The sequence below is a fragment of the Actinoplanes sp. NPDC026619 genome, from assembly GCF_040638295.1.
In the GTDB taxonomy this organism is placed as follows: domain Bacteria; phylum Actinomycetota; class Actinomycetes; order Mycobacteriales; family Micromonosporaceae; genus Actinoplanes.
In genome coordinates, this window is the sequence record NZ_JBEZYA010000002.1 from 227,582 (window position 1) to 268,353 (window position 40,772).

At 71.5% G+C, this 40,772-nt stretch carries 38 protein-coding genes and 1 pseudogene (1 of these 39 cut by a window edge); 23 read left to right on the top strand and 16 right to left on the bottom strand.

Annotation, left to right across the window (positions count from 1 at the left end):
- From AB0E90_RS06190 to AB0E90_RS06205, 4 genes are all read left to right on the top strand, one after another.
- A protein-coding gene (locus AB0E90_RS06190) for a carbohydrate binding domain-containing protein (RefSeq protein ID WP_360400057.1) crosses the window boundary here: on the top strand, positions 1–2,829 show its 3' portion. Its footprint begins 165 nt before the window's first position; 2,829 of the gene's 2,994 nt are visible here — the last part of the coding sequence; its start codon lies off the left edge, out of view; its stop codon occupies positions 2,827–2,829.
- Between the two features lie 164 nt (positions 2,830–2,993).
- Positions 2,994–4,781, top strand: coding sequence for a carbohydrate-binding module family 20 domain-containing protein (locus AB0E90_RS06195; protein WP_360400060.1), 1,788 nt, complete (start codon positions 2,994–2,996; stop codon positions 4,779–4,781).
- 85 nt (positions 4,782–4,866) lie between these two features.
- Positions 4,867–5,487: a class I SAM-dependent methyltransferase gene (locus AB0E90_RS06200; protein ID WP_360400063.1), complete on the top strand. Its 621-nt coding sequence runs from the start codon at positions 4,867–4,869 to the stop codon at positions 5,485–5,487.
- Positions 5,487–6,089, top strand: a complete 603-nt coding sequence (locus AB0E90_RS06205; RefSeq protein WP_360400066.1) for a hypothetical protein — start codon at positions 5,487–5,489, stop codon at positions 6,087–6,089. The genes AB0E90_RS06200 and AB0E90_RS06205 overlap by 1 nt, the downstream gene beginning before the upstream one ends.
- On the opposite strand, the gene AB0E90_RS06210 is transcribed toward AB0E90_RS06205, so the two are convergent.
- The 5 genes from AB0E90_RS06210 to AB0E90_RS06230 are packed head-to-tail and all read right to left on the bottom strand — an operon-like array spanning position 6,079 to position 9,746.
- Positions 6,079–6,621, bottom strand: coding sequence for a hypothetical protein (locus tag AB0E90_RS06210; protein ID WP_360400069.1), 543 nt, complete (start codon positions 6,619–6,621; stop codon positions 6,079–6,081). The genes AB0E90_RS06205 and AB0E90_RS06210 overlap by 11 nt on opposite strands.
- Positions 6,622–6,678: 57 nt before the next feature.
- Positions 6,679–7,068, bottom strand: a complete 390-nt coding sequence (locus AB0E90_RS06215; protein ID WP_360400072.1) for a hypothetical protein — start codon at positions 7,066–7,068, stop codon at positions 6,679–6,681.
- Positions 7,069–7,078: 10 nt separating this feature from the next.
- Positions 7,079–8,254: a CoA transferase gene (locus tag AB0E90_RS06220; protein WP_360400075.1), complete on the bottom strand. Its 1,176-nt coding sequence runs from the start codon at positions 8,252–8,254 to the stop codon at positions 7,079–7,081.
- The gene (locus AB0E90_RS06225) at positions 8,251–9,393 is read right to left on the bottom strand and encodes a thiolase family protein (protein ID WP_360400078.1); all 1,143 of its coding nucleotides are present in this window, start codon (positions 9,391–9,393) and stop codon (positions 8,251–8,253) included. The genes AB0E90_RS06220 and AB0E90_RS06225 overlap by 4 nt, the downstream gene beginning before the upstream one ends.
- Positions 9,390–9,746 carry a zinc ribbon domain-containing protein gene (locus tag AB0E90_RS06230; protein ID WP_360400081.1) on the bottom strand — a complete coding sequence of 119 codons (357 nt, stop codon included), beginning with the start codon at positions 9,744–9,746 and terminating at the stop codon, positions 9,390–9,392. Before AB0E90_RS06230 ends, AB0E90_RS06225 begins: the two co-directional genes overlap by 4 nt.
- Before the next feature lie 104 nt (positions 9,747–9,850).
- On the opposite strand from AB0E90_RS06230, the gene AB0E90_RS06235 reads away from it, so the two are divergent.
- Positions 9,851–11,290: an FAD-binding oxidoreductase gene (locus AB0E90_RS06235; RefSeq protein ID WP_360400084.1), complete on the top strand. Its 1,440-nt coding sequence runs from the start codon at positions 9,851–9,853 to the stop codon at positions 11,288–11,290.
- Here AB0E90_RS06235 and AB0E90_RS06240 read toward each other — a convergent pair.
- Together AB0E90_RS06240 and AB0E90_RS06245 are read right to left on the bottom strand one after the other, a co-directional pair.
- Positions 11,287–12,579: an FAD-binding oxidoreductase gene (locus tag AB0E90_RS06240; protein WP_360400087.1), complete on the bottom strand. Its 1,293-nt coding sequence runs from the start codon at positions 12,577–12,579 to the stop codon at positions 11,287–11,289. The two genes, AB0E90_RS06235 and AB0E90_RS06240, sit on opposite strands and share 4 nt — an antisense overlap.
- Positions 12,576–13,112, bottom strand: a complete 537-nt coding sequence (locus tag AB0E90_RS06245) for a nuclear transport factor 2 family protein (protein WP_360400090.1) — start codon at positions 13,110–13,112, stop codon at positions 12,576–12,578. Before AB0E90_RS06245 ends, AB0E90_RS06240 begins: the two co-directional genes overlap by 4 nt.
- Positions 13,113–13,530: 418 nt before the next feature.
- On the opposite strand from AB0E90_RS06245, the gene AB0E90_RS06250 reads away from it, so the two are divergent.
- From AB0E90_RS06250 to AB0E90_RS06265, 4 genes are all read left to right on the top strand, one after another.
- Positions 13,531–14,559 carry an ABC transporter substrate-binding protein gene (locus AB0E90_RS06250; RefSeq protein WP_360400093.1) on the top strand — a complete coding sequence of 343 codons (1,029 nt, stop codon included), beginning with the start codon at positions 13,531–13,533 and terminating at the stop codon, positions 14,557–14,559.
- Between the two features lie 8 nt (positions 14,560–14,567).
- Positions 14,568–15,404 carry an ABC transporter permease gene (locus tag AB0E90_RS06255; RefSeq protein WP_360400096.1) on the top strand — a complete coding sequence of 279 codons (837 nt, stop codon included), beginning with the start codon at positions 14,568–14,570 and terminating at the stop codon, positions 15,402–15,404.
- Between the two features lie 16 nt (positions 15,405–15,420).
- Positions 15,421–16,230: an ABC transporter permease gene (locus tag AB0E90_RS06260; protein ID WP_360400099.1), complete on the top strand. Its 810-nt coding sequence runs from the start codon at positions 15,421–15,423 to the stop codon at positions 16,228–16,230.
- Between the two features lie 254 nt (positions 16,231–16,484).
- Positions 16,485–17,306, top strand: coding sequence for an ABC transporter ATP-binding protein (locus AB0E90_RS06265; protein WP_360400102.1), 822 nt, complete (start codon positions 16,485–16,487; stop codon positions 17,304–17,306).
- A 280-nt stretch (positions 17,307–17,586) separates the two neighbouring features.
- Here the strand turns inward: AB0E90_RS06265 and AB0E90_RS06270 are convergent, their stop codons facing one another.
- Together AB0E90_RS06270 and AB0E90_RS06275 are read right to left on the bottom strand one after the other, a co-directional pair.
- Positions 17,587–18,321, bottom strand: a complete 735-nt coding sequence (locus AB0E90_RS06270; protein WP_360400105.1) for an alpha/beta hydrolase — start codon at positions 18,319–18,321, stop codon at positions 17,587–17,589.
- Between the two features lie 88 nt (positions 18,322–18,409).
- Positions 18,410–19,763, bottom strand: a pseudogene (locus AB0E90_RS06275) (FAD-binding protein).
- A 130-nt stretch (positions 19,764–19,893) separates the two neighbouring features.
- Between AB0E90_RS06275 and AB0E90_RS06280 the strand changes: the two are divergent.
- The 4 genes from AB0E90_RS06280 to AB0E90_RS06295 are packed head-to-tail and all read left to right on the top strand — an operon-like array spanning position 19,894 to position 23,039.
- Positions 19,894–20,913: an LLM class flavin-dependent oxidoreductase gene (locus AB0E90_RS06280; protein ID WP_360400108.1), complete on the top strand. Its 1,020-nt coding sequence runs from the start codon at positions 19,894–19,896 to the stop codon at positions 20,911–20,913.
- Positions 20,910–21,854, top strand: a complete 945-nt coding sequence (locus AB0E90_RS06285; RefSeq protein WP_360400111.1) for a cyclase family protein — start codon at positions 20,910–20,912, stop codon at positions 21,852–21,854. The genes AB0E90_RS06280 and AB0E90_RS06285 overlap by 4 nt, the downstream gene beginning before the upstream one ends.
- A gap of 13 nt (positions 21,855–21,867) precedes the next feature.
- Positions 21,868–22,290 carry a VOC family protein gene (locus AB0E90_RS06290; RefSeq protein ID WP_360400114.1) on the top strand — a complete coding sequence of 141 codons (423 nt, stop codon included), beginning with the start codon at positions 21,868–21,870 and terminating at the stop codon, positions 22,288–22,290.
- Positions 22,287–23,039 carry an SDR family oxidoreductase gene (locus tag AB0E90_RS06295; RefSeq protein WP_360400117.1) on the top strand — a complete coding sequence of 251 codons (753 nt, stop codon included), beginning with the start codon at positions 22,287–22,289 and terminating at the stop codon, positions 23,037–23,039. Before AB0E90_RS06290 ends, AB0E90_RS06295 begins: the two co-directional genes overlap by 4 nt.
- Here AB0E90_RS06295 and AB0E90_RS06300 read toward each other — a convergent pair.
- The 3 genes from AB0E90_RS06300 to AB0E90_RS06310 are packed head-to-tail and all read right to left on the bottom strand — an operon-like array spanning position 23,008 to position 24,882.
- Positions 23,008–23,700: a carboxymuconolactone decarboxylase family protein gene (locus AB0E90_RS06300; RefSeq protein ID WP_360400120.1), complete on the bottom strand. Its 693-nt coding sequence runs from the start codon at positions 23,698–23,700 to the stop codon at positions 23,008–23,010. The two genes, AB0E90_RS06295 and AB0E90_RS06300, sit on opposite strands and share 32 nt — an antisense overlap.
- Positions 23,697–24,125, bottom strand: a complete 429-nt coding sequence (locus tag AB0E90_RS06305) for a nuclear transport factor 2 family protein (RefSeq protein WP_360400122.1) — start codon at positions 24,123–24,125, stop codon at positions 23,697–23,699. The genes AB0E90_RS06300 and AB0E90_RS06305 overlap by 4 nt, the downstream gene beginning before the upstream one ends.
- Before the next feature lie 16 nt (positions 24,126–24,141).
- Positions 24,142–24,882, bottom strand: coding sequence for an SDR family oxidoreductase (locus AB0E90_RS06310; protein ID WP_360400124.1), 741 nt, complete (start codon positions 24,880–24,882; stop codon positions 24,142–24,144).
- A 179-nt stretch (positions 24,883–25,061) separates the two neighbouring features.
- Here AB0E90_RS06310 and AB0E90_RS06315 point away from each other — a divergent pair, with 179 nt between their 5' ends.
- The 3 genes from AB0E90_RS06315 to AB0E90_RS06325 are packed head-to-tail and all read left to right on the top strand — an operon-like array spanning position 25,062 to position 28,650.
- On the top strand, positions 25,062–25,934 hold the full coding sequence (locus AB0E90_RS06315; RefSeq protein WP_360400126.1) for a fumarylacetoacetate hydrolase family protein: 873 nt from the start codon (positions 25,062–25,064) through the stop codon (positions 25,932–25,934).
- A 26-nt stretch (positions 25,935–25,960) separates the two neighbouring features.
- Complete coding sequence (locus AB0E90_RS06320) at positions 25,961–27,211, top strand: amidohydrolase family protein (RefSeq protein WP_360400129.1); 1,251 nt, start codon at positions 25,961–25,963, stop codon at positions 27,209–27,211.
- Positions 27,208–28,650, top strand: coding sequence for a carboxylesterase family protein (locus tag AB0E90_RS06325; protein WP_360400132.1), 1,443 nt, complete (start codon positions 27,208–27,210; stop codon positions 28,648–28,650). The genes AB0E90_RS06320 and AB0E90_RS06325 overlap by 4 nt, the downstream gene beginning before the upstream one ends.
- Before the next feature lie 553 nt (positions 28,651–29,203).
- Here the strand turns inward: AB0E90_RS06325 and AB0E90_RS06330 are convergent.
- Both AB0E90_RS06330 and AB0E90_RS06335 read right to left on the bottom strand, forming a co-directional pair.
- Entirely contained in the window at positions 29,204–30,529 is a 1,326-nt protein-coding gene (locus tag AB0E90_RS06330) for a hypothetical protein (protein ID WP_360400135.1), read from the bottom strand.
- A 13-nt stretch (positions 30,530–30,542) separates the two neighbouring features.
- Positions 30,543–31,313 carry an SDR family oxidoreductase gene (locus tag AB0E90_RS06335; RefSeq protein ID WP_360400138.1) on the bottom strand — a complete coding sequence of 257 codons (771 nt, stop codon included), beginning with the start codon at positions 31,311–31,313 and terminating at the stop codon, positions 30,543–30,545.
- 183 nt (positions 31,314–31,496) lie between these two features.
- Between AB0E90_RS06335 and AB0E90_RS06340 the strand changes: the two genes are divergently transcribed.
- From AB0E90_RS06340 to AB0E90_RS06355, 4 genes are read left to right on the top strand one after another with little or no spacing between them, the layout of a single operon-like run.
- Positions 31,497–31,997 (top strand): carboxymuconolactone decarboxylase family protein, encoded by a 501-nt coding sequence (locus AB0E90_RS06340; protein ID WP_360400141.1) that lies wholly within the window; start codon positions 31,497–31,499, stop codon positions 31,995–31,997.
- Positions 31,994–32,794: an SDR family NAD(P)-dependent oxidoreductase gene (locus AB0E90_RS06345; protein ID WP_360400144.1), complete on the top strand. Its 801-nt coding sequence runs from the start codon at positions 31,994–31,996 to the stop codon at positions 32,792–32,794. The genes AB0E90_RS06340 and AB0E90_RS06345 overlap by 4 nt, the downstream gene beginning before the upstream one ends.
- Entirely contained in the window at positions 32,787–33,698 is a 912-nt protein-coding gene (locus tag AB0E90_RS06350; protein WP_360400147.1) for an amidohydrolase family protein, read from the top strand. The genes AB0E90_RS06345 and AB0E90_RS06350 overlap by 8 nt, the downstream gene beginning before the upstream one ends.
- 9 nt (positions 33,699–33,707) lie before the next feature.
- Positions 33,708–35,060 (top strand): FAD-binding oxidoreductase, encoded by a 1,353-nt coding sequence (locus AB0E90_RS06355; RefSeq protein ID WP_360400150.1) that lies wholly within the window; start codon positions 33,708–33,710, stop codon positions 35,058–35,060.
- Here AB0E90_RS06355 and AB0E90_RS06360 read toward each other — a convergent pair.
- Positions 35,047–35,787, bottom strand: a complete 741-nt coding sequence (locus tag AB0E90_RS06360; protein WP_360400153.1) for a GntR family transcriptional regulator — start codon at positions 35,785–35,787, stop codon at positions 35,047–35,049. The two genes, AB0E90_RS06355 and AB0E90_RS06360, sit on opposite strands and share 14 nt — an antisense overlap.
- 138 nt (positions 35,788–35,925) lie before the next feature.
- Here AB0E90_RS06360 and AB0E90_RS06365 point away from each other — a divergent pair, with 138 nt between their 5' ends.
- Both AB0E90_RS06365 and AB0E90_RS06370 read left to right on the top strand, forming a co-directional pair.
- The gene (locus tag AB0E90_RS06365; protein ID WP_360400156.1) at positions 35,926–37,272 is read left to right on the top strand and encodes an FAD-binding oxidoreductase; all 1,347 of its coding nucleotides are present in this window, start codon (positions 35,926–35,928) and stop codon (positions 37,270–37,272) included.
- Positions 37,273–37,279: 7 nt separating this feature from the next.
- Entirely contained in the window at positions 37,280–38,182 is a 903-nt protein-coding gene (locus AB0E90_RS06370; protein ID WP_360400159.1) for an SMP-30/gluconolactonase/LRE family protein, read from the top strand.
- On the opposite strand, the gene AB0E90_RS06375 is transcribed toward AB0E90_RS06370, so the two are convergent.
- Entirely contained in the window at positions 38,163–38,639 is a 477-nt protein-coding gene (locus AB0E90_RS06375; RefSeq protein ID WP_360400162.1) for a hypothetical protein, read from the bottom strand. The two genes, AB0E90_RS06370 and AB0E90_RS06375, sit on opposite strands and share 20 nt — an antisense overlap.
- Before the next feature lie 158 nt (positions 38,640–38,797).
- Between AB0E90_RS06375 and nhaA the strand changes: the two genes are divergently transcribed.
- Positions 38,798–40,666 (top strand): Na+/H+ antiporter NhaA, encoded by a 1,869-nt coding sequence (nhaA, locus tag AB0E90_RS06380; RefSeq protein ID WP_360400165.1) that lies wholly within the window; start codon positions 38,798–38,800, stop codon positions 40,664–40,666.
- The last annotated feature ends 106 nt before the right edge of the window (positions 40,667–40,772 follow it).

The following is a 40,772-nucleotide window of genomic DNA, read 5'->3' on the forward strand; positions in this document are numbered from 1 at the left end:
GGCGGATCGTGGACGACCGTGCCGGGTGTGGCCATGAGCGCCGCGTCGTGCGCCGGCTGGTACACCAAGGCCATCGATCTCGGCGCCGCCACCGGCATGCAGGCCACGTTCAACAACGGGTCGGGCACGTGGGACAACAACTCGGGCCGTAACTACACCGTCGGCACCGGCATCGTCACGATCACCGGTGGCGTGGTCACCGCGGCCGACCCGTGCGCCGGGCCGGTCGTCGACCCGCCGGCCGGGGACAACACGGCCACTGTCTTCTACAGGTCGGCGTGGGCGGCCACCTACCTTCACTACGCGCCGACCGGCGAGGCCTGGACGACCGTGCCGGGCGTGGCCATGACCGAGACCGCCTGCGCCGGCTGGGTGAAGAAGACCGTCGAGCTCGGCGCGGCGACGACGCTCGCGGCCACGTTCAACAACGGCTCCGGCACCTGGGACAGCAACTCGGGGCGCAACTACAGCCTCACCGCCGGCACCTCGACGGTCTCCGGTGGCGTCGTCACCGCCGATGCCACCGACCCGTGCAGCGCGGTGCCGGCCGACACGACCGCGCCGACCGCGCCGGGCGGCCTGACCACGAGCGTCGACCACGTGACCGTCACGCTCGGCTGGACGGCCTCGACCGACGACCGCGGGGTCACCGGCTACCAGCTCACCCGCACCGGCGGGACCGGCGGCACGACGGCGCTGACCAGCGGATATGCGACGTACATCGATGGCTCTCTGGCGGCGAGGACGGCGTACACGTACACCGTCCGGGCCGTTGATGCCGCCGGGAACGTCTCCGCGCCCAGCGCGACCGCCTCGGTGACCACCGGAGACGCCCCGCCGCAGGCGGCCGGGGGCGAGATGCTCGGCGGTGACCCGCGCAAGGAAAGCATCTACTTCGTGATGACCGCGCGGTTCTACGACGGGGACACCTCCAACGACCGCGGTGGCAGCCAGAACATCTCGTCCGGCAACGCGGCCAACCACGACCCGATGTTCCGTGGCGACTTCAAGGGCCTGGTCGACAAGCTCGACTACATCAAGGGCATCGGCTTCTCGGCCATCTGGATCACGCCGGTGGTGCTGAACCGCTCCGACTACGACTTCCACGGGTACCACGGGTGGGACTTCTACCGGGTCGACACCAGACTGGAGTCCCCCGGCTCCACGTACCAGGATCTGATCGACAAGGCGCATGCCAAGGGACTGAAGATCTATCAGGACGTGGTCTACAACCACAGTTCCCGATGGGGCGCCAAGGGTCTTTTCGTGCCGACCGTGTGGGGCGCCAAGGACGGTTCCTGGGACTGGATGTATTCCACCAAGACCGACGGGCAGACGTACGACCCGCTGGTCGAGAACTCCGGCACCGATCCGACGCTGACCGCCGCGCAGAATCAGCTCGCCCAGGGCCGCCCGTACAACGGCGATCTGTGGAGCACGGCCGAGCCGGCCGGAAACACCTGCCGGAACTGGGGTACGACCAACGGCACCTACAGCCCGCAGGGGTACGCCAATCACAACTGCCAATGGCCGTCGCCGACCTCCGGCATGTTCCCGGCGTCGCTCTATCACCAGTGCTGGATCGGCAACTGGGAGGGCGAGGACGCGCGATCCTGCTGGCTCGCCGACGACCTGGCCGACTTCAACACCGAGAACCCGGTCGTCCAGAAATACCTGATCGACGCCTACAACAAGTACATCGACATGGGTGTGGACGGCTTCCGGATCGACACCGCCGTGCACATTCCGCGGGTCACCTGGAACCGCCGGTTCCTGCCGGCCATGCAACAACACCTGGTGCAGAAGTATGGCGCGACCAAGGCCCAGGACTTCTACGTCTTCGGCGAGGTGGCCGCGTTCGTCAACGACAAGTGGAACCGCGGCTCGGTCAACCACTCGGCCCAGTTCTTCACCTGGAAGGAGCGCCGCTCGTATTCCGACGACGACGCCACCGCCGCGCTGGAGCAGTTCAATTACGAGAATGCGCAGGGCACCGGCAATCAGCCGACCAGCACCAACGCGTTCCTCAACGGCAACGTCTACCACGCGCCCGACCACAGCCAGTTCTCCGGCATGAACATCATCGACATGCGGATGCACATGAACTTCTCGGACGCGTCCAACGCCTTCTACAACGGCAAGGACTCGGACGACTCGGTCAACGACGCGACCTACAACGTCGTGTACGTGGATTCGCACGACTACGGGCCGAACAAGTCGCAGTTCCGCTACACCGGCGGCACCGACGCCTGGGCCGAGAACATGGCGCTGATGTGGACGTTCCGGGGAATCCCCACCCTCTATTACGGGTCGGAGATCGAGTTCCAGGCCGGTAAGCAGATCGACTGCGGGCCGACCTGCCCGCTCGCCACCACCGGGCGCGCCTATTACGGCGACAAGGTCGAGGGGTCGGTGACCGCCACCGACTACGGGATGGTCTCCAGTTCCAGCGGGGCGGTCGCCTCGACGCTGAGTCAGCCGCTGGTGAAGCACCTGCAGCGGCTCAACCAGATCCGGCGGGCCATTCCGGCGCTGCAGATGGGGCAGTACTCGACCGACGGGGTCAGCGGGAACATCGCCTACAAGCGCCGCTACACGTCCGGGTCGGTGGACAGTTTCGCCCTCGTCACGGTGTCCAGCAGTGCCACTTTCACCGGAATTCCGAACGGTACGTACACCGACGCCGTATCCGGTGACGTAAAGACCGTGACCAATGGGACGCTGACCGCGTCGGTCAGCGCCAAGGGCGACATGCGGGTGTACGTGCTGGCGCTGGCCGGCAACCCGGCTCCGGGAAAGGTGGGGACCGATGGGCCGTACCTTCGCTGAGCTCCCATCCGTACGGCCGGCGCCTCGTCCTTCGCGGTTGACCTTCGTTCTTCCCTCACCGCCGCCGCTCCGTCCGTTCTCCATTCGCCCGTCGCTGGCGGCCTGTGCGGTTGTTCGCCCCCGTCTTCCCCGTCCCGTTCCCCTTCTGTTGCTGGAGGTGCCCGATGAGTCGAACCACCCGGCGCTGGGTGATACCCGGTGTGATGCTGCTGATGATGGCGGCTGCGTTTGTTGCGATCGGGCGGCCGCATAACGCCGACGCGAAAGCCGACGCCAATCCGGGGGCGCGCGACGTCATCGTGCACCTCTTCGAATGGCCGTGGGCCTCGGTCGCGTCCGAATGCACCAATGTGCTCGGGCCCAAGGGGTTCGGCGGGGTGCAGGTGTCGCCGCCGCAGGAACACGTGGTGTTGCCGTCCTCCGGTTACCCGTGGTGGCAGGACTACCAGCCGGTCAGCTACCAGCTCGTCAGTAGAAGAGGTGACCGCGCGTCCTTTGCCTCCATGGTGAGCAACTGCCACGCGGCCGGGGTGAAGATCTACGTCGACGCCGTGATCAACCACATGGCGGGCGGGGCGTCCAACGGCACCGGCACCGCGGGCTCCACCTACAGTCACTACGCCTACCCGGCGGTCGCGTACGGCAACAACGACTTCCACCACTGCGGCAAGAACGGCAACGACGACATCGTCAACTGGACCGACCGGTGGGAGGTCCAGAACTGCGAGCTCGTCGACCTGTCCGACCTGGCCACCGAGTCGTCCTACGTCCGCGGCAAGATCGTCGGCTACCTCAACGACCTGATCTCGCTGGGCGTCGACGGATTCCGGGTGGACGCGGCCAAGCACATTCCGGTCGCCGATCTGCAGGCCATTTACGGGGCGCTCAGCGGCACGCCGTACGTATTCCAGGAAACCATCGAGGGTGGTTCCGGGGAGATCAGCCCGACCGAATACACCGGCATCGGCGACGTGACCGAATTCCGTTACGGCGACGTGGTCGGCAACGCGTTCAAGGACGGCAACCTGTCCGGGTTGTCGTCGCTGCCGAATCAGATGCTGATCGCCAGTGGCGACGCGGTGGCGTTCATCGACAATCACGACACCCAGCGCAACGGGCGGGCGAAGCTGACCTACAAGGACGGTTCCACCTACGCGCTTTCCGAGGCGTTCATGCTGGCCTACCCGTACGGCACGCCGTCGGTGATGTCGTCGTTCACCTTCTCGAACGCCGACGCCGGGCCGCCGGCCTCGTCCAACGGCACGACCAGCGCGGTCAACTGCTCGTCCGGCTGGGCCTGCGAGCACCGCTGGCGCACCACCGCCAACATGGTCGCGTTCCACAACGCCTCAGCCGGCACGTCGGTGACCAACTGGTGGTCGAACGGCAGCAGCCAGGCGGCGTTCGGGCGCGGCTCGGCGGCGTACGCCGTCTTCAACCGCGGCTCGTCGCTGAACCGCACCTTCCAGACGTCGCTGCCGGCCGGCACCTACTGCGACGTCGCCAACGGCGACTACAGCGGCGGCGCGTGCACCGGCGCGACCTACACGGTGAGCTCGTCCGGCACGTTCACCGCGACCGTGGCCGCGAACAGCATGCTCGCGCTGCACATCAACGCCCGCACGTCCGGCTCGGTCCCGACCACTCCCCCGGGCTCCTGCACCTCGGTGGCGGTGTCTTTCGGCGTCAACGCGACCACGGTCTGGGGCGAGAACGTCTACGTCCTGGGCAACCAGACCGCTCTGGGCAGCTGGAACACCAGCGGCGGCGTGGCCCTGTCGTCGGCGAGCTACCCGGTCTGGACCGGCACCGTGAACCTGCCACCCAACACCACGGTCGAATACAAGTACGTCAAGAAGAACGGCACCGCGGTGACCTGGGAGTCAGGCTCCAACCGCACGCTGACCACCGGCTCATCCTGCACAACCTCGGTGAGCGACACCTGGCGCTGACCACCTGACGAGGTGCACGGCGGCCCCCGACACGCGTCGACGTCGGGGGGCGCCGTGCGTGCCGGGTCCGGTCTAGAGTGTCGCGGTGACTTGGGAGCCAGTGCGGACGGCCTACTCGACCATGGCCGGGCCATACATCGATCTCCACGCCGGCTGGCGGCCGGACGGCGACGACGCAGCCCTTGTCCGGCGGCACCTGGCCGGGCGGGACGGCGCCGTTCTCGATCTCGGCTGCGGGCCCGGCCACTGGACCGGCTACCTCCATTCGCTGGGCGTCGACGTGACCGGGGTGGACATCGTCCCCGAGTTCCTCGCGCACGCCGAGGCGAACCATCCGGGCCCGAAGTTCCGGCTCGGGTCGATGACCGATCTCGACGCCGCCGACCACTCGATCGCCGGCATCCTCGCCTGGTTCTCGACGATCCACCTGCCGCCGCCGGAGTTCGACCGCGTCCTCGCCGAGCTCCGCCGCGTTCTGGCCCCGTCCGGGGTGCTGGTCGCCGGCTTCTTCGACAGCGACGACGACGTGGCCACGTTCGACCACAAGGTCACCACGGCTTACCACTGGCCGGTCGACGTCTTCTCCGCCCGCCTGGTGCGGGCCGGCTTCACCGAGGTGGAGCGCCTCCGCCTGCCGTCCGACCGGGTGGACCGCAAGTACGCCGCCATCGCGGCGAGGGTGCCACGAGAGGCCACCCCGGGCTGATGCTGAACGCCACCATCGCGAGCGGCCGCCGGGCACTGACGCTGAGCACTGCCGGGTTGATCGCCGTTGCCGGGCTCCTCTCCGCGTGCACCGCCAAGAGCGGAGACCCGGCCCCGCTGCCGGCACCCGCCGTGACATCACCCGGCGGCTCGGGGAGTGCGGCAGAGGTACGGGAGATCGAGTGCACGGCCGGCGAGGCGCACGTGCGGACCGAGTTCCCGGCCGGCCCGGATGACCTGGTCGCCGGATCCGTCAGCTGGCCCGGTCTTCGCGGCTGGGCCACCGCCGATCCGGCCGACGTCGGCGACGCCGGCTCCGCCGACCGCAAGATCGGCGCGGTGATCCGGGCCGGCCAGGTCGTCACGGTCGCGGTGGCCGACGATTCCGCCGGCCTGAACTACGGCCAGGCCTGGGGCTACTCCCCCGCCCACGCGGTCACCTTCCACGGCTGCGCCGACTCCGACACGGCTTATATCGGCGGCTTCCACGTCGCCGGGCGCCGCTGCGTGCGGCTGATCATCACCGAGGAGGGCCGGGCGCCGACACCGGTCACCGTCTCGTTCTTCGCCGGCAACTGCGCCTCCGCACAGGTCAGCCGATGATGCGGCCGGTCGCCGGACTTCCGGGCCGCAGGTCGGCCACCTTGATCAGGCCGGCCCAGCCGCCGTCGTAGGCGAGCACCACCCGGGTGGATCTCTGCTGGTTGCCGGCGTCATCGCGCTGGACCAGGCCGCGGAGCCTTGTCGCCTCGGTGGCGTCCAACTCGACGCCGTCGGTGGTGCCGGTGGCCCTGACCGTGCCGAGTGAGCCGTTCAGCACCAGGCACTGGCCGGCGCCGCCGACCTCCATGTAGTAGGTGTCGGCGTCGCACATGCCGATGAAACGGCCGAGCACACCGGGACGGTCGGCCGGGGCGACGACCGTGCTGATCGAGTCCTCCACGGTGTAGACCTCGACCGTGTGCGCGCCCGTTGCAAGGGGCTCGTTGCCGGCGTGGCTCAGGACGTAGGCGCCGGTGGTCGCCACCGTCGTCAGGAGTGCCCCGGCCGTCGCGGTGAGGCCGATCAGCCATCGGCGGCGGCGCGGGTGGCCGGAAGTCGTGATCGGACGGTCGAGCTCGAGCGTCGAAGTCATGGGCATCAACCTATGGACGGGCCCGGGGCGCGGCCTGAGTCGCCCTACTCAATCGAGCTAGTGCCAGAGCGGCAGGAAGAAGTAGAGCCAGACGGCCAACGCGAGCGTGCCCACGCTGAAGATCGTGACGAGGAGGGCGCCCCAAAAGACGTCCTGTTTGCCCAGCAGCACCATCGCCCGGTGGAACGCGTTGGTCAGCAGGATGTAGGCGGCGAACGCCGTCGCGCCCGCCCCGGCGAAGGCCATCTCGGCGGACAGCGGTTTCTCGGCGACGACGCTGGCCAGGCCGATGCCCAGTCCGAAGAAGACTGCGAAGACGGCGAGCGGATTCCAGAACGCCATCCGATGGGGCACCCGGTCGTCGGTCGCGCCCCGCATCTCGACCACGAGGGCGATCAGCAGCGCCGCCTGGACCTGCGCGAAAAGGCCCGCCGCATCGGGTGACATGGATGCCAGGCTATCGACACCTCAACTCTGGCGAGTGGCCGAGCTCGGCGAGAATGGCGGCGGTGTGCTGGCCGAGGGCGGGCGGGTAGGAGGCGGCGGTGGGCGGCGTGCCGGCGAACCGGATGGGGGTGGCGAGGGTCGGCACGACCCGGCCGGACGGCGACGTCACCGGGACCACCATGTCGCGGCCGGCCGCGGCGGCGTCGGCCAGGGCCTCGGGCACCGTCTTGATGAGGGCGGCCGGTACCGACCGGGCGACCAGGGCGGTCACCCAGTCGGCGGCGTCGCCGGTCCGGACGGCGCCCTCCAGGAGCGGGGCCAGCTCGTCCTGGTGGCGCAGGCGTGAGCGCGCGTCGGCGAAGCGCGGGTCGGCGGTGAGGCCGGGAACGCCGAGCACCGCGCAGAGCTCGCGCCACATCCGCTCGGTGTTGGCGGCCACCACGAACTCGCGGCCGTCGCGCGCGGTGAAACTGCGGTAGGTCGGGATCGAGTCGTGCCGGCTGCCCTGCGGTTGCGGGGTGATGCCGCCGACCGCCGCGTACACCGCCTGGTAGGACAGCAGCGACAGCTGGCCATCGAGCATCGAGATGTCCGCGGTGCGGCCCTCGCCGGTGCGCTCCCGGGCGGACAGGGCGGCGAGCACGGCCATCGCCGCATACATGCCGGCGACCAGGTCGCCGGCCGGCACACCGAGGCGCATCGCGGGGTCGCCGGGCACGCCGGTGAGGCTCATGACGCCGGACAGAGCTTGCACGACGATGTCGTACGCCGGCTGGTCCCGCCACGGGCTCTCCTGGCCGAACCCGCTGATCGACGCCCAGATCAGCCGCGGCCGGGCGGCCCGCAGAGCGACCGGGTCCAGGCCGAGCCGGGCGGCCACGCCGGGCCGGAAGTTCTCCACCACCACGTCGCTGCGGTCGGCCAGGTCACGGGCCACGCGCAGGCCGGCGGGCGTCTTCAGGTCGGCCACGATGCTGCGTTTGCCGCGATTGTGCGCGAGGTAATACGCGCTGTCGCCGTCCACGAAGTACGGCGGGATGTGCCGGCTCGCGTCGCCGTCCGGCGGCTCCAGTTTGATCACGTCGGCGCCCAGGTCGGCCAGGATCTGGGTGCAGAACGGCCCGGAGAGGAAGGTGGTGAGGTCGAGGACCCGGACGCCGTCCAGGGGTGGGCGGGGCACGGTCACGCCGCCTCGAAGAGGTGCACGGTGCAGGCGCCGTGGTCGAGCCCGCTGATCCCGCCGCCGGTGACGTGGGTGAGCCCGAGCCGGGCCTCGCTGACCTGGCGGTCGCCGGCCCGGCCGGTCAGTTGCCAGAGCATCTCCACGACCTGCGCCGCGCCGCTCGCGCCGACCGGGTGGCCCTTGGCGAGCAGGCCGCCGCTGGGGTTGACCACGGTCCGCCCGCCGTACGTGGTGGCGCCGGATGCCAGCAGTTTCGCCGCGTCGCCCGGCGCGCACAGGCCCAGCGCCTCGTAGTAGATGAGTTCGGCGATGCTGAACGCGTCATGCAGCTCGACCACGTCCAGGTCCTGCGGCTCGACGCCGGCCATCGCGTAGGCGTCGGCGGCCGAGTCGTACGAGATCTGCGGGTGCAGCATGTCCCGCGGGCCGAGATCCATCCGGCCCGAGTGCAGCACCGACGCGAGGACCCGCATGGCCGGGCCGGCGACCTTGTCCCGGGCGCGCTGCGACATGAGCACGAGAGCGGCCGCGCCGTCGCCGGTGGGGCAGCACATCAGCAGCGTGAGCGGGTCGGCGATCGGGCGGGCGGCGAGCACGCCGGCCGCGGTCACCTCGGTGCGGTACTGCGCGTACGGATTGCGGGCGCCGTGCCGCCGGGCCTTGACGCTGACCGCCGCGAGGTCGGCCACGGTGGCGTCGCGCTCGTGCAGGTAGCGCTGGGCGCGCATCGCATACAGCGCGGGCATCACCAGGCCCGCGGCGACCTCGGGGTCGTCGGTCACGAGCGGGAGGGTGCCGCCGCCGAACTGGGTCAGCTTCTCCACGCCGATGACGAGCACGACGTCACGTTCGCCGTTCCGCACGGCACGATATGCCTGGTGCAGGGCGGTCGCGCCGCTCGAGCACGCGTTGTCGACATTGGACACCGGCACTCCCCCGATGCCGACCTCCTTGACGATGCGCTGCCCGGCGAGCATGCCGCCGAACGTGTGCCCGCAGAAGACCTCCTCGACCTGGTCGCGGCCGATGCCGGCGTCGCTCAGCGCGGCCCGCACAGCGGGCACGGCCAGGCCGGCGTAGCTCGACGCCGGGTAGCGGCCCATCGGGATCATCGAGCCGCCGGTCACGTAGACGCCGCTCATCGGGCGAAACTCCAGTCGCGGCCGGCGCCGGTGACCCGGACGACGTCGCCGGGCGCGGTCGCCGTGTCCACCCGGCCGAGCACCCGAAGATCACCATCAAGATCAACATAGGCGAGGTGGTACGGGGTGGGCCGCACGCTCGACACGTGCACGGTGGTGCTCGCATACACCCGGCCGGCGGTGCCCACCGGCCCGCGTTCGACGGCGTCGCCGCCGCAGCGGTAGCAGACCGCCCGGGCCGGGAAGGCCGCGGCGGCGCAGTCACGGCAGCGCGAGCCGACCAGCGCGACCCCGCCGGGAGTGTCTGTCACGTATGCCGCGTCGTCCGCGAGATCAGGAAGAGGTGATGGCATGGGAGGAGCTTAGTGTCGACAGATAGCCGCAATCAAGCCGCCTTCACGATGAATCTGGCTTGATCTGTCGACACCAAGGTCGCCGCTGTCGCAAGATGAAGACCATGCGAGCACCTCGATCAACTGACCGGGTGATCAGCGACGCGGAGATCGCCGCTTTGCGCGCCGACTTCCGTGGCCCGCTGGTCCGCCCCGGCGACCCCGGCTTCGACCCCCGCCGGCCCACCGAGCAGTACGGCGAGTTCCTGTGGAACGGCCGCTTCGCCGGCTCCCGCCCCGCCCTGATCGCCCGGCCCGGCTCGGCCGCCGACGTGGCCGCCCTCGTGTCGTTCGCCCGCGCCGGCGGCTGGCACCCGTCGGTGCGCGGCGGCGGCCACAACACGGCCGGGCACGCCGAGGCGGACAACGACATCGTCATCGACCTGAGCCTGATGCGCGGCGTGCACGTCGACCCGTACCGCCGCACCGTCCGGGTCGGCGGCGGCGCGACCTGGTGGGACATGGACCGCAACACCCAGGCCTTCGGGCTGGCCTGCGCCGGCGGTGCGATCGCGCACACCGGCGTCGGCGGCCTCGCGCTCGGCGGCGGGCACGGCAAACTCACCCGCAAGTACGGCATGACCGCCGACAACCTTCTCGCCGCCGACGTGGTCACGGCCGACGGCACGATCCACGCCGTGGACGCCGGGCACGAGCCCGACCTGTTCTGGGCGATCCGCGGCGGCGGCGGCAACTTCGGCGTCGTCACATCGTTCGAGTTCCGCCTGCACCCGGTGCGCGACGTCTGGCTCGACATGAACTGGTGGCCGGCCGACCGCACCGCCGAGGTTCTCACGTTCTGGCGCGACTGGAGCCGCGGGCAGCCGCCGGAGCTGGCGACGAGCTCGATCGTGGTGAATGCGCCGGACGGCCGCGGCTTCCCGCCGCACATCGTCGGCGAGCGGTTCGTGGTGATCACCAACCTGTGGCACGGCGACATCGCGACCGGCCGCGAGGTCACCCGCCCGGTTCGGGAGTTCGGCGAGACTGCGGTGTCGATCTCCCGCGAGCTGACCTACGGCCAGGTGCAGAGCATGAACGACGGCATCGCCAACGCAGACTTCGGCTACCGCAACTACAGCAAGACCGGCTATCTCACCGACCTGACCGACGAGGCGATCAAGGTGTACGCCGCATGGGGCCCCGGGCAACCGACCCGCGACGGCCTGGTCGAGCTCATCGCCGTCGACGGCCCGCTCAACGACGTCGCGCCGGACGCCACCCCGCTCGGCGCCCGCACCGCCCGGTTCAACCACATCATCGCGAGCGGCTGGACCGACCCGGCCGACGACGACCGCCAGATGGCCTGGGTGCGCGGCTTTCATGCGGCCATGTCGCCGCACTACGACGCCGGGGTGTACGTGAACTACCTCGACCGGGGCGAGCCGGTCGAGGTGGTGGCGCAGGCCTACGGGCCGGCGAACTGGGCGCGGCTGCGCGACCTCAAGCGCCGCTACGACCCGGGCAACCTGTTCCGCCGCAATCAGAACATCCCGCCCGCCTAGAGATCTGCGGCGGTGAGGTAGGAGTTGAAGAGGCGGCCCGGGTCGTACCGCTCACGCAGGCGCTCGAGCCGCGCCGCCGCTTCCGCCGACAGTCCGTGGTCCGGCCGCGAGGCCGGGTCGGCGTCGCTGAACTGCACGCCGGCCGAGAGGTGCGTCATCGCCACCATCGACCCGGTCACCCAGGCGCAGTGCCGCGCGTCGTCGCGAGCCTCGCGCCAGGCCGCGACCGGGGAGACGTAGTTGGCCGCCTGCACCGACCACGCGGCCGGCACCCCGGCGGCCACGTGCCCCCACGGCATCACGAAGACGAAGCTGTCCGGGCCCGGTATGCCGGCCACCATGTCCCGGACGCCGTCCACCACGCCGACGGTCGGGCCGTCGGTCCAGATGCCGTCGAGCTTCCACCGCAGGCCCTGCTCCGACCAGGCGGCGCCGGACTCGGCGTAGATCTCCCGCATGGTCAGCGGCCAAGGCTGCTTCCCGCCGAGCGGCCGTGGGCCGATGTCGTCGAGCGCGGCCAGCAGGGCCGGGTCGTCGAACGCGGTGCTGACCACCGACACGACCGATTCGGCGGCACCGGGCGGGGCGCCGATCTTCACGACCGTCTCGAGCGCGGCGGGCAGGCCCGGCGCGATCTTCTGCGACCACGCCACGACCTCGTCCAGCGCGGCGAGCGGAAAGACCCGGACCGCGCGGTGGATCGCCGGGCGCTCGTAGGTGCGCAGGTGGAGCCGGACGACGACGCCGAAGAAGCCGGGGCCGGCGCCGCGAAGTGCCCACATCACCTCGTCGTCCGCCCGCACGAGCCGGCCGTCGGCCAGCACCACGTCGGCCGCGACGATGTTCAGGCAGGCCGGGCCGTGCACCCGGGCGTTCCATCCGTACCCGCCGCCGAGCGCGAACCCGCCCACGCCGACCGACGGCGCGTGCCCGGCCGGGAAGAACCGGCCGTGCCGCTCCAGCTCGGCGTCGATGTCGGCGCTGCGGGCGGCCGGGCCGACCGACACCAGCTGCGTCGCCGGGTCGTAGTCGATCGACGCCAGCGCGGACAGGTCGAGGGTGAGGCCGCCGTGCCGGATGCCGTTGGCGATCCAGCTGTGGCCGCCCGAGCGGATGCCGACCTTCAGGTCCCGCTCGGCGGCCAGCCGGACGCCCGCGGCCACGTCGTCGGCGTCGGCCGCGCAGAGAATGAGGTCCGGGTAACGGGCCGGGCGGCGGGCGTTCCAGACGGCGTCGCGGCGCTGCTCCTCGTACCCCTGGTCGCCGCGGGCCAGCAGCCGCCCCCTCATGCCGCCTTCTCGCCGGCCTCGGGCTTCTCCCCCGCGTAGTTGTCCATGCCGATGAAGAAGTAGGTGAAGCGCCAGCAACCGTCCGTCTCACGGCGCAGGTTCGCGGTGTAGACGACGCTCGCGCCCAGGCTGAGGCCGTCGGCGGCCCGGGTCACCACGCTGAAGGCCAGCGCGGACGCGGTGCCGGCGGCCAGATCGAGCTCCTCCACCAGCACGTTGCCCATCAGGTGCCGGCGCTGGTCGCCCTGCTCGGCGATGATCCGGGTGAGCCGGTCGAACAGCTCCTCCCGGCCGGAGAAGCTGGTGAACGGCTTGGCCTGGCCCTGGGCCACCTCGAAGACCGTGTCCGGGGTGAAGCAGGAGACCACGACGTCGACCCGGGCCTCGTCGTGGGCGATCGCGAAGCGGTAGAACGCCTCGGCGATCTGCGCGCGGGCGGCGAGCGCGGCCGGGCTCCAGTCGGCCGGCGTCAGCTCCTGCATGTTGATCTTGCCGTCGCGGTGCGCCCAGGCTTGCAGAGGAAGGGTGGTCATGGCGCGTCTCCTTGGATCGGGGCGATTGAACGCGAGGCTAGTGTCGACAGATTTGGCCGTCAACGACTGCCGCCGGGCTGACAAAATATTGGTTGCCGACACCCGGCACGTCGCCCAGCGTAGCGCCGTAAACGGGTCACTAAAGGCTCATATCGGTCAGCAGGACGGGCCCGACAGCCACGCTAAGTGTCGACATAGATTGCTTCCAATTGGCGAAGCCCGCCGTCTCGAGGTGCAGATTTAACCCCGAATCCGCTCATTACGCCTGACGGGTGTCGACAGAACTGTGACTAATTCGCTGGCGAAGGCTTGACCGGGACCGGGTGTCGACAGTAAGTTTCGACCACGTTACCGGAGCCGGAAATTGTGTACCCGGACACACCACGGTGACGTGTTCGCGAATCCCGAAGGAGCACCCGTGTCGCCAGTACTGCAGCCTCCCCCGCGGCGCACGACGCGCCGCTCCGTCCTTGCCGGTGCCGTCGCTCTGATCGCCGGTGGCGCCCTGGCCGCCTGTGGTGGCAGCAGCGGCACCGCCTCCACCAAGGCCGCCGACGGCAGCACCACCGTCACCGTGCTGCGCTCCACCGGCTCGACCTTCGAGCCCCTCTACATCGCCGAGCAGCAGGGCTACTTCAAGGCCGCCGGGCTCACCGTCACGATCAAGGCCGGCGCCCAGGACACCTCGCAGAACGCGCCGTCGGTGCTCAACGGCGAGGCCGAGTTCGCGATGACCGACAGCTCCGGCTTCCTCAAGGCGGCCGCGCAGAAGCTCCCGGTGCGCGTCGTCAGCAACCTGCAGGCCGCGACCACCAAGACTCCCCCGTCGGACGGGCTGCTGGTCAAAAAAGACAGCCCGATCAAGTCGTACGCCGATCTCGAGGGCAAGACCGTCGGCCTGGCCGCGCTCGGCGGGACGCTCCAGTTCATCTGTGAGTACTCGACGAAGCAGGCGGGCGGCGACCCGTCGAAGATCAAGTTCGTGGCGCTGCCGCTGACCTCGCTCAACGACGCCGTGCAGCAGGGCAAGGTGGACGCGGTCTACACGTTCGCCACCTTCCTCGACGCCGGAAAGGCGGCCGGCCTGACCGCGATCGGCCAGGGCACCAACGCGCTGCCCGGCCTGCCGCAGGCGCTGCTCTTCTCCAGCCAGGCGTGGCTGGCCAAGAACGCCGACACGGCCAAGAAGTTCACCGACGCGATCAGCAAGGCGATCGACTACGCCAACGCCAACCCGGACGCCGTGCGCGCGGTCGACACCCAGTACACCCAGCTGCCCGCCGACTACATCAAGAACCGCACCATCCAGCAGTTCAGCGCGCCCATCGACACCGGCGTCATGCAGACGGTGATCACCAATATGGTCGACTTCGGGCTGCTCAAGGCCGCGCCGGACAGCAACTCGCTGCTCTGGGACCAGGCGGCGACGACCACGAACTCGCAGTGAGGTAACCGATGTCCACGACCACCGATCTGGTGGACGCGCCGGCCGCCGACCCCGTCCACGCGGGGCCGGCGGCCGAGCCGCGCCGCAGCCGGATGCTCCTGCTGCAACTGCTCTGCTTCGTCGGCGTCGTCGTGCTCTGGGAACTGGTCAGCCTGCTCGGCCTGGTGAGCGCCTCGGCGCTGCCCTCGCCGTTCGAGACCGCCGCCCGGTTCGGGACACTTCTCGCCGACGGCGGGTACTGGTCCGCGGTCGGCGAGACCCTGCGCGACGCGGTGGTGGGCCTGCTGGCCGCCGCGGTCATCGGCGTCCCGCTCGGCCTGGTCACCGGCACGTACGTGGCGGCCGAGGAGTCATCCCGGCTGCTGGTGGACTTCCTCCGGTCGTTCCCGGTGATCGCGCTGCTGCCGGTGTTCCTGCTCGTGCTCGGCTCGACACCGTCGATGAAGCAGACCGTCGTCTTCATCGCGTGCGTGTTCCCGGTTTTCCTGCAGGCACAATATGGCGCCCGCAGCGTGCCCCCGATGATCGCCGAGACGGTCCGCGCCTACCGCATCCCCCGGCTGCTGCGCTTCCGCCGGGTCATCCTGCCCAGCGCCACCCCGTCGATCATGACCGGGCTGCGGCTCGCCGCCACCACCTCGGTGCTGGTCGCGATCGGGGTCGAGATCCTGACCACGCTGCCCGGCATCGGGCACGAGGTGACCCAGCAGCAGCAGAGCGGCAACTCCGACGCCGCGTTCGCGTACATCTTCACGGCGGGCATCCTCGGCTACGGCATCAACCGGGCGTCGATGTACCTCGAGACCTCCCTCATGCGCTGGCGCCCGCCGGCCCATCCGAGCTGATCGGAAGGCGTACACCATGAGATCTTCGTTCCTGAAGGCCGCCGCCAAGCAGCTCTGGCTGCCGGTGGTGGTGATCGCCGCGCTGTTCGCGCTGACCGCCGGCAGCACCAGCTTCTACTTCCCGCCGTTCAGCCAGATGCTCGGCGCCATGTGGACCGGCCTGACCGAGGGCGAGCTGGTCGGCGACCTCTGGTTCAGCCTCAAGAACATCCTGGTCGGGCTGGCGCTGGCGATCGTCGCCGGCGTGCTGCTCGGGCTGGTCATCGGCGAGCGCCCGACGCTGCGCCGGGCCACCGCCCCGCTGCTCGACTTCGCCCGCGCCACGCCGACCATCGCGTTCGTCCCGGTGATCGTCCTGACCCTCGGCATCGGCGCGGCCCCGAAGGTCTTCCTGATCTTCCTGGGCGCGCTCTGGCCGATCCTGCTCAACACGATCAGCGGCGTGGAGAGCATCAACCCGGCGGTGCTCGAGACCGCGCGCAGCTACCGCATCCCATGGTGGCTGCGGCTGCGCCGGGTCGTCCTGTTCGGGGCCCTGCCGCAGATCTTCGCCGGCATCCGGGTCGCCCTGTCGGTGGCGGTGGTGCTGATGGTGGTCAGCGAGATCTACGGCTCGCCGATCGGGCTCGGCAACTTCATCCTGCAGAGCGGCTCCAGTTTCGCCGTCCCGGAGACCTGGGGCGGCACCATCCTGATCGGCATCCTCGGCTACGCGCTCAGCGTCGTGCTGCTCGTCATCGAGTTCGCACTGCTGGGTTGGTACCACCAGCGCGCACCGCGCGCCAAGGCCGTCCGCACCATGGAGAACGAGGTGACACCGGCATGACCGCCTGCACCGAGCGGCACACCCGCGAGTTAACCGCCCACGCCGCAGGCGAGGGCCAGAAGGGCATGCCTAAGGAGGGCACAGCATGACCGCCTGCACCGAGCGGCACACCCGCGAGTTAACCGCCCACGCCGCAGGCGAGGGCCAGAAGGGCATGCCTAAGGAGGGCACAGCATGACCGCCTGCACCGAGCGGCACACGCGCGAGTTGACCGCCCACGCCGCAGGCGAGGGCATGACCGAGGAGGGCACAGCATGACCGTCGAGAACGCGCGCGGGTTGCCGCTGACCGTCGCCGGCCTGCACAAGAGCTACGGCCGGCTGGACGTGCTGCGCGACCTGAACCTGCGGGTCGATCCGGGCGAGTTCGTCTGCATCGTCGGCCCGTCCGGGGCCGGCAAGACCACGCTGCTGCGGTGCCTGTCCGGCCTGATGCCGGCGAGCTCCGGCACCGTGCGCTACGGCGACACCCTGGTCGACTGCCCGCAGCAGGACATCGCGGTGGTGTTCCAGGACTACCGGGGATCGCTGCTGCCGTGGATGAGCGTCCGCGACAACGTCGCCTTCCCGCTGCAGGGCGCCGGCGTGCGCAAGGCCGAACGCCGGGAACGGGCCGAGCGGAGCCTGGCCGCGGTCGGGCTGCCCGGTGTCGGCGACAAGTTCCCGTGGCAGCTGTCCGGCGGCATGCAGCAGCGCGTCGCCATCGCCCGCGGCCTGGCCTACGACGCGCCGGTGCTGCTGATGGACGAACCGTTCGGCTCGGTGGACGCACAGGCCCGCTTCGAACTGGAGGACCTGGCACTGGACCTGCGCCGGCAGCTCGGCATCTCGATCATCGTGGTCACCCACGACATCGACGAGGCGGTCTACCTAGGCGACCGCGTGGTGGTGCTGGGCGGCAGCCCGGCCACCGTGATCGACACCATCGCCGTGGACCTCGGCGCGGAACGGGACCAGATCGCCACCCGCGCGCTGCCGCGCTTCGCCGACCTGCGCACCCGAGTGCTGACCGAGATCCGCGGCGGCCGCCCCGAAACAGCCCGCCCACCCCGCAACCCGATCGGCACAGTCGCCTGACAGGCCCGCTCAGCACGGCCTGACAAAACCGATCGGCGCGGCACTGCTCGGCCCGGCCGGCCCGCGGGCCTGGCGCGGTCAGATCGGCCGCTGCCCGGCTCGGACAAATCGGCGCTGCCCGGCGCGGCGCGGCCAGCCGCCGGGCAAGGCCTGGCCCGACCGGCCGCGGCCCGACGCAGCCAGATCGGCGCAGCCCGACGCAACCCGATCGGCGCAGACCGGCGCGGTCGGTCAGCACGGCCTGATGCGAGCGATCAGCACGAGCTCCCACGCGGCTCGATCAGTGCGGTGACAATGTCGCTGCCCACCGTGCCACTGCCGTGACGACGGCGTCCGGGCGCTCCGGCAGCAGGGCGTGTGAGGCGCCGTCGACGACGGCCACGCTGACCCGGGGGCCCAGGGCCGCGGCGACCGCCTCGCGGGTGGCGGGTGGGCGCCACGGGTCCTGGGCGCCGATCAGGTCCAGCACCGGCACGCCGCCGGCCCGCTCCCAGCCGTCGCTCGGGGCCGACGCGCGCTGGGCCCGGGCGGTCGCCGGATGCCAGCCGGTCAGCCACGCGTCGACGTCGTTGCCGGGCGCGAAGAAGGAGCGCCGCAGGGCCGCCCGGCACTCGGCCGGTGTGGTCTCGGCCGCCACGCAGCGGGCCAGGTCGGCGGCCTGTTCCGGCGCGGGCGGCCCGGGACGCGCCGCGGCGGCAAGCACCACCCCGCGCACGGCGGCAGGCGCGATGGCGGCGGCTGCTCGCACATAGCGGCTGCCCGCCGCGTGCCCGAGCAGGATCGCCGGGCCGCCGCGCTCGGCTGCGACGGCCGCGAGCAGGTCACCGGCCCAATCCGCGTAGGTCAGGCCGGTCAACTCGCCCGTGCCGCCCACGCCCCGCGGCTGCGGGCGCAGCACCCGCATCCCGGCGGCGGCCAGGCCGGCCGCCACCGCACCGAAGTCCTCGCTGTCGCGACCGAACGAGGGCGCCAGCACCATTAGGGGCCCGCGGCCCTGAGCCACCACCGCAGTCATGGCCACACCACCACCGTCGGCGGACGCGCCACCACCGCTGTCAACACCCGCGCCATCACCGCCGTCGGCGGACGTGTCGCCAGCTCTGTCACGGCTGCACGCCCGCCTCCGCCATCAGGTCACGGGCCGCGATCGCGCCGAACACCAGGCCGTCGGTGAGGCCGCCACCGTGCTGGGTGAGATGGCCCCAGACGCTGCCGTTGCCGCCCGCGGCGTACAGACCGGGGATCGGCCGGTCGGCCTCGGTGAGCACCCGGGCGCGGGCGTCGCGGCGTGGTCCGCCGCAGGTGGTGGCGACGCCCGGCCACATCTTGATCGCGTAGAGAGGTCCGGCCGCGAGCGCGCGCATCGTGCCGGCCGGGCGGCCGAACTGCGGGTCGTGCCCGGCCTCCGCGTCCGCGCCGAAACGGCCGATGGTGGCGGTCAGGACGGCCGGGTCCACGCCCAACCGGCCGGCGAGGGCGGCGGCGTCCGGGGCGCGCACGATCCAGCCGCGCTCGATCTCGGGGCTGTTGTCGGCACTCCAGGCGTACTCGTTGGGGCCGCGCATGCGGGAGACCGGCCCGGCCGTACGGCAGGTCTCGTCGAAGACGGCGTACGCCGGCAGATGTGGGTAATGCTCGGCCGTCGGCAGCACCGTGCCGAACAGGCGCAGCTGGTCGTGGCCCTCACGGCCGGCCTCGGCGCCGAAGCGGCGTCCGTCGGCGTCGACGAACAGATGCCCCGGGTCACGGAAGCCCAGCCCGAACCCGGCCGGATGATCGGGTGACCGGAACGCCCACCAGCCGAACCAGTTGCTCATGTGCCACAGCGCCGCGCCCGCGCGCTGGGCGAGCCGGGTGCCGTCACCGGTGTTGCCGAGGTGTCCGAGCGCGACCACCCCAGGCACCGGCAGGTAGGTGTCGCACAGCCCGGGCGCGTTCTCGAATCCGCCGGTCGCGAGGACGACACCACGGGCGGTGATGCGTTCCGTCCCGCACGCCGGTCACCCGGCCGTCCTCGATCAGCAGGTCGTCGGCCGAGGCGCCGAGCCGGACCTCGATCGGCCGCCGGGCGACCGCGTCCACGAGCAACTCGGCCAGCGCCTGGCCCGGAGTCTCGCCGCCCAGCACCTGGTAGTAGCGCACAGTGCCGGCGCCGGGCAGGTTCGGCCAGCACTGCTCGGCGTCGACCGGCCCGGTCCCGGCCCCGAGCGCACACAGCCATTTCTCAAGGCCGGCAAGACCTTCGGCGTACGCGGTGAGCACGTCCCGCCCGGTCCGGCCGAAGCTGAGCGCCTCGAGGTGATCGAGCCCCGCCTCGACGAGATTGCCGCCGGAGTACCGGCAGTTGCCGCCCAGGTGGTCCGACTTCTCCAGCAGCAGCACCCGGGCGCCGAGGTCGGCCGCCGCGACCGCGGCGGCCATCCCGGCGACGCCGCCGCCGACGACGATCGCGTCCACGTCGAACTCCAAACTGTCGACAAGCTGAACCGTTTGATTGCCCGCGTCGGGGAATATGAGCCCGTTGACCAACCAACTGTCGACAACTTACCGTCCGGCGTCTTAGGCTGCCAACACCGAAAGGACGCCGATGACGAAACGATCCCTGGCCCTCGCCGTCGCCTCGTTCGAGGCGCTGGAAACCGCCGCCACGGCCTGCGAGGCCGCCAACCTCGACCGCGCCTGGACCACCGAGCTGCGCTCCCGCGACGCCGTCGTCCGCGCCCAGCACGTCGCGACACACACCAAGCGCCTGCTCACCGGCACCGGGATCGCGTACGCGTTCACCCGTCACCCGATGGCCATGGCCGCGGCCGCGGTGGAGGCCGCAGCCGCCACCGGCGGACGGCTCACGATCGGCGTCGGGGCCGGCACCGCGCACACCCGCGGCGAGTTCGGCATCACCTTCGACCACCCCGCCGCGCGCCTGTCCGAATACGTGGCGGTCATGCGGGCCGCCGTGGACGCCGATCGGGGCCTGGAGTTCCACGGCCGCTTCTACGACGTCAGCATGCCGGGCTTCGCGTTCGGGCATCCGCGCCCGCTCCTCGACGACGTGCGCTTCTACGGCGCCGCGCTGATGCCCACCGCGCTCAAGGCGATGGCCCGGTCCTGCGACGGGATTGCCCTGCATCCGTTCGGGCACCTCGAGAACTACCTCGACGACGTGGTGCTCCCGGCGGTGTCCACCGGGCCGCGCAACCCGGTCGTGGCGGCCTGGATGATCGCCTGCGCGCTGCCCGACGCGGACGAGGCCCGGCGTCTGGCCAAGGCCCAGATCTCGCTGTACGCGGCCCAGCCCGGCTTCACCGCCTTCTTCGAGCACACGTCGTGGAGCGCGCAGGCGGCAACGGTGCGCGACGCCGTACGGCTGGGTTCGGGCCCGCAGCCGTGGGCCGAGATCGGCGCCCGCCTGATCCCCGACGAGATGCTCGACGACCTGGCCGCGGCCGGTGATCCGGCGGCGGTCGCCGCGCGCGTGCGGGCCAAGGAGGAGCAGCTCACCCGGCAGGGGGTCGACGAGCTGACCCTGCAGATCCCCGGCGTGGCGCTGCCCGCGGAGCGCACCGGCGAGGTGCTCGCAACGCTGACCGCGGCGCTGGCCCGGTGAGTCTTCCGCGGTACGACGAGCTGCCGCCGGCCCCCGCCGGCGGGCGCAGCGCCTGGGGTGTCTTCGGTGCCGGCGACCAGCTCGGCACACTCAACCTGCAGACCGCCGACCGGATCCGCGCCGCCGCCGCGCTGGTGACCCGCGGCGCGATGTTCCCGCTGAACGCGCCGATCGACGCGTTCGCGCACGAGCAGTGGGGCCGCCGGATCCCCCGGCACGAGACCGTGCACGAGCCCGGCGGAATCTTCTTCGACGACGTGCTGCAGGACTTCGGGCCGCAGGGGTCGAGCCAGTGGGACTCGCTGGGTCACGTCGGCTACCGGCCCGGCGAGTTCTGGAACGGCGCCACCGAGGCAGACGTCGCGGCCGGCCGCCGCAACACGATCGACGTGGTCGCCCGGCGCGGGATCGCGGGGCGCGGCGTGCTGCTGGACATGCCGGCCACCTTCCGAGAGCTCGGCCGCGACTACGACCCGGCCGCCTCCGTCGCCTTCGGCGTAGAAGAGCTGGAGACGGCGTACGCGATGGCCCGCGTAACTCCCGAAGCCGGTGACATCCTGATGCTGTACACCGGCTACGCCGAGAATTTCGCGGCGCTGACCACGAGGGAACGCACCGAGCGGCCGTTCGTCTGCCCCGGGCTCGCCCACGACGAGCAGGTGGTGCGCTGGCTGTGGGACCGGCAGCTGTCCGCGATCGCCTCGGACAACCTCGCGATCGAGGCCTGGCCGATCGACCTCGGACCGGACGCTTTTCCGTTCGGCGCCCTGCACAACATGCTCATCGGCCGGCTCGGCTTCACCCTCGGCGAGCTGTGGGACCTCGCCGCACTCGCCCGCGACTGCGCCGCGGACGGCCGGCACACGGTCTTCCTGGTGAGCGCTCCGTCGAACATTCCCGGCGGGTACGGCTCACCCGCCAACGTCGTCGCCCTCAAGTGATTGGAAGAAAACGATGGCCATCGAACAGTCCGTCCGCTTCGACCACGTCGGCATCTCCGTGCCCGACCTGGAGAAGGCCACCGAGTGGTACTGCGCCACGCTCGAACTGACGGCCGCGCCCGCGTTCGCGGTGACGGGCACCGACCTGCGCGGCATCATGCTGCTGCACGAAGCGAGCGGCTTCCGGATCGAGCTCCTGCACCGCCCGGGCGCCCGCCCCGGCCTCACCCCGTCGAGCGCGCTGGAGGCAGCCGGCACGCTCGGCTTCGGGCACATGTGCCTGTGCGTGGCCGACGTGCCGGCGATGTACGACCATCTGATCGCCGCCGGCTGCACCACGCGGATGGTGCCGTCCCCCTCACCGCGGGCCGGCGCGACCGTCTCGTTCGTGGCCGACCCGTGGGGCAACCTCATCGAAGTCATCGACCGGGCGTGAGCCCTCTTTCCGGCCGGGTCGCCCTGGTCACCGGGGCGGGCCACGGGCTGGGCGCGGCGTACGCGCGGGCCCTCGCCGCGGCCGGCGCCGCCGTTGCGCTGCTCGACATCGACCTGCCCGCCGCCCGCCGCTCCGCGGGGCGGGCGCCGGGCTCGATCGCCCTGCACGCCGACGTCACCGACCGCGCATCGGTGACCGCGGCCGTCGACGCCGCCGTCGCCCGCTTCGGCGGCCTCGACATCGTCGTGAACAACGCGGGCGGGTCACGCGGCTACATCGGCGAGACCGACCCGGACGACGCGTTCCGGCAGACCCTGGAGCTCAACCTCACCTCGTCCTGGATCGTCTGCGACGTGGCGGTGGCGCACCTGCGGGCGCGTGGCGGCGGCCGCATCGTCAACACCACGTCCAACACCGCGCTGCGGCCGCCGGGCGACGTGTCGACCGCGTACGTGGCGGCGAAAGCCGGCGTCATCGGCCTCACCCGGGCCCTGGCCAAGCAGTGGGGGCCGGACGGCATCACGGTCAACGCCCTGGCGCCGGGCCTCACCGCCCACGCCGACCTGCGCGAGCGCCTCGATGGGGCGACCCTCGACGGCATGCTCGCCACCGCGGTCGGCGAGCAGTGCCTGAAGCGCCCCGCCGAGGTGGCCGACCTCGCCGGCGCGCTGCTCTACCTGGCCGGGCCGGGCGCCGCGTTCGTCACCGGCCAGGTGCTCACGGTCGACGGTGGTCTGACGTTCTCCTGAGCCCGTCGATCGCCTCGAACCCCAGCAGGGTGCCGCTCACCGCGAGGGTGCTGGCGATCTCCAGGGCCGCCAGGATCTGTGCCGGGGAGGCGCCCAGAGCGAGGGCGTTGCGGATGTGCGCGCGGGTGCCCGGCGCGTACAGGTGGGTGGTGGCGGCGTCGAGCGCGATCACGATCAGCTCGACCACGACCGGCGGAAGATCGGCGCGGCGCGCCGGAAGGGCAGACATCCGGCGGTACGCGTCGATGTAGTCCGGATCGAGGCGCAGCACCGGTTCGAGCGGCGGCGGAAGCGCACCGCGATCGGCGACGTAGCGCTGCCGGATCTCCTGCTGCGCCGGCGTCAGCTCGTCCGGGAGGGGGTGGCCGGCCGCGGCCATCTCCTCGGCCAGGATCGGCCCGGCCAGCGTCATGGTGTGCACGCCGAGCAGCATGGCCAGCTCGCAGACGCCGATCAGCTCGGTGGTCGTGGCGCCGTGCGCGTAGGCGTCCGCCACGCGGGCCCGGGCCGACTCGCCGTGCCGGTGGGTGCAGGAGACGGCAACCGCGAGACCGATGAACGCGCGCACCTTCGGCTCGAGCGCGCCGCCACGGGCGGACACCGCCGCCAGCTCGCGGTACGCCGCCGCGAACTCCGGGTCGAGATCGTCGAGCGCGCTCATATGTCGGCGACGACCGTCCGCGAGGTGAACCGCCAGCCATCGGCGCTACGCACGAACGAATCCCGGTGCGTACCGGAGATGGTGATCCGCCGCTCGTTGGTCTCCGGGTCGATCTCGAGGAACGCCACGTAGGACACGGCCGACGCGCCCGCCTCGGTGGCGTTCAGCACGACGTTGCCGGTCCAGTGCCGGCCGAGGCCCTGCCGCTTGCGCGCCGCGGCCTCGGCGAACGCGAGCAACTCGGCGGCGCCCTCGTGCCGGAAACGCGGGTGCTCGCCGGCGGCGACCGAGGAGACCGCCTGGTAGACCCCGTCCGGGGTGAAGACGGCGGCGAAGTCGTCGGGCCGGCTGTAGTCCAGCGCGTGGCAGAGCCGGTGGATGAGTTCGACCAGATCGAGCCGGTCGTCGGCGGTAAGACGCTGCATGGCGAGCCTTCCGGGATCAGACGAGCGTGCGGCCGCCGTCGATGTAGAGCACCTGCCCGGTCATGAAGGCCGAGCGGTCAGAGCAGAGCAGCAGCACCGGGCCGACCAGGTCGGCCGGCACGCCGAGGCGACCGGCCGGGACGAGCTCCTCCATCGAGGAGCGCATGCCGGGCTTCGCCAGGTACGCCGCGGTCAGCCCGGTCTCGATATAACCGGGCGCGACCGCGTTGACGGTGACGCCGTGCGGCGCCCACTCCCGGGCCATCACCCGCATCAGCTGGTTCACGCCGCCCTTGCTCGCGGCGTACGGCGAATGGTCCTTGTGGGCGAGCAGGCCGGACACCGACGACAGGTAGACCATCCGGCCGTACCCATTGGTGACCAGCCGTTCGCCGACCGCCCGGCCGAGCCAGAAGCCGCTGTTGAGGTTGATCGCGATGATCCGCTCCCAGACCTCGTCGGGAGTGTCGAGGACCGGCCGGCGGTCGTTCATACCGACCGCGTGCACGAAGATCTCGACGCCGCCGAGCACTTTCTCGGCCTCTGCCACCGCGTCGCGGCACGAGACGGGCGAGGTGAGGTCGGCACGAACCGGGTGAATGCCCTCGGACTCGATCGCCGCGAGGCGCTCCTCGTCACGGTCGAGCACGGCGACCTCGGCGCCGGCCCCGGCCAGGGCCGTCACCAGGGCGGCGCCGATCCCTCCGGCGCCGGCCACGACGGCGCGGCGACCGGCGAGCTCCAGCCAATCGGACATAGGGCGTCTCCTTCGGGGTTTCGGCGGCGAGTCGACGCTAAGCTCAGGACAGAGAAATGTCCACACTTCGCGGCGTGCGCTCAAAATTTCCGCGCCATAGTCCTGACAGCTTGACACCCACGCGCGGTCCGAGAAGGATAAGTGTCGACATTTAGCGACGAGCCAAGAAGGAGAACTCGATGAAGCTGGTCACCTTCGACGACGGTCTCGTGGGGCGGATCGCCGATGACGTCGTCGTCGAGTTCGACGTGCCCAGCATGCGGGAGTTCTTCGAGCGCGACGGCGAGGTCACCGAGACCGGGCGCACCTTCCCGCTCGCCGGCGTCCGGCTGCGCGCGCCCATCGTGCCCAAGAAGTTCTTCCACACCGCCGGCAACTTCGCCGAGCACCACGAGGACCTCGTCCGGGTCGACTGGTCGCACCCGGTCAACAAGGGCATCGTGTTCTTTCAGAACGTGGACGCGATCATCGGGCCGGAGGACGACATCGTCTACCCGGAAAACCTGACCCGCGAGCTCGACTACGAGCTCGAGCTGACCATGGTGATCGGCAAGGGCGGCAAGTTCTTCTCCGCCGACGAGGCCGCCGAGCACATCGCCGGCTATCTGATCTTCAACGACATCACCGCGCGGGACATCCAGCGCAAGGAGATGGAGTCCGGCGTCTTCTCGTTCTCCAAGGGCATCGACACGTTCTGCCCCATCGGTCCGTACATCGTGACCGCCGACGAGATCGGCGACCCGCACGACCTCGACATGGAGCTGCGCGTCAACGGGGATGTGCGGCAGAAATCGAACACGTCCCGGATGCGGGTGTCGATCCCGCAGCTGGTGGCCTACCACTCACCGCAGGTCTACAGCCCCGGCGACCTGATCACCACCGGGACCATCGCCGGGGTCGCGGCCAGCACCACCGACCCGTTCGCCAACTATCTCAAGCCCGGCGACGTCGTCGAGGCGGAGATCCAACACCTCGGCGTGCTGCGTAACCGGGTGGTCTCCTGGAAGGACGCGTACGGCACGGAGGCGCCGCCGGCGCAGCAGTGGGTCTGACCGAGAGAGCACTGTAAGGAGTCCCCATGGGCAACGCCATCCTGTTCGCCGACGTGCAGGTCTTCGACGGAACGGGCCGCGATCCGTTCCCGGCGGAGGTTCTCGTGGTCGGCAACCGCATCGAGACGATCGCCGACCACGTGCCGGCCCACCTGCGCGAGGGCGCCGACGTGATCGACGGCGGCGGCGGGGTGCTGATCCCGGGGCTGGTCGACGCGCACACCCACCTGGGCTTCGGCTCCACCGTCGAGCACCGCTCGCTGCGCCGTGACGAGCCCGACGAGGAGAAGGCTCTGCTCGTGGCGCACGCCGGCCGGGTGCTGCTCGACTCCGGCATCACCAGCGCCTACTCCGGCGGCAACCGGCTGCCCCGCACCGAGCTGGCCGCCCGCAAGGCGTTCGCCGAGGGCTGGATGCCCGGCCCGCGGTTCAAGGCGGCCTCCTGGGAGGGCAGCGCCGGGATGCGATCGCCGGGCGTCTACGAGTTCCCCGGCATCGAGGGCCGCGAGTCGGACCCTGATTCGATCCGCGCCTTCGTCGAGGAGATGGCCGATCTCGGCGTCGACATCGTCAAGCTCTCGCTCTCCGGGGAGAGCGCGGTGGTCGCCGGCACCTCGCGCATCGTGCAGTTCACCGAGGAGGAGGTCGCCGCGGCCGCCGAGGTGGCGCGCCGGCGCGGGGTCTGGCTGACCGCCCACGCCCACGCCGCCGAGTCGATCAAGATGGCCGTGCGCAACAACATCCGCGCCGTCTACCACTGCACGTTCGCCGACGAGGAAGCGCTCGACATGCTGGCCGGCGCGCGCGACCGGATGTTCGTGGCGCCCACGCCCGGCATCATCTACGCCAACCAGCACGAGGCGGACAGCGAGCCCGAGGAGGGCATGGAGGTCGAGGAGACCGAGCGGGCCGTCCGCGCGGTCGTCCCCGAGCTGGTCCGCCGCGGGGTCCGGGTGGTTCCCGGCGGCGACTACGGCTTCCCGTGGAACCCGGTGGGCCGCAACACCCGAGACCTTCAGCTGTTCGTCGACTGGTTCGGGTTCACCCCGGCCGAGGCGTTGCGCGCGGCGACACAGTACGGCGGTCAGGTCATGAACATGGGCGACGAGCTCGGCCTGATCCGCGAGGGATACCTGGCCGACCTGGTGCTCGTCGACGGCAACCCGCTCGACGACATCGCGATCCTGCAGGACCGCGACCGGCTCGCCGCGATCGTCAAGAACGGCTCGTTCCACAAACTGGCCGAGGGCCGCCGCCAGCGGGTGTCCGCGGCGTGACCCGGGTCGACACGGCCGACGGCGCCCTCGACGGCACCTGGGAGGGCACCGTCGCGGTGTTCCGTGGCTTGCCGTTCGCGGCCCCGCCGGTCGGCGCGCTGCGCTGGCGGCCGCCCGCCCCGGTGACGCCGTGGGCAGGTGTGCGCCCGGCGGCCGAGTTCGCCCCGGCGCCGTTGCAGCCGAGCCCGCCCCGCGACTCGATCATGTGGCACACCAACTTCGCCGACCGCCAGGCGCTGGTGATGAGCGAGGACTGCCTCTACCTGAACGTGTGGACGCCGTCGCCCGGCCCGGCCGCCGCGCTGCCGGTGATGGTGTGGATCCACGGCGGCGGCAACCGGTACGGCTACGGCTCGCAGAACATCCACAACGGCGCCGCGCTGGCCCGCCGCGGCGTGGTCGTGGTGACGCTCAACCACCGGCTCGGCTCGCTGGGCTTCCTGGCCCATCCCGACCTGGCCGCCGAGGACGAGCACGGTGCGTCCGGCAACTACGGCCTGCTCGACATCGTGGCGGTGCTGCAGTGGGTGCGGCGGTCGATCGCCGCGTTCGGCGGTGACCCGGACAGGGTCACCGTGGCCGGCAACTCGGCCGGCGCCGCGCACATCACGCACCTGATGGCCGCGCCGGAATGCCGCGGCTTGTTCCGTGCCGCCATCGGCCAGAGCGCCGCCGGCATCTTCCGCGCCGAAGGGCCGGCGCCCACCCAGGAGGCCGCGCAGCAGCAGGGCGCCACCCTCTTCAAGGGCCGTTCGATCGAGAGCCTGCGCCGGGTCTCCGGCGTCGAGCTGGTGCTGACCGGCCACTTCGGACCGATCGTGGACGGCCGGCTGCTCACCCGCGACAGCCAGGACGTGTTCCTGGCCGGAGAACAGGCGCCGGTGCCGCTGCTGGTCGGCGCGAACGCCGACGAGGGCGCCAACTACACCCGCCCCGGCGACGAGTCCCGGCTGCCCGCCGGCAGCGCCGAATACCCACCCGGCGCGGCCCGGCTGTTCGTCGGCGAGTCCCGCTTCAACTTCCCGGTCTGGCGGTGGGCCGTCACGCACGCGACCTCGCCGACGACGACCCGGACCGGCGTGCCCACCTGGCTCTACCGCTTCGAGCACGAGCCACCGCTGCCGACCGGGCTCGACCTGGCCGCGCCGCCCGACGGTCGTCCGGGTTACGGCGTCTATCACACGGCCGAACTGCCCTACACCGCCGACAACCTGGCGATGCGCGACTGGCCGTGGACCGACGTCGACCACGACCTGGCCGCCGCCATGGGCGACGCGTGGGCCGCGTTCGTCACCGACCTCGACCCCGGCCCGCACTGGCCTGCCTTCGACGGCACCGACGACGGCGCGGTCCTGGTCTTCGGCAAGGACATCCACGTCTCCCGGCCCCGCCGGCTCGCCGCGATGCACCTGCTCGACCAACTGCCCCGGCCGCTGTGAGCACCCCCGCCCAGCGCGGCCAGCGCCGTCGCTGAAAGAGCAAGCCGCCCCGGCCGGCCCCGGCCAATGCCGCCAGGTCCGTCGCCGGGAAACAGGCTGCCCCCGTCCGCTGCGACGACCAGCCCGGATCCTCCCGACCAGCGCCGCCAGCGCCGTCGCCGTCGCCGTCGCCGTCGCCGTCGCCGAACAGCAGACTCCGGCCGCTGCGGGAACCAGCCCAGGAACTTCCCGACCGGCGCGGCCGGGTCCGTCGGCGGAGTGCAGACTGCCCCGGCCGGCCCAGCACTCTCCCGGCCAATGCCGCCTGGCCCATCGCCGGCAAGCAGGCTCCAGCCGCTGCGACGACCAGCCCAAGGAAACTCCCCGCCCGGCGCGGCCAGGTCCGTCGCCGGAAAGCAGGACGCCCGGCCGGCCACGACCCTCCCGGCCAATGCCGCCAAGCCCGTCGCCGGCAAGCAGGCTCCAGCCGCTGCGACGACCAGCCCAAGGAAACTCCCCGCCCGGCGCGGCCAGATCCGTCGCCGGAAAGCAGGACGCCCGGCCGCTGCGGGGATCAGCCCAGGATCTTGCCGGCCAGTGCGGCCAGGTCGTCGTCGGTGAGCAGGCTGCCGCGGCGGTTCATTTCGGTGCGGGCCGCGGCCAGGATCTCGTCGACCTGGCCGGTTGTCGCGTCCACGCCCAGTGCGGCCAGTTTGTCGGCCAGGGTGTAGGGGCCGCTGTCCGGGGTGAACGGGACGAAGCGGCGGTTGCCGACCAGCGCCGGCTCCAGGCAGTTGTGCAGCAGCGGGTCGACCGCGGTCTCCTGGGTGATGATGTCCATGCCGCCCCAGGAGAACGCCTTCTCGCCGGTCATCGGATGGTTCCACGCCACCCGGTAGCCGGTCAGCTCCTCCCCCGCCCGGGCCAGGCCGGTGAGCTGCTCGGTGTGGATGCCGGTGTGCACGCCGTAGAGCGCCTCGAAGGCCATCGCCGTGGCGGCCAGGTCGGCGTTGCCGGGGCCGCCGCAGTAGCCGTTGACCGACAGCTCGATCACGTCGGCGCCGGCCCGCGCGGCCGCCACTGCGCACGCCACGGCGAGACCGAACGTGTTGTGCGGGTGCAGCCCGACCTCGACCGACGGCGCGAGCCGCTTGGTCATGGCCACCAGCGCGCCGTACGCCTCGGGGCTCATCGCGCCCGGACCGTCGAACAGCGTCAGCTCGGTCGCTCCAGCCCCGGTCAGCACCTCGACCGACTCGGCCAGCATCTCCTCGGTCAGGTAGGAGACCATCAGCAGCGGGGTGGCCACCGCCAGCCCGGCCGCGCGGGCGTGCTCGACCAGCGGGACGGCTCGCTTCAGCACGTCGGACCGGTTGCGCGGGGTCTGCGCGGTCCGCCATTCCTCGCCGCGCCAGGCCGCGTCGTAGATGCGCTGGTAGATCAGGGCCATCTCGCCGAAGCCCTGCACCCACACCTGGATGCCGTCGTAGCCGGCGCGCTGCGCGCGGTCGATGTCGGCCGGCGTGAACAGCAGTGGGCACACCGCCCGGCACTCCGGGTTCTCCGACTTGATCACGTCGATCTCGGCCTTGAGGGCGTCGTCGTCGCGACCGGCCACCCCGGCCGTGACCACCTCGCGCACCCCGGCCCGCACCAGCCGGCGCAGGTATTGCGCCTTGGCGGCGTCGTCGGCGACCACGCCCGGCAGCGTCTCGACCGAGCGCAGCGTGGCGTCGCGCAGCCGGATGCTCGCCGGCAGGCCGCCCAGCGCCTCGGGCGTCCGGTTCAGCGGGCTGAGCGACCACCGGCCGGGCTCGTAGGCGCCGGGCGACCGGCGGCCGGCCAGCTCGCCGCGGAAGCGGGCGATCTCCTCGGGTGTGAAAACGGGCGGCTTGTCCACCGGATTTACCTCCTCAGGCCGCGGTCACGCCGCCGTCGATGCCGAAATTGGAGCCGGTCACCCAGGCCGCCTCGTCGGAGGCCAGGTAGACCGCGAACCACGCGATGTCGTCCGGCACGCCGAGCCGGCCGAGAAGCGTGCGGGCGACGATCTGCTCGGACAGCGCCCCCTGGGTGGCGCCGGCCACCGCGGTGGCGGCCGTCTGGATCAGGCCGGGCGCGACGCTGTTGGCCCGGATGCCGAGCGGACCGCCCTCGACCGCCAGTTGCCGGGTCATCGCCAGCACGGCGCCTTTGCCGGCGCAGTGCGCGACCATCGCCATCTGGCGGCTGCCACGGAACGAGTTGACCGACGCGAAGTTGATGATCGAGGCGTTGCCGCTCGCGGTCATCAGCGGCCAGGCCGCCTGGCAGGCAAGGAAAACCAGGTCGATCTCGCCGGTGATGGTCGGGCGCCACTGCGTCTCGTAGTCCATCTCGGCGATGCCGGCCATGTGCGGGGCGATCGCCGCCGCGTTGACCAGGACGTCGATCCGCCCGTGCGGCTCGGCGGCGGCGACATAACGCCGCACGTCGGCCGGGTCGGTGAGGTCGACCGGGTGCACCGAGCTCATCGCGAGGCCACGCTCCTCGGCGGTGCGCACCGTCTTGCCGGCCGCGGCCGGGTCGATGTCGCAGCCGATGACGGTCGCTCCCTCGGCCGCGAACCGCAGCGCGATCCCCTGCCCGATGCCGGCGCCGATGCCGGTCACGAGGGCCACCTTGCCGGTCAGCCGGTCCGCCATGTGCTTTCCTTTCGGTTGAACGCATGTCGACACTAGCAGTTGGCGGAGGAGATTCCTACGGTCCGGTAATTGGCACAGAGGCAGCAAATGTCCGATTGTGAAGGACCAAGAAGGCACCCGGGCGATTTACAATCTGTCGACATTAGGTTAGAAACGACGGCAGGCTTCGAAGGGAGGATGCAGATGACCCGCGTCAGCGGAACCCAGGGCGAGGGCGAGGTGGCCGAGCGCATCCGGGCGCGCCGAGGGGGCGCGCTGCGGCCGCTCGACGAGGTGCTGCTGCACAGCCCGCCCCTGGCCGACGGGTGGAACTCGTTGCTCGGCGCCGTCCGCGGCGACTTCGCCCTCGACCCCGCCCTGCGCGAGCTGATCATCCTGCGGATCGCCGTGCTCAACCGCGCCGATTACGAGTGGACGGCACACGAGCCGGTCGCTCGGGCGGCCGGCGTCACCGATGAGCAGTTGGAGGGCGTGCGCACCGGCGAGCGGACACCGTTCACCGCGGCGCAGCGCGCGGCGCTCGACCACACCGACGCCATGACCCGCGGCATCGAGGTGCCGGAGAGCGTGTTTGCGGCGCTGCGGCCACACTTCGACGAACGGGGCCTCGTGGAGCTCACGGCCGTCGCCGCGGCGTACAACATGGTGTCTCGCTTTCTGGTCGCTCTGGAGGTGGCGAAGTGACCGGGCGGCTCGCGGGCCGGACCGCGATCGTCACCGGCGCCGGCAGCGTCGGTCCCGGCTGGGGCAACGGGCGCGCCATGGCCGTCGTGTTCGCCGCCGAGGGAGCGGCGGTCTACCTCATCGACCGCGACAAAGAGTCGCTCGAGGTGACCGCCGATCAGATCCGGGCGGCCGGCGGGCGGGTCGAGACCGCCATCGCTGACGTCACCGACGAGGCCGAGGTCGCGGGCTTCGTGCAGGGCTGCGTCACGGCGTTCGGCGGGGTCGACATCCTGGTGAACAACGTCGGCGGCTCCCGGGCCGGCGGCGTGGCCGAGCTGTCGCCGGAGGACTGGCAGCGCCAGCTCGACGTCAACCTGACCAGCGTCTACACCGCGTGCCGGCACGTGGTGCCGATCATGCGGGAGCGCGGCGCCGGCGCCATCGTCAACATCGCGTCCGCGTCCGGCACCCGGTGGACCGGGTCGGCGCAGGTCGGTTACGCGGCCGCCAAGGCGGGCGTGATCCAGCTGTCCAAGGTGACCGCCGTGCAGTACGCGGCGGACGGCATCCGGGTCAACACCGTGGTGCCGGGGCAGTTGCACACGCCCATGGTGGAGGCCCGGCTGGCCGGCCAGCGAGCCGGCGGCGACGTGGAGAAACTGCTGGCCCAGCGAAGGTCCCGGATCCCGCTCGGCTTCATGGGCGACGGGCGCGACACCGCCTACGCGGCGCTGTTCCTGGCCAGCGACGAGGCGCGCTGGATCACCGGGACCGAGATCGTCGTCGACGGTGGCATGACGGCGCGCTGTGACTAGCGTGACGCGCGGCGACGCGGCGCCGGGGGCGTACGAGCCGTCGGCCGGCTGCCCGCCGCCGCACCCGCATCCGCGGACGCCGTCGATCCTGCTGCCGCCGGGCAGCTGTGACTCGCACTGCCACATCTTCGGGCCGGGCGACGTCTTTCCCTACGCTCCGGACCGCACCTTCACCCCGGTCGACGTGCCCCGCCAGCAGGTCGCCCAGCTGCACCGGTTCCTCGGGTTCAGCCGGGCCGTGATCGTGCAGTCGTCCTGCAACGGCACCGACCACTCGGTGCTGCTCGACGCGCTCGCGGCCGGCGACGGCGACCTGCGCGGGGTGGCGCTGATCGACGAGCAGACGCCGGCTGCCGAGATCGCGCGGCTGCACGACGCCGGCGTGCGCGGCCTGCGGCTCAACTTCCTGCCGCACCTGCGCCAGCCGCCGGACCGCCAGGAGGTGGCCACCGTGCTCGGCAAGGTCGCCGACCGCGGCTGGCACGCCGAGATCCACGTGGCCGGCCGCGGTGTGGTCGAGCACGGCGACCTGATCCGTGGCATCGCCGCCCCGGTGGTGATCGACCATCTCGGCCGGGTCGACCTCGCCGAGGGGCTGGACGGCCCGTCCGTGCGCGCGCTCAAGGCGCTGCTCGACACCGGGAAGGTCTGGGTCAAGGTGAGCGGCGCCGACCGGGTGTCCAAGACCGGCCCACCGTACGCGGACGCGGTGGCCCTGGGCGCGCTGCTGGTCCGCTACGCCCCCGACCGCGTGCTCTGGGGCACCGACTTCCCGCATCCCAACATCGTCGGCGACGCCCCCGACGACGGCCTGCTCACCGATCTGCTCGGCGAGCTGGCACCCACCCATGATCTGCTGGAACGGCTGCTGGTCAGCAATCCGGCCGCCTTCTTCGACTTCTGAGGACACGTCTTGGCTACTCCCACCTTCTCCGGCCGGCTCCTGCTGCGCGGCAGCGCGGACTACGAGCGCGCCCGCCTGTCCGCGGTGTGGAATGCCCGCAAACCCGACCGCCACCCCGAGGCCATCCTGCTCGCGGCGGCCGACGACGACGTGGTCGCCGGGGTGCGCTGGGCGGCCGAGCGAGGCTGGCGGGTCGGCATCCGTTCGGGCGGGCACAGCTGGATCGGCACCGGCGTCCGCGACGGCTCGCTGCTGATCGACCTCTCCGGGCTGGACGAGATGACGATCGACCGGGCGGCCGGCACGGCGACGGTGCGCCCGGCGGTGCGCGGTGTCGACTTCAACGCCGCGCTGGCCGACGCGGGACTGGTGTTCCCGAGTGGACACTGCCCGAGCGTCGGGCTGGGCGGGTTCCTGCTCGGCGGCGGTTACGGGTGGAACTCCCGGGCGCTCGGCCCGGCCTGCATGAGTGTCGAGGCGGCCGACGTGGTGCTCGCCGACGGCACGCTCGTGCACGCCGACGACGAGACCCACCCGGAGATCATGTGGGCGCTCCGCGGCGCGGGGCCCGGCTTCTTCGGCGTGGTGACCCGGTTCCGGCTGCGGGTGCATCCCGCCTATCACGCGATCGTGCGCAGCGCCTACAGCTTCCCGAACGCGATGCGCGACGAGGTGCTGGCCTGGACCTACGACACCGTGCCGGACATCTCGCCGTGGCTGGAGATGTCGGCGAAGGTGACCCAGGAGGTCACCACGATCACCGCGGCCGCGTTCTGCCGGGCCCCGGGCGACGAGAGCATGCTGGCCGCGGTCGAGGCCGCGCCGTTCCTGCGGCACGCGGTGCGCCGGGTCGAGCGCCGGCCGTCGACGATCAACGACCTGTACGCGCTGTCGGACGCGCTGACCCCGCACGGCAATCGTTATGCGGTCGACGGCGTGTGGACCAGCGCGCCGGTCGGCGAGGTGCTCGCCGCCGGCCGGGGCGTCCTCGACGCCATCCCGACGCCGGAGAGCTTCCTGCTCTGGATGCTCTGGGACAACTACCCCGAGGCCGCCACCGCGTGCTGGTCGACGCAGGGGCGGCTCTATTTCTCGCCGAACGCCGTCTGGACCGACCCGGCCGCCGACCTGCGGGCCGAGAGCTGGGCGCACGCGGCGCTGGACGACCTGGCGGGCGTCGCGGCGGGCACCCAGTTCGCCGACCACAACCCGGCCGACCGCCCCGACCACGGCATCGAGCCGGCTCAGCAGCAGCGGCTGGCGGCGCTGCGCGCCAAGTACGACCCCAGCGGCCTGCTCTGCGATTACCTGCGCCCGGAGGAGTCGACCACCGCGCTGGGCCGGCAGCTCAGTCAGCGGTGACTTCGCTCCAGTTGCCCCGCTCGATGGCGCCCAGGGCGGAGACGGTGGCGCGTTCGAGCAGCATGGCCGCGAGCTGGCCGTCGCGGCGCTCGATGGCCTCGTAGATCCGCAGCTGGTCGGAGACGCTGGCGGAGAGCCGGCCGGGCTGGGCCAGACTGGCGTGCCGCAGGATCAGGGTGCGCAGGGCGAGCGAGTCGAGGATGCCCTTGAGCGTCTGGTTGCCGGCGATCCGGGTCATCTCCTCCTGCAGCTCGACGTGGCCCCAGAAGTACGAATCGATGTCACCCGACGCGGCGTCCTGCTCCATCCGGGTCAGCCTCGACCGCATGACGCCCAGGTCGTCATCGGTGGCGGCCGCCGCCACCAGCTCGCCGACCAGCGCGAGCAGGTGCTGCCGCACATAATAGATCTCGCGGACCCGCTCCAGGGTGAAGGCGGCGACCCGGGGCCGCTTGCGCGCCCGGATCTCCACCAGGCCCTCGGACTCCAGCAGCATCAGCGCCTCGCGCACCGGGGTGCGGCTGCAGTTGAACCGGTGCGACAGCTCGACGCTGTTGAGGTCTTCGCCCGGCCGCAGGCGCCCCTCGATGATGCCGAGCCCGACCCAGAGGGCGACCTGCACGACCGCCGGCTCGCGCCGCTCGCTCAGCTTGAGCAGCCGGACGAGCTCGACGGACCGGTCCTGGGTGGTGCCGGTGGCCAGCCAAGTGACGTCGGCTCTGGTCATCACATCATCCTGTCTGGAGAGGAAACCACGCTATGTCGACACAAGGGTACGGCAAAGACGCCCAACCCCTAGCCCCACCGTCGCACACGATTGTAGTGTCGACAGTAAGGCGTTCGACGAGCATTGAGGGAGGCCGACTTGCACGGCGAATACTATCGGCGCGGCGAAGCCGGCTACGAGAGCGCGCGCAACGCCGCGGTGTGGAACGAGCGCAAGCCCGACCGCTACCCGGATGTCATCGTGATCGCCCACGACGCCGCCGACGTGGTGGCGGCCGTGCGCACCGCCGGCGAGCAGGGCCGGCCGATCGGCATCCGGTCCGGCGGGCACAGCTGGGTCGGCAACGGCGTCCGCGACGGCGGCCTGCTGCTCGACCTGTCACGGCTCGACGAGATCACGGTCGACCCGGCCACCCGCACCGCCGTGGTCGGCCCGTCCGCCAAGGGCCCGGCCATCAACGAGGCGCTCGCCCCGCACGGGCTGTTCTTCCCGACCGGGCACGCGCCGACCGTCGGCATCGGCGGTTTCATCCTGGGCGGCGGATACGGCTGGAACTCGCGCTTCTGGGGGCCGGCCTGCCTGAGCATCCGGGCCATCGACGTGGTGCTCGCCGACGGCCGCCTCGTGCACGCCGACGACGAGTCCCACCCCGATCTGATGTGGGCGGCCCGCGGCAGCGGCCCGGGCTTCTTCGGCGTCGTGACCGCGTTCCACCTCGAGGTCCGGCCGGCGCCGGTGAAGATCCTGCGCACCACCCACTCCTATCCGATGGAGCTGGCCCGTGACCTGCTGGCCTGGTCCTACGACCACCTCGGCACGCTGTCGCCGGCGGTGGAGATCAGCGCCAAGGTCGGTTACACCCCCGGCTCCGGGGAGCGGATGGTCTCGCTCACCGCGACCGCGTTCTGCACCGAGGCGACCGGCGACGATCTGCTCGCCCCGCTGGAGGCCATCCCGTTCCGGGAGCGGGCGGTCCGCTCCACGGTCAACCGCGAAACCAATATCACCGAGCTGTACGCATTGGCCGACCGGCTCAACCCGCCCGGCCTGCGCTGGGCGCTGGACGGCATCTGGGCCGACGGCGACGTGGGCACCATTCTGGACGCGGCCGCGCCGATGCTCGCGGAGATCCCCGACGGCATCGCCTTCGTGCTGTGGATGCTGTGGGGCGGCTTCCCCGAGCAGGCAAACGCGTGCTGGAGCGCGCAGGCCAAGGTCTACCTCTCGCCGAACGCCGGCTGGCGCGACCCGGCCGACGACCTGGCCCACGAGCAGTGGGTGCACGGCACCCTGGCCGGGATCCAGCACCTGTCCCGCGGGCTTCAGTTCTCCGACAACAACCTCGCCGACCGGCCGGACAACGGGCTGAGCCCGGCCAACGCCGAACGGCTCGAGCGGATCCGCAAGGACTACGACCCGGACGGCCGGTTCCATACCTATATGGAGGCCGAGCAGTCGACCACGGCGTACGGCCGGGCGGTATGAATACCGGATGGAAATCCGCGTAGTGCCAGTGCCGTCCTACGGGGCGGAGGACGTCGTCGTCACCGCCGACGGGTCGGTCTTCACCGGGACCGGGGACGGGACGATCTATCGGATCGGGCCGGGCGACCACGTCGAGGCGGTGGCCGACACCGGCGGCCGGCCGCTCGGCATCGAGCTGCTGCCCGGCGACAAGCTGCTCGTCTGCGACGCCCACCGCGGGCTGCTGACCGTCGACCCGGCCACCGGGGCGGTCGAGACGCTGGTCGACGGGTCGTCGATGCGTTTCTGCAACAACGCCGCGGTCGCCGCGGACGGCACGATCTACTTCTCCGACTCCTCGGCGGTGCATCCGATCGAGGAGTGGAAGGCGGAGATGGTCGAGCTGACCCGCACCGGCCGGCTGCTGCGCCGCACGCCCGACGGGCAGATCGACGTGCTTCTCGACGGGCTCGCCTTCGCCAACGGGGTGGCGCTGTCCGCCGACGAGTCATTCGTCGTGGTGGCCGAGACCGCGGCCCGCACGCTGGTGCGCTACCGCCTGGACACCGGTGAGAAGGACTTCCTCGCGACCGACCTGCCCGGTTACCCGGACAACATCTCGCGCGGCAGCGACGGCCTGATCTGGGTGACGATCGCCAGCCCCCGGGACCCGCTGGTCGAGCGGATCCAGCGGGGCCCGCTCTGGCTGCGCAAGGGCGTGACCCGGATCCCGGCGCAATGGCAGCCGGCCCCGAAACGGACGGTGCGCGTCCAGGCGTACGGCAATGACGGTGAAGTCAAGCGCGACCTGGACGCCGGGGGTGACCAAGGCTTCCACATGGTGACCGGCGTGCGTGAGCACGCCGGTCAGGTCTGGCTCGGCAGCCTGCACGAACCGGCCGTGGCCGTCCTCACGAGCAGTGGTGGGTGACCGGCGACAGCCATTCCTTGAGCGTGGGGCCGAGCACCTTGTTGACGTCGTCGGCGTTCTTGATCCCCTGGAAGAAAGCGGCGTCCTTCGACTTCGCGGTCAGGCTGTCGGCGGTCTGCTTGCCGTCCGACTTGATCTGCGCGTCGGTGCTGCCCTCGGTGGCCGCGCGCACCGCGACCGCCAGGTTGCCGAGCTTGGTCTGGGCGTTCTGCCGGGTCGTCGCGGCGGGGCCGGCCACCATCTTGCTCAGAGCTTCGGCGAACGGCCCGACATTCTGGGTGTACGCCTGACCCAGCGCCTCGCAGGACTCCTTCGTCTCGACGAGCGCGGAGGGCAGGGCGGCGCCGGCCGGCCCGGTGCCGGCGGCGGAACCGGGAGTCGGGCCCGAAGCGGTGCCGCAGGCGGCCAGCGCACTGAGCGCACCGCCGACCACTAGCGCGAAAACGGCACGACGCATGACGACCTCCAACGACGAAACAAGGCGGAAACAGGCCGTACGATACGACGCGGCGACAGCGACGTCCATAAATCTAAGACAGATTTTGGGAGCGCTCCCAAAAACCCAAACCCAGGGTGGGAGGCAAACCTTAATGATCAGATGCTTGGCTGTACGCCGTGAGCGACACCCAAACCGTCTGGCGCCGCCGGGTCACCACCCCCGTCCGCGCGTTCCTGCGCACCGAAGCCGGCAGCGCCGGAGTCCTCGTGTTCGCCATCGTCGTCGCGATGGTCTGGGCCAACGTGGCCGACGGCTCGTATGAGAACTTCTGGCACACCGACCTGTCGATCCACCTCGGCGACGGACGCGTCGAGCTGACCCTGCGCGAGTGGGTCAACAGCGGCCTGATGACGCTGTTCTTCCTGGTGGTGGGGCTGGAGGCGCGTAGGGAGTTCGACCTGGGCGACCTGCGCGACCGGCGCCGGTTCATCCTGCCCGCGGCGGCCGGCATCGTCGGCATGATCCTGCCGGTGTCGATCTTCCTGGCGGTCAACCACGGCGGCCCCGGGGCGACCGGCTGGGGCGTGGCGATGTCCACCGACACGGCCCTGGCCCTCGGCCTGCTCGCCCTGGTCGGCAAGCGGGTGCCCGACCAGGCCCGGCTGTTCCTGGTGACCGTTTCGGTCGTCGACGACCTGGTGGCCCTGCTGGTCATCGCGATCTTCTACACCGACGAGATCAGCATGATGCCGCTGATCGTGGCGATCGTCCTGTTCGCGGCGACACTCGTGCTGAAACGCCTGAAGGTCCGCACCGGCTATGCGTACCTTCCGTTCGGCATCGCGATCTGGGGCGCGATGCTGGCCAGCGGCATCGACCCGGTGGTGGCCGGCCTGGCGCTCGGCCTGACCGCCGCCGCCTACACCCCGGCCCGCGGCGACCTCGAGCAGGCCAGCGACCTGTTCCGGTCGTTCCGCGAGCAGCCGACCCCCGAGCTGGCCCGCTTCGCCCGGGTCAGCCTGGTGCAGGCCCTCTCCCCCAACGACCGGCTCCAGCGCACCTTCCAGGGCTGGTCGAGCTACCTGATCGTGCCGCTGTTCGGCCTGGCCAACGCGGGCATCGCGCTCGACGCGCACTTCCTGCGCCAGGCGATCACCTCTCCGGTGACGGTCGGCGTCTTCCTGGCCTACGTGATCGGCAAGCCGGTCGCCGTCACCGGTGTCTCCGCCCTGATCACCGCCGTGACCCGCGGCCGGATCCGGCCCGGCGTCGGCTGGGCGTCGGTGCTCGGCAGCGGCACGATCGCCGGCATCGGCTTCACCGTGTCATTCCTGATCGCCGCGCTGGCGTTCGACGGCCCGTTGCTGGCCGAGGCCAAGCTGGGCGTCCTGGTCGCCGCCGTCACCGCGGCCGTGCTGACCTGGGCCGAGTTCCGCATCACGTTCCTGCTGCCGAAGCCGAAGCGGGCGGTGGCCCTGTTCGGCGACGCCGAGCAGCTGATCGACCTGATCCCGGAGGTCGACCCCGACCGCGACCACACGCGCGGGCCGGAGAGCGCGTCGGTGACCCTGGTGGAGTACGGCGACTTCCAGTGCCCCTACTGCGGCCGCGCCGAACCGATCGTCCGCGAGATCATGACCGACGACGACCTGCGCTTCGTCTGGCGCAACCTGCCCCTGACCGACGTGCACCCGCAGGCCCAACTGGCGTCCGAGGCGGCCGAGGCGGCGGCGCTGCAGGGCAAGTTCTGGGAGATGCACGACCTGCTGCTGGCCAACCAGGACAAACTGCGCGTCACCGACCTGCTGGGCTACGCCCGGAAGCTCGGCCTCGACGAGGAACGCTTCCACGAGGACGTGATGAAGCAGACCGCCGCCTACCGCATCACCGAGGACCTGGAGTCGGCCGACCTGAGCGGCGTCTCCGGCACCCCGACCTTCTTCATCAACGGCCAGCGCCACTACGGCGCCTACGACGTGCACACCCTCAAGGAGGCGATCCGCCTGGCCCGGGTCCGCGCGAAGATCGCGGCCCGCCGCCGCTAGCCTTCGATACGTCGTGCTGCCGGCCGGCCGCCCCCCCCCCCAAACAGTTCCGCCCTCGCAGCCATGCCGGGCAAGCCGGGGGGGGGGAGGGCGCCGGCGGTGAACC

Bases quoted from the DNA above. Each gene is read 5' to 3' on its own strand.
- AB0E90_RS06195 (WP_360400060.1), top strand. From the start codon at position 2,994: ATGAGTCGAACCACCCGGCGCTGGGTGATACCCGGTGTGATGCTGCTG.
- AB0E90_RS06290 (WP_360400114.1), top strand. From the start codon at position 21,868: ATGGCCATCGAACAGTCCGTCCGCTTCGACCACGTCGGCATCTCCGTG.
- AB0E90_RS06205 (WP_360400066.1), top strand. From the start codon at position 5,487: ATGCTGAACGCCACCATCGCGAGCGGCCGCCGGGCACTGACGCTGAGC.
- AB0E90_RS06335 (WP_360400138.1), bottom strand. From the start codon at position 31,313: ATGGCGGACCGGCTGACCGGCAAGGTGGCCCTCGTGACCGGCATCGGC.
- AB0E90_RS06215 (WP_360400072.1), bottom strand. From the start codon at position 7,068: ATGTCACCCGATGCGGCGGGCCTTTTCGCGCAGGTCCAGGCGGCGCTG.
- AB0E90_RS06310 (WP_360400124.1), bottom strand. From the start codon at position 24,882: ATGTCCGATTGGCTGGAGCTCGCCGGTCGCCGCGCCGTCGTGGCCGGC.
- AB0E90_RS06320 (WP_360400129.1), top strand. From the start codon at position 25,961: ATGGGCAACGCCATCCTGTTCGCCGACGTGCAGGTCTTCGACGGAACG.
- AB0E90_RS06210 (WP_360400069.1), bottom strand. From the start codon at position 6,621: ATGACTTCGACGCTCGAGCTCGACCGTCCGATCACGACTTCCGGCCAC.
- AB0E90_RS06265 (WP_360400102.1), top strand. From the start codon at position 16,485: ATGACCGTCGAGAACGCGCGCGGGTTGCCGCTGACCGTCGCCGGCCTG.
- AB0E90_RS06370 (WP_360400159.1), top strand. From the start codon at position 37,280: ATGGAAATCCGCGTAGTGCCAGTGCCGTCCTACGGGGCGGAGGACGTC.
- AB0E90_RS06225 (WP_360400078.1), bottom strand. From the start codon at position 9,393: ATGAGCGGCGTCTACGTGACCGGCGGCTCGATGATCCCGATGGGCCGC.
- AB0E90_RS06245 (WP_360400090.1), bottom strand. From the start codon at position 13,112: ATGACCACCCTTCCTCTGCAAGCCTGGGCGCACCGCGACGGCAAGATC.
- AB0E90_RS06315 (WP_360400126.1), top strand. From the start codon at position 25,062: ATGAAGCTGGTCACCTTCGACGACGGTCTCGTGGGGCGGATCGCCGAT.
- AB0E90_RS06300 (WP_360400120.1), bottom strand. From the start codon at position 23,700: ATGAGCGCGCTCGACGATCTCGACCCGGAGTTCGCGGCGGCGTACCGC.
- AB0E90_RS06270 (WP_360400105.1), bottom strand. From the start codon at position 18,321: ATGACTGCGGTGGTGGCTCAGGGCCGCGGGCCCCTAATGGTGCTGGCG.
- AB0E90_RS06255 (WP_360400096.1), top strand. From the start codon at position 14,568: ATGTCCACGACCACCGATCTGGTGGACGCGCCGGCCGCCGACCCCGTC.
- AB0E90_RS06240 (WP_360400087.1), bottom strand. From the start codon at position 12,579: ATGAGGGGGCGGCTGCTGGCCCGCGGCGACCAGGGGTACGAGGAGCAG.
- AB0E90_RS06230 (WP_360400081.1), bottom strand. From the start codon at position 9,746: ATGCCATCACCTCTTCCTGATCTCGCGGACGACGCGGCATACGTGACA.
- AB0E90_RS06340 (WP_360400141.1), top strand. From the start codon at position 31,497: ATGACCCGCGTCAGCGGAACCCAGGGCGAGGGCGAGGTGGCCGAGCGC.
- AB0E90_RS06375 (WP_360400162.1), bottom strand. From the start codon at position 38,639: ATGCGTCGTGCCGTTTTCGCGCTAGTGGTCGGCGGTGCGCTCAGTGCG.
- AB0E90_RS06280 (WP_360400108.1), top strand. From the start codon at position 19,894: ATGACGAAACGATCCCTGGCCCTCGCCGTCGCCTCGTTCGAGGCGCTG.
- AB0E90_RS06235 (WP_360400084.1), top strand. From the start codon at position 9,851: ATGCGAGCACCTCGATCAACTGACCGGGTGATCAGCGACGCGGAGATC.
- AB0E90_RS06360 (WP_360400153.1), bottom strand. From the start codon at position 35,787: ATGACCAGAGCCGACGTCACTTGGCTGGCCACCGGCACCACCCAGGAC.
- AB0E90_RS06260 (WP_360400099.1), top strand. From the start codon at position 15,421: ATGAGATCTTCGTTCCTGAAGGCCGCCGCCAAGCAGCTCTGGCTGCCG.
- AB0E90_RS06305 (WP_360400122.1), bottom strand. From the start codon at position 24,125: ATGCAGCGTCTTACCGCCGACGACCGGCTCGATCTGGTCGAACTCATC.